The sequence below is a fragment of the Streptomyces sp. NPDC002867 genome (assembly GCF_053591895.1).
This window is the reverse complement of the sequence record NZ_JBSFUR010000012.1, coordinates 1-55,758: the sequence shown is the minus strand read 5'-3', so window position 1 is coordinate 55,758 and position 55,758 is coordinate 1. Positions and strand designations below refer to the sequence as shown.

The window sequence follows — 55,758 nt, the reverse complement described above, 5'->3', positions numbered from 1 at the left end:
GCGCTGCGCCGCGGCCTGTTCCGGCGTCCGGCCCGCACGCTCGGCGAGATCGGCGAGCGGGAGCTGTGCGATCCGCGCCTGGCGGCGCTCCTGGGCAGCCATGCCGTGGCGTACGGGCTGGACCCCCGCACCGCGCCGGCGTCGGCCGCCGTCCTGCCGTACATGGAGCAGACCTTCGGCTCGTGGTACGTGAAGGGCGGCCTGCGCGCGCTCGCGGACGCGGTGTACGAGCGGTGCCTGGCCCGGAAGGTGGAGTTCGTCTTCGGGGCGGCGGTGACCGGCGTGCTGGAGAAGGACGGCCGGGCGGCGGGCCTGGAGCTCGCTTCCGGCGGCCCCGTCGAGGCGGACGTGGTGGTCTGCGGCGCTCTGCTGCCCTCCCTGTTCGAGGAGCACATCGGGCAGCCGAGCCGCCGGGAGGAGTGGCCGCACTGGCAGCCACGGGTGCGGACCGGGCGGGTGAGCGTGCACCTGGCCCTGCGGGGCGGCCGGGAGGCCGCTGCCGTGCACCGCACCGTGGTGCACGCGCCGGACCCGGCGGCCGAGTGGGGCGCGATCGCGGCCGGGCGCACTGCCCCCCGCCCGACGGTGACGGTCCTGCGGCCCGACGACCCGCTGCTGCGGCCGGACGGCGACCACGAGAGCGTCACGCTGGTCTCCACCGTGCCGAACGGCCTGCACGGCGGGCAGACCTGGGCGGAGGCCGCCGAGCAGGCCGCCGACCGGATGGTGGAGGCGGCCGAGGCCGCGGTGCCGGACCTGCGCGAGCGGATCCTGTGGCGCGAGGTGCGCAGCCCCGAGGACACCCGGCACGCCACGGGCACGGACCGGGTCCCGGCCCCGGCGCTCGCGGGCGCGTCCGGCGCCTTCCTGCCCGCGGCGAACGCCGGGAACCTGCCCGGCCTGTACGTCGCCGGGGGCTGGGCGCACCCGGGCGGCGGGCTGGCGCATGCGGGGATGTCGGGGGCGCTCGTGGCCGGGCTGATCGTGGAGGGCGCGGAGTTCCGCGGTTCGCAGTGAGACGGAGCGTGCGACAGGGCCGGTGTGATCGCCGGCCCGTGGCCGCGCGGGCGACTCAGTAGCGGTACTGCTGCTCGTTGTGGCCGGATCCCGCGTCGTAGCCGTACGGCGACGGCTGTTCCTGCGGCATCGGGGGGATCTGCTGGTCGCCGTCGCGCTGCTGGGGGACCCAGACCCCGCCCGGCGGCGTGTCGCCGTAGTGCTGCGCGTACGGGTCGGCGTAGGGCTGCTGCGCGCCGTAGGCGTCGTAGCCGCCGTAGGAGGCCGCGTACTGCTGTCCGCCCGCGTACGGGTCGGAGTAGGCCGGGTACTGCTGGCCGGATCCGTAGTCGTAGTGGCTGCCGTCGGCGGGCTGCTGGGGCTGACCGTGGTCGCCGTACGCGTCGTACGCGTCGTAGCCGGTGGGGGCGGCGCCGTACGGGGCGTAGGGCTGATGCGGTTCCTGTTCCTGCTGCCGTGCCGCGTAGGCCTCTGCGGTGTATATGCCGTACTGACCGGTTTCGTCGGGCAGCGGCTGGGGCTCGTAGACCTCGGGCGCCTCGGGGGCGTGCGGCGGCTCGGAGGACTCGTAGGACTCATAGGACTCGTAGGAGAGGTCCGAGACCTCCAGCGTCGGCTCGCGCTCGGTGTCCGCAGGGGCGGACCTGCGGCGCCTGCTCACCCCCGGGCTGCCGCCCAGCGCCCAGCCCGTGGAGAAGCCGCGCCGGAAGGAGAGGGTGACGTACGTCTGGCCGACGGCGAAGGCGGCCGCACCGAGCGCGATCACCACGACGGAGGGCAGCAGCACGCCCACGACGACGCCGAGGAACCCTGCGAAGGCCAGAACGCGCCAGCGCAGCCGCGCCTTGTACTGCAGCAGCACCTCACCGAGCAGCCACAGCGCGACGATGCCGAACGCGATGTAGAGGACCGTCCAGCCCATGCCCGCCCCTCTCCTGCGGCCGCCGCCCGGGGTTTGTGGCGGGTGTGGCCGGTCACGACTGCTGGTGCAGTCCGAGATTCTCGTGGATCTCGAGCGTCGCCGTGGAGTTGTTGAGCGTGATGAAGTGCAGTCCCGGGACACCCTCGGACAGCAGCCGTGCGCAGAACTCCGTCGCGAACTCGATGCCAGTGGAGCGTACAGCGGCCGGGTCGTCCTTGACCGAGAGGATCCGGTCCCGGAGTGATTCGGGGAAGGCGGCGGTGCTCAGCTGCGGGAGCCGCTCCAGCATCTTCACGCTGGTCACGGGCATGACCTCGGGGATGATCGGGGTCTCGCAGCCCGCCGCGGCGAGGCGGTCACGGAGCCGGAAATAGTTTTCGGGCTCGAAGAACATCTGTGTGATGGCATAGTCGGCGCCCGCGCGGCACTTGTCGACGAAGTGCCGGATGTCCGTGTCCCAGTCGGTGGAACGCGGGTGCATCTCCGGGAAGGCCGCGACGCCGACGCAGAAGTCGCCGGACTCCTTGATGAGCCGGACCAGTTCGGCGGCGTATGTCACGCCCTCAGGGTGCTTGCCCCACTCGCCCATCGGGTCGCCGGGCGGGTCGCCGCGCAGCGCGAGGATGTTGCGGATGCCCGCGTCGGCGAACTGGCCGACCATGTTGCGCAGTTCGGCGATGGAGTGGCCGACGGCGGTGAGGTGGGCGACGGGGGTGAGGGTGGAGTCGGCGGCAATCTTCTGCGTCGCCTTCACGGTGCCGGCGCGGGTGGAGCCGCCGGCGCCGTAGGTGACGGAGACGAAGTCGGGCGCGACCGCCTCGACCCTGCGCAGCGCGTTCCAGAGGTTCTTCTCGCCCTTGTCCGTCTTGGGCGAGAAGAACTCGAAGGAGTACGTCGTCTCGCCTGTCGCGAGCATGTCGCGCACGGTGCGCGCGCGATCCGTCCTGGTGGAAGCAGTGCCGAGGGCCATACGGGCAGGTTAGCCAGGCCCAGCGGGTCACCCAACCAGATCAGGGGATTTTGTCGCCTTTTGTCCGTCTAGTGTCCACACTCTGGACACTCGTGAGACACCCCGGCGGTTCCGTCGGCCTTCGATGCCCGTGCCCGCCGCCCGGTCAGGCGCTGCGCTCCCTGATCCGCTTCGCCAGATCGGCGGCCGCCGCGGCAGGATCGTCGGCCTCCGTGATCGCCCGTACGACCACGACCCTGCGCGCCCCCGCGTCCAGCACCTCGTCCAGGTTCGACGCGTCGATGCCGCCGATCGCGAACCAGGGCCGGTCGCTCCCGAGCGAGGCCGCGTAGCGCACGAGACCGAGGCCCGGGGCGAAGCGGCCGGGCTTGGTGGGGGTGGGCCAGCAGGGGCCGGTGCAGAAGTAGTCGACGCCGGGCTCGGCGGCGGCCGCGTCCACCTCGGCCTCGGCGTGCGTCGAGCGGCCGATGAGCACCCGGTCGCCGAGAATCGCCCGCGCGGCGGGGACGGGCAGGTCGCCCTGGCCCAGGTGCAGCACGTCCGACCCGATGGCGTGGGCCACGTCCGCACGGTCGTTGACCGCGAGGAGCTTGCCGTGGCGCCGGCAGGCGTCGGCGAAGACCTGGAGGTGCTCCAGCTCCTCGCCCGCCTCCATGCCCTTGTCGCGCAGCTGGACGATGTCGACGCCGCCGGCGAGCACGGCGTCCAGGAACGCCGCCAGGTCGCCCTGGCGCTTCCGGGCGTCCGTGCACAGATACAGGCGGGCGTCGCCGAGCAGTTCGCGAGCCGTGGACATGGTGCTTCCCCCCGCTGGATGGGTGATGAACGGCGCGCGGGTGCGGGCCGGGGCCGTGCGGCTCCCGCCCGCACCGCGCGCTCCGATGGTTCGGGACGAGGCCGTCCTGTCAGGACGGGGACGTCGGGACGGACGTCAGACGGCGAGCGCCTGAGCCCGGCGCTTCACCTCCGTGCCGCGATTCTCGCTCAGGGCCTGCGCCGGGGTCCCCGGCAGGGTCGGGTCGGGAGTGAACAGCCACTCCAGCATTTCTTCGTCGGTGAAGCCGTCGTCCCGCAGCAGCGTCAGGGTCCCGGAGAGGCCCTTGACCACCTTGTTGCCGTCGATGAAGGCGGCAGGCACCTGCAGTGTCCTGTTCTCACCACGGCGGACGGCGATCAGCTGGCCCTCCTTGACCAGCTGCCGCACACGCGTCACCTCGACATCGAGCATTTCCGCGATGTCGGGCAGGTGGAGCCAGGCGGGGACGAGAGCATCAATTTTTGCGTCAATCTCGGTCACAGGAACAAGCCTGCCATCTTGGACTGACAGCCGGTAGCCGACTCCTACGCGGTCGCCGCCTTCAGGGGGACGGACGGGTCGGCGGCCCGGCCGGGATCCAGTCGCGCGCCTGACGCCACGAGCCTGCGGCCCTGTGCCAGGTCACGCGGCCTGTCGACGGCGAGCAGCGCGACCAGCACGCCCTCCCGCAGCCACAGCACCGACCAGTCGGCGTCCACGGCCGGGTCGCCGCGCCACAGCAGCGTGTCGCCCGCCGGGTGGTGGCCCGCGTACTGCACGAAACGCCCGAACTGCTCCGACCAGAAGTACGGCACCGGGTCGTACACCTGAGGCTCCGGGGCGGCCCCGAGGATGTTGGCCGCGACCGCGCGCGGACCCTGCAGCGCGTTGTCCCAGTGGTGGACGAGCAGCCGGGTGCCGTAGCGGCCCGAGGGGTAGGAGGCGCAGTCCCCCACGGCGTACACGTCGGGCGCGGAGGTACGCAGGTGCCGGTCGGCGACGACGGCCCCGTCCGGGCCCAGCTCGATGCCGCTGCCGACGAGGGCGGCGGTCGCGGGCCTGGCGCCGATGCCGACGACGACGGCGCCGGCCGCGATCCTGCGCCCCGATCCGGCCAGCACCACCGTGCCCGGCTCGACGGCGGCCACCCGCTCGCCGGTGAGCAGCTCGGCACCCGCCTCGGCGTACCAGCGGGCCATGGGCGCCGCGACCTCGGCGGGCAGCGACCCGGCCAGCGGACGGTCGGCCGCCTCGACGACGGTCACCGCGCAGCCCGCCTCGCGCGCGGCGGTCGCGAACTCCGCGCCGATCCAGCCGGCCCCGACCACCACGATGTCGTGCTGCCGCGCGAGCACGGGCCGCAGCCGGTCCGCGTCGTCGAGCGTGCGCAGCAGATGGACGCCCGGGACGCCCGCGGCCCCGGGCAGGGCGACGGGTTCGGCGCCGGTGGCGAGGACGAGGACGTCGTACGGGACGGGGCCGGCGGCGGTCTCGACCTCGTGCGCCCCGGGGCGTACGCCGGTCACCTCACAGCCGAGCCGCAGGTCGACGTCGAGCGCGTCGAAGTCGATGTCGAACGCGGAGCCCTCCGCCGTACCGAGCAGGATCGCCTTGGAGAGCGGCGGCCGGTCGTACGGCTGGTGCGGTTCGGCGCCGATGAGGGTGACCGGTCCGGTGAAGCCCAGTTCGCGCAGGGCGACCGCGGTCTGCACCCCGGCCATGCCCGCGCCGACCACGACGACCCGTCGCCCGTCCCCGGCCTGCTCGTGCGTGTGCTCGCTCACCGGGCCACCTTAAGCTTCTGACGCATCATCAGGCAGCAGTTGCTCGACGACGCTGGTCCCGCTGCCCTCCTGCGACTCCCACTCCCAGGTCTCCTCCAGGCGCACCCGCCCGTCGGGGAGTTCGACGACGGTGGACAGGCAGTGGCCGCTGGACGTCCCGCCGTCCGTCTTCAACTGGACATAACGGAAGTCCAGCCGGTCCCCCTCGCGCGTGCCCACGAGGTGGCCGCGTACCACGTCGCCGCCCTCGTACTCGGCCCAGATCCGCCCCTGCTGCTCGTGGTAGAGGAACCGGGTGCGGGTGCCGACCTGGCCCGGGGCCTGGTCGGCCACCGGAGCGAGCACCAGTCCGTCGAGCGATATCGCCACTGCGTCCACCTCCTGCGCACCCGCGCCGGGGGACGGCGGCTCCCTTACTGCGCGCCTGGGCGTGGGGTTAGGGTGGCCACCGTAAGGCACTCGCGGGAGCCCGGACGCACCGGGCTGAGAGGGAGGCTGGCCGGCCTCCGACCGTACGAACCTGATCCGGGTCATGCCGGCGAAGGGAGGGGCTGGACGCCCATGTCTCGTACACCAGACGCACCCGACGTCCTCGTCGTCGGGGGCGGGATCATCGGCCTGGTCACGGCCTGGCGCGCGGCGCAGCGCGGGCTGCGCGTGGCCGTCGCCGATCCGGAGCCCGGCGGCGGGGCCGCGCGGGTCGCGGCGGGCATGCTGGCCGCCGTCACCGAACTCCACTACGGCGAGCAGACGCTGCTCGGCCTGAACCTCGAATCGGCCCGGCGCTACCCGGCGTTCGCCGCCGAGCTGGAGGCGGCGAGTGGGCGGTCGGTGGGCTACCGCGCGTGCGGCACTCTCGCCGTCGCCCTCGACGCCGACGACCGCGCGCACCTGCGGGAACTGCACGCCCTGCAACGCCGTTCGGGCCTGGAGTCGGAGTGGCTGACCGGTCGCGAGTGCCGCCGCCTGGAGCCCATGCTCGCGCCGGGGGTCCGCGGCGGTCTGCGCGTCGACGGGGACCACCAGGTGGATCCGCGGCGGCTCGCCACGGCGCTGGTCGTCGCCTGCGAGCGCGCCGGGGTCGACTTCCGCCGCGCCTGGGCGGAGCGGCTGGTCGTCGTGCACGACCGCGCCGCGGGTGCGGTCCTGGACGACGGAACGGAAGTCGCCGCCGGCCAGGTGGTGCTGGCGGGCGGCAGCCTGAGCGGCCGCCTCGGCGGGGTGCCGGACGACGTCCTGCCTCCCGTACGGCCGGTGAAGGGCCAGGTCCTGCGGCTGACGGTGCCGGGCTCGTACGCGCCGTTCCTGTCCCGCACGGTGCGCGCGGTGGTGCGCGGCAGCCACGTCTACCTGGTGCCGCGTGAGAACGGCGAGCTCGTGGTCGGCGCGACCACCGAGGAGCTGGGCTGGGACACGACCGTCACCGCCGGCGGCGTGTACGAACTGCTGCGGGACGCGCACGAGCTGGTGCCCGGCATCACCGAACTGCCGCTGACCGAGACGCGCTCCGGGCTGCGCCCCGGCTCCCCCGACAACGCGCCGATTCTCGGATTCACCGAGATGCCAGGGCTGTTGCTCGCGACCGGCCACTACCGCAACGGCGTGCTCCTCACGCCCGTGACCGGCGATGTGCTCGCCGACGCGCTCACCAGCGGGCGGCTACCGGACCTCGCCGGCCCGTTCAGCCCCCGCCGGTTCGCCCCCGCCGGCGCACGCGTACGACAGGAGCAGCCCGCATGAACGTCTCCGTCAACGGCGAGACCCGCGAGCTCGCCGACCGCACCACCCTGGACATCGTGGTGGCGGCCCTCACGGCGGCCCCCTCGGGCGTGGCCGCCGCCGTCAACGAGACCGTCGTCCCGCGCAGCCAGTGGGCGGGCACCCGGCTCGGCGACGGCGACCGTGTCGAGATCCTCACCGCTGTGCAGGGAGGCTGAGCGCCATGGCCGACGACCGTCTCACCATCGGCGGCACCACCTTCACCTCGCGACTGATCATGGGTACGGGCGGGGCGCCCAGCCTCGACGTCCTGGAACGCTCACTGATCGCGAGCGGCACGGAACTCACCACGGTCGCGATGCGGCGTCTCGACCCCACGGTGCAGGGCTCCGTCCTGTCCGTCCTGACCAGGCTGGGCATCCAGGTCCTGCCGAACACGGCCGGCTGTTTCACCGCCGGCGAGGCGGTTCTGACGGCGCGGCTCGCGCGGGAGGCGCTGGGCACGGACTGGATCAAGCTGGAGGTCGTCGCGGACGAGCGCACGCTGCTGCCGGACGGCGTGGAACTGCTGGAGGCGGCCGAGACGCTCGTCGACGACGGTTTCACGGTCCTGCCGTACACCAACGACGACCCGGTGCTGGCGCGGAAGCTGGAGGACGTGGGCTGCGCGGCGATCATGCCGCTGGGCTCGCCGATCGGGTCCGGGCTCGGCATCCGCAACCCTCACAACTTCCAGCTGATCATCGAGCAGGCGGGCGTCCCGGTGATCCTGGACGCGGGCGCGGGCACGGCGTCGGACGCGGCGCTGGCGATGGAGCTGGGCTGCGCGGCGGTGATGCTGGCGTCGGCGGTGACGCGGGCGCAGGAGCCGGTGCTCATGGCGGAGGCGATGCGGCACGCGGTGGAGGCGGGCCGCCTGGCACACCGGGCGGGCCGCATCCCCCGCCGCCACTTCGCGGAGGCGTCGTCGCCGGCGGAGGGCCGGGCGGCCCTGGACCCGGAACGCCCGGCGTTCTGAGTCCGGCGGGGTGCGGGGCCGCCGCCCTTCTGGGGTCCGCCCCGGCCCTGCGCCTCACACGCCCGGCGGGGGCGTGGTCCGCTGCGCGGGCATGTTCCCCACCCCGCCCCTTCCCGAACCGGGGCTCAAGCGCCGGCGGGGCTGGATTTCGCCGCGCGAAGCCGGCCCGTCCGGGCGCACTCCCCCGGCCGCAGGCCGTACGGCGCCTGAGGGCTGACCATGCACGACGGGATAGCCCACGGCCGCAGGCCGTAGGCAGCTGGATCTCGCCGCGCGAAGCCGACCCGCCCGGGCGCACCCCCCGGCCGTGCGGGGCGGGATAGCCCACGGCCGCAGGCCGTAGGGAGAGGTTGCGGGCACGGTCGCCGACCGTACGGGGCCGGCTTGGCCCAGTCGGGGGCGGCTCGCCCCATGCGGGGCCGGGGTACCGACGGCCGCCAGGCCGAAGGGCAGATCGAGGGCACGGCCGCAGGCGTGGCGGGGGCCTGCGGCCTGCCCAGTTCGGGATGGGGGTACCGCCCACGGCCGCCAGGCCGTAGGGGAGGGCGGGTGGGGAAAGTCCCTGCAGGTTCACGACAACCGTCACAGGTGCGCTGCAAGCGGTTCCGGCGCGGACAGGGCGAACGGTCCCGCCTCGTAGAATCGCCGAGTGGACACGACCCTCTCAGACCCCCTCGTCGGGCAGGTGCTCGACGGCCGCTATCGCGTCGACGCGCGTATCGCCGTCGGCGGCATGGCCACGGTCTACCGGGCCGTCGACACCCGGCTCGACCGGGTCCTCGCGCTCAAGGTGATGCACCCCGAGCTCGCCACCGACGCGACGTTCGTGGAGCGGTTCATCCGCGAGGCCAAGTCCGTGGCCCGGCTGGCGCACCCCAATGTCGTCGGGGTCTTCGACCAGGGGGCCGAGGGCGCGTACGTCTATCTGGCGATGGAGTACGTCGCCGGCTGCACCCTGCGCGACGTCCTGCGCGAGCGCGGCGCGCTCCAGCCGCGGGCCGCGCTCGACATCCTGGAGCCCGTGCTCGCCGCGCTCGGCGCCGCGCACCGGGCCGGTTTCGTGCACAGGGACATGAAGCCCGAGAACGTCCTGATAGGGGACGACGGCCGGGTCAAGGTCGCCGACTTCGGGCTGGTCCGCGCGGTCGGCTCGGTCACCAACACCTCCGGCACCGTGCTGGGCACCGTCTCGTATCTCGCGCCCGAGCAGATCGAGTACGGCACGGCCGACACCCGCGCCGACGTGTACGCGTGCGGTGTCGTGCTGTACGAGATGCTCACGGGCGGCAAGCCGCACTCCGGCGACACCCCTGCCCAGGTGCTCTACCAGCACCTGAACGAGGACGTCCCCGCTCCGTCCGCCCTCGTGCCGGGCCTCGCCGTCGAGCTCGACGACCTCGTGGCGAGCGCGACCGCCCGCAACCCCGACATCCGGCCGCATGACGCTGTCGCGCTCCTGGCGCAGGCCCGTGAGGCGCGTGCCGCGCTCGGTGACGAGCAGCTGGACGCGGTGCCGCCACAGGCCCGCGGCGAGGGCGCCCCCGCGGACACCGCCCCGGACGACGCGCCTACGGACGTGATCCTCCGCGCGCTGCCCCGCGAGGAGCCCGAAGTCCACCACACCGCGCGGCTGACCATGCCGCCGCCCTCCGCGCGGCCGCCCGAGAGGCCCGGTCCCGCAAGAGGCCCGCTCGCCCGCCGCGGCGTGCTCGCCCTGGTCGTCGCCGTCGTCGCGTTCCTCGGCATCGGCGCGGGCGTCTGGTACATCAACTCCGGCCAGTTCACCCGTGTCCCGGCGCTGATCGGCAAGACGGAGAAGGACGCCCGTCGGCAGCTCGACCGGGCCGGTCTCGAAGCGGGCAAGGTCCGCCACGACTTCAGCGAGACGGTTCCCCGCGGCTCGGTGATCAACAGTGATCCCGCCGCGGGCGAGCGCATCCGTGGGAACGGCTCGGTCACGCTGATCGTCTCGCGCGGCCCGAAGATCGTGAAGGTGCCGGAGGTCGCCGGCAGGCCGCTCGCCGAGGCGGAGCGCGAGCTGCGCAGGGCGGGCCTGGCGCCGGGTGTGGTGACCCGGGAGTTCGACGACACCATTCCCCAGGGCTCGGTGATCAGCACCGATCCGGAGCCGGGCAGCAGCCGCAGCCCGGACAGCGCGGTGTCGCTCGTGGTCAGCAAGGGCGCGCCGATCGACGTCCCGGACGTCACCGGGGACTCCGTGGAGGACGCCACCGCCGAGCTCGAAGAGGCCGACCTGAAGGTGAAGGTGGCCGCCGGGCGGATCAACTCGCCGCACGAGGCGGGTGCGGTCGCGCGGCAGTCCGCCGCCGAGGGCACTCGGCTCGCCGCCGGTGACACGATCACGCTCACGGTGTCCAAGGGACCGAGGATGGTCGAGGTTCCGGACGTGGTGGGCGACAGCGTCGACGACGCGACCGCGGATCTGGAGGCGGCGGGCTTCGTGGTGGACGTGGAGAAGAGCTTCCCGTTCCTCGGCGAAACGGTCGAGAGCCAGTCGGTGGCGGGCGGCGACGAGGCCCCTGAGGGCAGCACGGTCACCATCAAGATCAAGGGACTCTAAGTGCTCATGCGCAATCCCGTCGGCGGCCACGTCCCCGTGGCCGGCGGCCTGGCCACGACCGGCCTTGCCTACGCGCGGGAACTGGAGGCGGAGGCCGTGCAGGTCTTCGTGGCCAATCCGCGGGGCTGGGCCACGCCCGTCGGGAATCCCGCGCAGGACGAGAAGTTCCGCGCGGAGTGCGCTGCCGACGGGCTCTCGGCCTGGGTGCACGCCCCGTATCTGATCAATTTCGGTTCGCACACCGAGGCCACCGTCGAACAGTCGGTGATCTCGCTGCGTCACTCGCTGCGCCGGGCGCGGCAGATCGGCGCCCGGGGTGTCGTCGTGCACACGGGTTCGGCGACTGGGGGCACCTCCCGTGCCGGAGGCCACGGGGGAGGCCGCAGCCGCGAGGTGGCCCTGGCGCAGGTGCGGGAGCGGATGCTGCCGTTGCTGGACGAGCTGACGCACGAGGACGACCCGTACCTGCTGCTGGAGTCCACGGCGGGCCAGGGCTCGTCGCTCTGCTACCTGGCCTCGGACTTCGGACCCTACTTCGAGGCGCTCGACGCACACCCCAGGCTGGGGGTCTGCCTGGACACCTGCCACATCTTCGCGGCGGGGCATGATCTGGCCGCTCCGCAGGGCGTGGCGCGGACGCTGGACGAGCTCGTGGCGACGGTCGGGGAGGGCCGGCTGAGGCTGATCCACGCCAATGATTCGAAGGATGTGGTGGGGGCACACAAGGACCGTCACGCGAACATTGGCGCGGGACACATCGGCGAGGAGCCGTTCCGCGAGCTCATGGCCCATCCCGCCACCGACGGTGTGCCGCTGATCATCGAGACACCGGGCGGCAAGGAGGGGCACGCGGCGGACGTGGCGCTGCTGAAGAAACTTCGCTGACGGCTCTCCGGCGAGCCATTGAGGAATACCCCTGGGGGGTATACGGTTGTTGCTGTCGGCAGGAACCGCTACCTGACGTTGGGGGCATCGCCATGAAGCACGAGACGCACGCACACCGCACCGGGCACGACCACGCGGCCCACGGCCGGGCCGCCCAGGACCCGCACGGCGCCCACCACGGGCACGACCAGTCCGCTCACGCCCACCACGGCGGCGGCAAGGTCAGCTGGTCCATGGCGGCCAAGGCCACGCTGCACTGCCTCACGGGGTGCGCCATCGGCGAGGTCCTCGGCATGATCATCGGTACGTCCCTGGGCTGGGGGAACGCCCCCACCATGGCGCTGGCCATCGTCCTGGCCTTCTTCTTCGGCTACTCGCTCACCCTGTGGGCCGTCGTGCGCGCGGGTCTGGGCCTGAAGGCCGCGATCGGCGTGGCGCTGGCCGCCGACACGCTGTCCATCACCGTCATGGAGATCGTCGACAACGGCGTCCTGCTGCTGGTGCCCGGCGCGATGGACGCCCACCTGGCGGACGGACTGTTCTGGGGCGCGCTCGCCTTCGCGTTCCTGATCGCCTTCCTGGTCACGACCCCCGTGAACAAGTGGATGATCGGCCGCGGCAAGGGCCACGCGGTGGTCCACCAGTACCACCACTGACGCCGCCGCCCCGCAGCGTCCGGGACGGCCCCGAGTCCTCAGAACTCGGGGCCGTCTCCCGGTTCCTCCTGGTAGGAGTAGCGCTGTTCCTTCCAGGGGTCGCCGACGTTGTGATAGCCGCGCTCCTCCCAGAAGCCGCGGCGGTCGGCGGTCATGTACTCCACGCCACGGACCCATTTGGGCCCCTTCCAGGCGTACAGGTGCGGCACGACGAGCCGCAGCGGGAAGCCGTGTTCGGCGGTGAGGAGCTCACCGTCCTTGTGCGTGGCGAAGATCGTGCGTTCCGCGACGAAGTCGGACAGCCGCAGATTCGCACTGAAGCCGTACTCGGCCCAGACCATGACATGGGTGACGGCAGGCGCCGGCGGGGCGAGCTCCACGATCGTACGGGCGGACACACCCCCCCATTCGGCCGCCAGCATGCTGAACTTCGTCACGCAGTGCAGATCGCCCACGACGGTACAGAAGGGCAGCGCCGAGAACTCCTCATGGTTCCAGCAGCGCTTGTCGCCGTCCGCGGTGGCGCCGAAGACCCTGAACTCCCAGCGGTCCGGCTTGAACTTGGGGACGGGGCCGTAGTGGGTGACCGGCCAGCCGCGCTGCAGTCGCTGTCCCGGCGGAAGCTCGGACTCCTCTGGTGCGCGGTATTCCCGGCTCTCCGGCTGACCCATGCCTCCAATGGTGACAGACCGGGAGGGGTGGTCATGACCAGGTCTGGGCCGATTCGGGCAACTCCTACTAAGGAGGCACTTACTGGACGACCCCTTGCCGCGATGCAAGGATGCGCGCACCTGCCCAGTCATACGCGCGGAAGGAGCCTCTGCGATGCAGGGCGACCCCGAGGTCATCGAGTTTCTCAACGAGCAGCTGACTGCCGAATTGACCGCGATCAACCAGTACTTCCTGCACGCGAAGATGCAGGAGAACTTCGGTTGGACGAAGCTCGCCAAGTACACCCGGGCCGAGTCCTTCGACGAGATGAAGCACGCCGAGGTCCTCACCGACCGCATCCTCTTCCTGGAGGGCCTGCCGAACTACCAGCGCCTGTTCCACGTGCGGATCGGGCAGTCGGTCACCGAGATGTTCCAGGCCGACCGGCAGATCGAGGTCGAGGCGATCGACCGCCTCAAGCGGGGCATCGAGGTCATGCGCACCAAGGGCGACATCACCTCGGCGAACATCTTCGAGTCGATCCTCGCGGACGAGGAGCACCACATCGACTACCTCGACACCCAGCTGGAGCTGGTCGAGAAGCTCGGTGAGTCGCTCTACATCGCCCAGCTGATCGAGCAGCCGGACAGCTGAGGACGGTGTCCGCGCACACCCGCGCGCGGGCCCGGCCAGACTCAGGCGGCCTCGTCGAGAGCGGGACGGGTCCCGGCCGTCGGATCGGCGGCCAGCACGGCGGCACTGCTGCCGTTCTCCAGCAGTTCGCGGCGGGGGCACGCCCCGCGGCCGAGCAGCCCCTGTATCCGGCGCACGCACGAACCGCAGTCCGTCCCGGCCTTCGACACGGACGCAATCTGGCGGGGGGTGCAGGCACCGGCCTCCGCGTGTTCCTTGACCTGCTTCTCCGTGATGCCGAAGCACGAGCAGACGTACACGCGGTTCACCTCCCGGGGATCGAACGGGATCGATAAGGGGCGCCGTCCCGATTGATCGGTGAGGCTAACCTAACCTTACCCGCCGCCCGCGGGTCGCAAAAGCCCGGGATACGACGGTGGGGCGCGGATCACATCGATCCGCGCCCCACCGTCGTCAGGCCGTCACTACTGGTCGCGGTACATCTCCGCCACCAGGAACGCCAGGTCCAGGGACTGGCTGCGGTTGAGCCGCGGGTCGCACGCCGTCTCGTAGCGCTGGTGCAGGTCGTCGACGAAGATCTCGTCGCCGCCGCCCACGCACTCGGTGACGTCGTCGCCGGTGAGCTCGACGTGGATGCCGCCCGGGTGGGTGCCGAGCGCCTTGTGGACCTCGAAGAAGCCCTTGACCTCGTCGAGCACGTCGTCGAAGCGCCGGGTCTTGTGGCCGGACGCCGCCTCGAAGGTGTTGCCGTGCATCGGGTCGGTCACCCAGGCCACGGTCGCGCCCGACGCGGTCACCTTCTCGACCAGCTCGGGAAGCTTGTCGCGGACCTTGTCGGCGCCCATGCGGACGATGAACGTCAGCCGGCCGGGCTCGCGCTCCGGGTCCAGGCGGTCGATGTACGTCAGCGCCTCGTCGACCGTCGTCGTCGGGCCGAGCTTGATGCCGATCGGGTTGCGGATCTTCGACGCGAACTCGATGTGCGCCCCGTCCAGCTGGCGGGTGCGCTCACCGATCCAGACCATGTGGCCCGAGGTGTCGTACAGCTGCCCGGTCCGGGAGTCGACCCTGGTCAGCGCTGACTCGTAGTCCAGCAGCAGCGCCTCGTGGGAGGCGTAGAACTCGACCGTGCGGAATTCCGCCGGGTCGGTGCCACAGGCCTTCATGAAGTTCAGCGCGTTGTCGATCTCGCGGGCGAGCTGCTCGTAGCGCTGGCCCGACGGCGACGACTTCACGAAGTCCTGGTTCCAGGCGTGCACCTGGCGCAGGTCGGCGTAGCCGCCGGTGGTGAAGGCGCGCACGAGGTTCAGCGTCGACGCGGACGCCTGGTACATGCGCTTGAGCCGCTCCGGGTCCGGGATCCGGGCCGCCTCGGTGAAGTCGAAGCCGTTGACGGAGTCGCCCCGGTAAGTGGGCAGGGTGACGCCGTCGCGGGTCTCGGTCGGCTTGGAGCGGGGCTTGGAGTACTGGCCGGCGATCCGGCCGACCTTGACGACCGGCACGGAGGCGGCGTACGTCAGCACGGCGCCCATCTGGAGCAGGGTCTTGAGCTTGTTGCGGATGTGGTCGGCGGACACGGCGTCGAAGGCCTCGGCGCAGTCGCCACCCTGGAGCAGGAACGCCTCGCCCTTGGCGACAGCTCCCATCCGGGCGCGCAGCTGGTCGCACTCGCCCGCGAAGACGAGCGGCGGATACGACTCGAGGTCCGCGATCACATCGCGCAGAGCCTCGGCATCGGGGTACTCGGGCTGCTGCGCCGCGGGCAGGTTTCGCCAGGTGTTGCCACCGGTAGCGGTGGTCTTAGCGTTCACGGTCACGTCGTCAACAGTACGGGGTCGGGAGCGCTGTCCATGTCGCCGCTCAGCAGATGAGACGCCCCGGGTCCATCGTTGTCATGCCCCGGTGTTAGCCTCAGGCGCTTGCGACCGGGCGGGGAGCCACGGTCGCCATCACTTCGGAGCCTGCAGGGGTGGGCCTTGAACAGGGGTGGGGCGTGAATCCGAGACATCGGAGAAACCGTAAGAAACGATCGATCCTGTACGGAGTGGCCGCCGCCGTCGTGGCGTCGGCCGTCGCCGGCACGGTCGCCGTCGCGTCGCCGGATCTGCTGGGCGGAGACGGCGAGACGGCGGCGGTGGCACCGGGGGCCCAGCTCCAGGCGGAGTTCGCCCAGGCCGCCGAGGAGTTCGACGTTCCCCAGAGCGTGCTGATGGCGGTCTCGTACCGGCAGACGCGCTGGGAGTCGCACCGCGGCGAGCCGAGCGTCACCGGCGCGTACAACGTCATGGGGCTGACCAGTGTCCAGCCGGGGGACGTCGAGCAGCACGACGCCAAGGAGCGCCTGGCGCACCTGAACGCGAGCGGCAACCCGGAGATCGAGAAGACCTTCGACGCCGAGAAGGCGCTGGCGGCCCTGCCGAAGGAGACGGTCGACACCGACGACCCCCGTCTGCACACGCTGGACGAGGCCGCCGAGCTGATCGACAGCTCCGAGGAGTCCGTGAAGGCGGACGCCGGCGAGAGCATCCGCGCGGGCGCCGCGCTGCTCGCCGAGTACCAGAAGGAGGCCACGGGCGACCTGCCCGAAGACGCCGACGAGTGGTACGCGGCTGTGGCGCGCTACAGCCAGTCGCCCGACAAGAAGGGCGCCGACCTGTTCGCGAAGCGCGTCTTCGAGTCGATCCGGAAGGGTGAGCAGAGGCTCACGACGGACGGCCAGCAGGTCACCCTGCCGGCCGACCCGACCGTGAACCCGGTCAAGCCGTCGAGACTGCCACTGGCGACGACCGTGAGCACGACGGCGACTCCGACGCCCGAGTGCCCGGCCGGCCTGAACTGCAACTACATCCCTGCCGAGGTCCCGAGCACCGGCCAGCGCAACTACACGCTGGCGAGCCGCGCGGTGAACGGCTTCGACATCCGCCGGATCGTCGTCCACGACACCGAGGGCAGCTACGCCGGCACCATCAGCACCTTCCAGAGCTCCACGGCCAGGGGCAGTGCGCACTACCTGATCCGCGCCTCCGACGGTCTGGTCACCCAGATGGTCGAGAACAAGAACATCGCCTGGCACGCGGGCAACTGGACCGCGAACATGCACGACATCGGCATCGAGCACGAGGGCTACGCCATCAAGGCGGGCAGCTGGTACACGGAGCCCCAGTACGAGTCCTCCGCGGCCCTGGTGAAGTTCCTGGCGGCCAAGTACGGCGTCCCGATCGACCGTGAGCACATCATCGGCCACGACGAGGTGCCGGGACAGCTGGACGCCAAGGTCGCCGGCATGCACTGGGACGCCGGTCCGTACTGGGACTGGAACCACTACATGTCGCTGATGGGCGCGCCCACCGGTGCCGGCGGCGCGGGCGGACCGCTCAAGGCCGGCCAGCTGGTGCGTGTCGTGCCGCCGTTCACCACGGCGAACCAGCCCACGCTGACCTACGGCGGCGCGTCCAAGCCGGTCGACCCCCGCCCGTCGAACTTCCTCTACCTCTACACGTCGCCGTCCACGTCCTCGGCCACTATCACCGACCCCTACTTCCCCACGTACCTGTGGTCCGAAGGACCGAACTGGGGGAACAAGGTCGTCGCCGGCGGCACCTACGTCGTCGCCGAGGCTCAGAAGGACTGGACCGCGATCTGGTACGGCGGAAAGAAGGCGTGGTTCCGCAACCCCGGCGGCCAGTACACGGCGCCTGTCACCGGTGGAACGCTCGTGAAGCCCATCACCGGAGCCAAGCTGTACGGGCGGTCCTTCCCGGAGGCGTCGGCCTACACCGGCACCGGTCAGGCGGCCCCCACGGACAACCCGGACTACCTGTCGAAGTACACGGTCGCGACCGGTCAGGCCTACGCGAAGGCCGGCGACATGGTCCTCGGTGACGACTACTTCGGTTCCTCGCAGGTCCGGGTCGTCGGCAAGACGGACACCTACATCCCGATCCGCTACAACCACCGCCTGGCCTGGGTGAAGTCGACCCAGGTCACGGAGGCCACGCCCACCGCTCCCGACGCCGGCACCACCCGGTTCAACGTCCTCGGGCGTGACTCCGGCGGCAACCTGTACCAGTACCAGGGCACCGGCAGCGCCTCCGCGCCGTTCTACGCCCGGTACCGCGTGGGCGGTGGCTGGCAGCAGTTCAACACCCTCACCAACCTCGACACCCTGCGTGCCGACGGGACCGGCGACATGGTGGCCCGGGACTCCTCCGGCACGCTCTGGTACTACCGGGGCAGCGGCAACAAGAACGCTCCGTTCCTGACGAAGCTCAAGGTCGGGACGGGCTGGGGGCAGTTCAACCTGCTCGTCGGCACCGGTGACCTGACCGGTGACGGCAAGGCCGACATGATCGCCCGTCAGAGCTCGACCGGCAGCATGTACCTGTACCGGGGCACGGGCGACCCGGCGGTGCCGTTCCTGACGAAGCTCAAGGTCGGCGACGGCTGGGGCAAGTTCAACACCCTGGTCGGCACGGGCGACCTGAACGCCGACGGCAAGAAGGACATCGTCGCGCGCGACGGCGCCGGTGCGCTGTACCTGTACAAGGGCACGGGCAGCGAGACGGTCCCGTTCGCCGCACGGACGAAGATCGGCGACGGCTGGGGACGGTTCAACACCCTCGCGGGCACCGGGGACCTCACCGGTGACGGCAAGGCCGACATGATCGCCCGCGAGTCGGCGGGCGCCCTGTACCTGTACAAGGGCACCGGCGACCCGGCCGCCCCGTTCGCCGCACGGACCAAGATCGGCGACGGCTGGCAGATCTACAACCTGCTGATCTGACCCGTACGGCATCCGACAGGCACCCCGCCCGCGGCGCGGCGGCCGTCCTCATCGTGGGACGTGCCGCGGCGCCGCGGGCGGATGCGTTAGGGTCGGCGTCATGTTCGCGCAGCAGATCCAGAACTGGTGGTGGACCGCACATCGGCGGCCCACCTCCTGATCGCGCGCAGCACCGGATCGAGAAGGCCGCCCGAGGGGCGGCCTTCGGCGTTTGCGGACCGGCGGCCGTTCCTCTCCCACCCGGAAGGAACCCCGCATGACCGACAGCCTCATCAGCCGGCTCCTGGACGACGACTGCCCGCCGTTCGCCCTGCTGCACCGCCGTACTCCCGGCCGTGACCACGGCACCGTCGAGATGCTGGTCGGGGACGTCCACGACGTCGAACGCCTCGCCGCTCTCCCCGGGGGCGAGCGCCCCGCACTCGCGCTGGTCCCCTTCCGTCAGATCGCGGAGCGCGGCTTCGACGTACGCGACGACGGGACGCCGCTCACCGTGCTGGTCGCCGACGAGAGCCACGAGCTCGCGCTGGACGAGGTCCTCGCGGCGCTCCCCGCGCACTCCGTACGGGTCGAGGGCGGGGCCTTCGACGTCGGCGACGAGGAGTACGCGGACATCGTGCGCCGGGTGATCGAGGACGAGATCGGGCAGGGCGAGGGCGCGAACTTCGTGATCCGCCGCACCTTCACCGGACGGATCCCCGGCTTCTCTCGCGCCGACGCCCTGGCCCTGTTCCGGCGTCTGCTGGCCGGTGAGCGGGGCGCGTACTGGACCTTCGTCGTCCACACGGGCACCCGGACCCTGGTGGGCGCGAGCCCCGAGGTGCATGTGCGGATGACCGGCGAGGGGGGCGAGCGCGAAGCGCTCTCGTGTGAGGGTGGTGGTGGGAGACGGGCGGGCGGGACGGTCGTGATGAATCCGATCAGCGGCACGTTCCGGTATCCGCCCGAGGGCCCGAGCGCCGAGGCGCTGCTCGGCTTCCTCGACGACCGCAAGGAGCGCGAGGAGCTGTCCATGGTCGTCGACGAGGAGCTGAAGATGATGTGCACCGTCGGCGACATGGGCGGTGTCGTCGTGGGGCCGCGGCTCAAGGAGATGGCCCATCTCGCCCACACCGAGTACGAGTTGCGTGGGCGTTCGTCCCTCGATGTGCGCGAGGTGCTGAAGGAGACGATGTTCGCGGCCACGGTCACGGGTTCGCCGGTGCAGAACGCGTGCCGGGTCATCGAGCGCCACGAAGTGGGCGGCCGAGGGTACTACGCGGGCGCGCTGGCGCTGATCGGCCGGGACGGGACGGGCGCGCAGACCCTCGACTCGCCGATCCTGATCCGCACCGCCGACATCGACCCGGGAGGAGCTCTGCGGGTCCCGGTCGGGGCCACGCTCGTACGGCACTCGGACCCGCTGGGCGAGGTGGCCGAGACGCACGCCAAGGCGGCGGCCGTGCTGGCCGCCCTGGGGGCGGTGCCGGGGCGCGCCGAGGAACCGGCCGCGCGGCCCCGGCTCGCCGACGACCCGCGTGTACGGGCGGCGCTGGACGCACGGCGGGCGGACCTGGCGCCCTTCTGGCTGCGGATGCAGGACGGGGCATCCCCCGCGCGGAGAGCCCGGGGAGGCTCCGCGCGGCTGTCCGGGCATGCCCTGGTCGTCGACGGCGAGGACACGTTCACGTCGATGCTGGCGCACCTGCTGCGCTCCTCGGGCCTGGAGGTGTCGGTGCGCCGGTACGACGAGCCGGGCCTGCGGGAGCGGGTGCTCGGTCACCGGGGGCCGGTGGTGCTGGGGCCGGGCCCCGGCGATCCCGCCGACGCGGGCGACCCGAAGATGCGGCTGATGCGGCAGCTCGCCTCCGATCTGCTGCGCGGGCACCGGGACGGGCCCGCCCGTCACCCGACCACCGCCCCTCATCGAGGTCCTTCGGACCACACCTTCCTGCTCGGGGTGTGCCTCGGGCACGAGCTGATCGCGGCCGAGCTGGGTCTGGACATCGTCCGCAAGGACGAGCCGTACCAGGGCGCTCAGGAGCGGATCGACTTCTTCGGACGGACGGAGACGGTCGGCTTCTACAACAGCTTCACCGCGCGCTGCGACGAGGCGGGCGCGGCGGCCCTGCTCGCCGACCGCGGGGTCGAGGTCGCCAGGGACACGGCGACGGGGGACGTGCACGCCCTGCGAGCACCGCGGTTCGCGTCGGTGCAGTTCCACCCGGAGTCGGTGCTGACGCTCGACGGCGCCTCCCTCGTCACCGAACTGCTCTCGGCGGTCCCGGCCCACCTGGCCTGAGCGGCCGGCGGCGCCGCGGGGACGCGTCCGCCCTCGCGGCGCCCGGTCCGGCGGGGGCTCAGCCGAAGAAGACGCCGACCTCCTCGTAGAGCGCCGGGTCGACCGTCTTGAGCTTGGCGGTCGCCTCGGCGATCGGCACCCGCACGATGTCGGTGCCGCGCAGCGCGACCATCTTTCCGTAGTCGCCGTCCCGCACCGCGTCGATGGCGTGCAGCCCGAACCGGGTGGCGAGCCAGCGGTCGAAGGCGCTCGGGGTGCCGCCGCGCTGGACGTGGCCGAGGACGGTGGTGCGGGCCTCCTTGCCCGTACGGCGCTCGATCTCCTTCGCCAGCCACTCCCCCACGCCGGAGAGCCGGACGTGGCCGAAGGAGTCGAGCGAGCCGTCCTTGAGGACCGCGTCGCCGTCCTTGGGCATGGCTCCCTCGGCGACGACCACGATGGGGGCGTAGCTGGCCCGGAAACGCGAGGTCACCCAGGCGCAGACCTGGTCGACGTCGAAGCGCTGCTCGGGGATGAGGATGACGTTCGCCCCGCCCGCGAGACCGGAGTGCAGGGCGATCCAGCCTGCGTGCCGGCCCATCACCTCGACCACCAGGACGCGCATGTGGGACTCGGCCGTGGTGTGCAGCCGGTCGATGGCCTCGGTGGCGATGCCGACGGCCGTGTCGAACCCGAAGGTGTAGTCGGTGGCGGACAGGTCGTTGTCGATGGTCTTGGGCACGCCGACGCACTTGACGCCGTACTCCTCGTACAGCCGAGCCGCGACGCCGAGCGTGTCCTCGCCGCCGATCGCGACGAGCGCGTCGACCTCGTGCTTGGCGAGGTTCTCCTTGATGCGGCGGATGCCGGTCTCTTCCTTGAACGGGTTGGTGCGCGAGGAGCCGAGGATGGTGCCGCCGCGGGGCAGGATGCCCCGGACGGAGGGGATGTCGAGCGGGACGTGGTCGCCGTCGAGCGGTCCGCGCCAGCCGTCGCGGTAGCCGACGAACTCGTACGCGTACTCCTGGACGCCCTTGCGGACGAGGCCGCGGATGACCGCGTTGAGGCCGGGGCAGTCGCCGCCTCCGGTCAGTACTCCGACACGCATGGAACTTCCCTTCGCCTGGGATGGGCCCTACGATCGCCACGCTAATGGTGATCCAGGTCACTCAGGGATGGGGCGAACGGTCAATTCCTGTGCTTCTCGGGGAGGTTGAGGGCGGGCATTCACTCGTACGGGTAGCACGGCGGGGGTGACGGTGACTCAGGCGTCGTCGAGACCGGCCTCGATCGCGTACCGCACGAGCTCCACACGGTTGTGCAGCTGGAGCTTGCCGAGGGTGTTCTGCACGTGGTTCTGCACGGTGCGGTGCGAGATGACGAGGCGTTCGGCGATCTGCTTGTACGACAGCCCCTTGGCGACCAGCCTGAGCACCTCGGTCTCCCGGTCGGTCAGCTGCGGGGCCTTCGGGGCGTCGGCGCCCGGTGAGGGGGCGGGGTCGGAGGCGAGGCGGCGGTACTCACCGAGGACGAGACCGGCGAGGCCCGGTGTGAAGACGGGGTCGCCCGCGGCGGTGCGGCCCACGGCGTCCGTCAGCTCCTCGGTGCTCGCCGACTTCAGCAGGTAGCCGGTGGCGCCGGACTTGACCGCCTCGAGGACGTCGGCGTGCTCTCCGCTCGCGGACAGCACCAGCACCCGCAGCCCGGGCAGGGCCGCGACGAGCTCCTTGCACACCTGCACGCCGGGCAGCTCGGGCAGGTTGAGGTCGAGGACGAGGACGTCGGGAGCGGCGGCCTTGGCGCGGCGCACGGCCTGCGCGCCGTCCCCGGCCGTGGCGACCACGTCGAACCCGGCCGTCGCCAGATCGCGCGCGACCGCGTCCCGCCACATCGGATGGTCATCGACGACCATCACCTTGATCGGCTGTTCTCCGGTCATTTCTCCGCCTTCCCCCGTGGGATTCTCAACTCGACTTCCGTGCCCTGCCCCGGGACCGAGACCAGCTCGGCCGTGCCGCCCAGGTCCCGCAGCCGGCCGCGGATGGACAGGGCCACTCCCATCCGTCCCTCCCCCTCGGCCTGCGCGAGCCTGCCCTCCGGGATGCCGGGGCCGTCGTCCCGGACCGTGACGATCACCTCGTCCGGCCAGTCCTCGACCAGGATCCACGCCTGGGCGTCCGCCCCGGCGTGCAGGCGCACATTGTCCAGAGCGGCGCCGGTGGCCGCCGCGACCTCCGCCGCCGCGTGGGCGGGAAGCAGCACCGGGGCGCCCGGCTCCGAGAGCGTCACGCGCGAGCTCACGAAGGAAGCGAGCAGCGTCCGCACGTCGCACGGCTCGTCCGGCTCCTCGGGGAGGCGGCCGGCCAGGGCGGTGCGGGCGCCGCCACCGGCCGGCGCCGCGTCGTCCGCGGGACCGGCGCTCCCGTTCGACGGAGCACCGTCCGCCACGGAACGCGGCGGCGGGAGCAGGCCGCCCGCGACCAGGCTGCGCAGGGCGACCTCCTGCTCGCCCGCCATCCGGCCCAGCTCGGCGGCCTCGCCGCCGAGCGCGGTGCCGCGCCGCTGCACCATCGCCAGCACCTGGAGCACGCTGTCGTGGATGTCGCGTGCCAGCCGCTCGCGCTCGCGGGTCGCGGCCTCGATCTCCAGGGCGCGGGCGAGGGTGCGCTCGGAGGCGCGGGCGACCTCGACGACGTAGCCGATGGCGATGGAGGCGACCCAGACGAGCAGCACGTTGTGGAAGGTGTCCCGGCTGGGCTGGCCGCGCTCGATGATGTTGGCAACGGCGACCAGTGAGGAGGCGAACCCCGCCCAGCGCCAGCCGCCCTTGATGGCGAAGGCGAGGACGGAGCCCGCCGTCCATATCGACGGCAGCGTCGGGCCGTCCTGCGTCTGCGCCTGGGCGTCGGCCAGCGGGGTGAGCAGGATGCCGGTCAGCGCGAGGGTGAGATCCGCGATCAGGAATCCACGCGTGCAGCGGGCCGCGTTCGACACCTTGGGCAGCGTGGCGAGGGTCCAGACGACCATCACGGCGAGGAAGCCGACCGCGACGGCGGGGCGTTCGAACTTGTCCTGCTGGAACACGAACAGCAGCACCGCGTAGACCATCGTCAGGACGCGGTAGCCGGCCAGCGCACGCCACAGCGGCAGCTCGACCGACATCCGTACGACGCGCTCGCGCCTGGCCATCTCCCCCACCCCTGAAGCCGTGTCCGGTCGGCTAGGCCGCCGGACGCTGCGCCTTCTTCGCCTTCTCCGCCTCGGCCCTGGCGGCCTTCTCGGCCTTCTCCGCGTCGGCGATCTGCCGCTTGGCGGCCGCCGCGTAGATGTCGACGTACTCCTGGCCGGACAGCTTCATGATCTCGTACATGACCTCGTCGGTCACCGAGCGCAGGATGAAGCGGTCGCCCTCCATGCCGTAGTACCGGCTGAAGTCCAGCGGCCTGCCGATCCGGATGCCCGGGCGCATCAGCTTGGGGACGATCTTGCCGGGCGGCTGGATCTTCTCCGTGTCGATCATCGCGACCGGGATCACGGGCGCGCCGGTCGCCAGCGCCACGCGCGCGAGCCCGCCGGGCTTGCCGCGGTAGAGCCGGCCGTCCGGGGAGCGGGTGCCCTCCGGGTAGATGCCGAACAGACCGCCGGACTCGATGACGTCGATCCCGGCCTTGATCGCCGCCTCGCCCGCGCCGCGGGCGCCGGAGCGGTCCACGGGGAGCTGGCCCACGCCCTTGAAGAAGGCGGCGGTCAGCCTGCCCTTGACGCCGGGCGAGGTGAAGTACTCCGCCTTGGCGATGAAGGTGACCTTGCGGTCGAGCACGGCAGGGAGGAAGAACGAGTCCGAGAAGGACAGGTGGTTGCTCGCGAGGATCGCGGGGCCCTCGGCCGGAATGTTCTCCAGGCCCTCCACCCAGGGCCTGAAGGCGAGCTTCAGCGATCCCCCGATGGAGAACTTCATGGCACCGTAGATCAACTCGAAATCCTCCCGTGTGTTCTCGAACAGACCTTAACCCCTGGTGACCCCCCGTCCTCCGTTCCGGTGCCGCTCGCGCGGTGACGGCCCTGGTCGGTGTCGGTCCGGTCGCGTACCGTGAAGTACACCTGCGGGCCTCACACGCGCCCCTCGTCCAACTCACGTGCACACCTCACGAACAGGAGACCCCGGTGCCGGTCCTTCCTGGAGCCGAGCCTTTCCGCCACGAAGGCGGCGAGGTCGGCGTCCTTCTCTGTCATGGATTCACCGGTTGCCCGCAGTCGCTGCGCCCCTGGGCCGAGTACCTGGCGGAGCGCGGGCTCACGGTGTCCCTGCCGCTGCTGCCGGGACACGGCACACGCTGGCAGGACATGCAGGTGACCGGCTGGCAGGACTGGTACGCGGAGGTGGACCGCGAGCTGCGCTCCCTGCTGGAGCGGTGCGGCCGCGTCTTCGTCTTCGGCCTCTCCATGGGCGGCGCGCTCACCCTGCGCCTGGCCGCCAAGCACGGGGACGCGGTCCGCGGCATCGCGCTGGTCAACCCGGCGAACAAGGTGCACGGCGCGATGGCGTCGCTGCTGCCCGTGGTGCGCCACCTCGTGCCGTCCACGAAGGGCCTGACCAGCGACATCGCCAAGCCGGGCGTGCAGGAGGTGGGGTACGACCGGGTGCCGCTGCACGCCGCGCACTCGGTGCGGCAGTTCTTCCGGCTCGTGGACGGCGAGCTGCCGCAGGTCACCCAGCCGATGCTGCTGATGCACAGCCCCGACGACCATGTGGTGCCGGCCGCGGACTCGGCGCGGATCCTGAGCCGCGTCTCGTCGACGGACGTCACGGAGATCCTGCTGGAACAGAGCTACCACGTGGCGACGTTGGACCATGATGCGGAGCGGATCTTCGAGGAGAGTTACGCGTTCATCGGCCGGCTCGCTCCGGAGGCCGGGACCACGGGGTCCCCCGCGACGGAGTCCCTGGGAGGGAGCACGACCGGTGGCTGAGCAGCACGATGCGGACCGCGAGCCGCAGCCGATAGACGAGGAGGCCGCGTGGGCGGCCATCGTCGCGGGGTACGGCGAGGAGCCGGCGGACCCGCCGGGCGCCAAGCCCTTCAAGTCCGTCGAGGACCTGGCGGGCCTGGAGAGCGGGGTGAACGAGTCGCCGTCGTCACGGCCTCCGGAGGACCCTGCCGACGACAAGCCCGCGCTGGGCAGCTCGGTCACGTTCGCTCCGGAGGTCGGGGGCGGCGGCCCCCGCGACTACCAGGTCCCCGAGCCGAGAGACGACGACCTCGACGAGAGCGACGAGGGCCACTTCGTCCCGCCGGAGCCGCCGCCGCTTCCGGAGGCGGACGTCACGGCGAAGTTCGCGTGGCTGGCGGTGGTGGGCGGCCCGGTGCTGATGCTCGTCGCGGTCCTGCTGCAGTGGGACATGACATGGTGGCTGACGACGCTGTGCATCGGAGGCTTTCTGGGCGGGTTCGCGACGCTGGTGGCGCGGATGTCGTCGGGCGACGACGACGACCAGGACGACCCGGGGCGGGGCGCGGTGGTGTGACGGGGGCGTTTCGGCCTGGCGGCCGTGTGCGGTAGCCCCTGTCCCGTAACGGGCTCCGCCCGGACCCGGTACCGCGCTGCGCGCGGTGAGGCGTTCGGAGGCCCGTTGCTCGACCCGGCGGCATGGGCCTGGGCGGGGTGCGCGGCGCCTGCGGCGGGCGTCCCCCACCCCGCCCCTTCCCGTAACCGGGGCAAGCCCCGGACCCCGTACCGCGCTTCGCGCGGTGTCCTCAATCGCCGGACGGGCTGCCATGCAGCCCCGCTGGGGGCAGCACCTCCCACGGCCGCCAGGCCGTAGGGGGAGATTGAGGCGCGGAGGCCGGGGGCGGAGCCCCCGGTTCGGGACCTCGGGCAGCACGCGCACGCCAGGGCACCGCGCCCCGGGGCCTACGACGCCGGCACCCGCAGGGCCGCCAGGACCGGGAGGTGGTCCGAAGCCGCTCGGAGGTCCGGGTCCGTCACGCCGGGCAGGCCCCGGGGGACGCCGCAGCCCAGCACCTCCACCCCCCGCGTCGCGAAGATCGCGTCGATCCGCTGGTGCGGATCCGCCGGCGTCGACGTGTGTTCGTCGCCCCAGGGGCGCACCGCCCAGCAGTCCTGCAGCGAGCCGGCGAGGCGGCCGAAGCTCCGGCCGCCGGGGCTTTCGTTGATGTCGCCCGCGGCGACCGCGTGCGGCGTGCCCATCGCGGCCAGCCGGTCCAGCAGCATCCCCGCCTGGGCGTAGCGCTCGTCCGTCTGCAGGCTCAGGTGGCAGCTGACCACCCCCAGCCGGGCCCCCGCGAACCGGACGACCGCCGTGGCGAAGCCGCGCCGGTGCCGGCCCGGGGTCAGCGGCAGCAGGACGTCCTCGGTGCGTTCCACGGTCGCCCGCAGCGAGCACAGCAGCAGCGGCCCGGCGGCCGTCGCGCCGCCGGACAGCATCACCAGATCCGTCCTGGCGGCGAGCCGCGCCGCGTGCTTGCGCCAGCGGAAGAAGCGCGGGGCCTCCTGGACGAGGACGAGGTCCGGCTCGCAGGCGCGGATGACCCGGGCCAGTGCCTCCTCGTCGTCGCGCATCGACCGGATGTTGTAGCTCAGCGCCCGGATCACGGCCGAACCGTCCGGTTCGGTACGGGAGTTGGGAAGGGCGGGCAGCATGCTGATGGCCATGTGGATCAAGATACGACGGTGCCCGCCGCAATCCCACGAGGACGCGACGGGCACATGGCCGTACGGGCTCAGCCCTGGCGGGCCAGGTCGGCCGCGCCCACCAGGCCCGCCTTGCCGCCCAGTTGGGCGGCGAGGACCTGGGCGTGCGGACGCCACTGGCCGCCGATGAGCCAGCGGCGGAAGGACTTGCGGATCGGGTCGAGCACCAGGTCGCCCTCGTCCGAGACACCGCCGCCCACGATGAAGGCCGACGGGTCGAACAGCGAGGCCAGGTCGGCCAGACCCGCGCCCGCCCAGCGCGCCAGCTCACGGAAGGAGTCGACGGCGACCGGGCAGCCCTGCCGGGCGGCCTGGCTGATGTGCTTGCCCTCGATGCCCGCGATCGTGCCGTCGCCGAGACCGAGCAGGACGGTCGCGTTCTCCGGGGTGGCATTGGCGCGCTGCTTCGCGTAGCGCACGAGAGCGCGGCCCGACGCGTACTGCTCCCAGCAGCCCTGGCTGCCGCAGCCGCACAGCAGACCGTCGGGGACGACGCGGATGTGGCCGAACTCCGCGGCGACGCCGAAGCGCCCGCGGCGCAGCTTGTTGCCGATGATGATGCCGCCGCCGAGGCCGGTGCCGAGGGTGATGCAGATGACGTCCTCGTGGCCCTGGCCGGCGCCGAAGCGGTACTCGCCCCAGGCCGCCGCGTTGGCGTCGTTCTCGACGACGACGGGGAGGCCGACGCGCTGTTCGACCTTGTCCTTCAGCGGTTCGTGGCGCCAGTCGATGTTGGGCGCGAACAGGACGGTGGCGCGCTTGTCGTCGACGTATCCGGCCGCACCGATGCCGACGGCCTCGATGTCGTGCCCCTGGCCGGCTCCCGCGACGGCCGCGCAGATCGCGTCCACGATGCCCTCGGGAGTCGACGGGGTGGGCACGGTGTGCGTCTCGAGAATGGCGCCCTCTTCGTCGACCACGCCCGCTGCGATCTTCGTGCCGCCGATGTCGACGCCGATGGTGAGTCCCATGTGTCCCTCAGTATTCGGTCGAGCCCCGCTACGGCCAACCGTACCCGAGGGCGGGCACACGCTGGTCAGTCCAGGTCGATGTGCTCGCTCGGCCCGGGCCCGTCGTCGCGGGGGTCGTCGGTGTCCTTGGCGGTGTGGGAGCGCTGGGTCCAGCGGCGCTCCTGGTTCTCCACGGCGGAGCGGTAGGCGGCCAGGAGCTCGCCCCCGGCGGCCGCGAGATGGTCGAAGACCTGCGGGTTTCGCTCGATGACGGGCTCCACGGCGGCCTTCGCCTGGTTCACGAACTGCTGCACGGCGTTCTGTGCGGCCATGCCGGGCAGCGACGTCTGGAAGGCGGTGACCTTGTCGGCGACGACGTCGAAGAGTTTGCGGAGTTCCTCGGCCGCGGAACCGGGCGGCGCCCCGTACTGCGCGCTGCGGCGGGCCTGCTCGGCCTTGAGGTCCTCCTCGCACGCCGTTGCCCAGGCGTCTGCGTCGGCGTCGGTGTCGGGACGCTCGGTGGCATCGCTCATGGCGTACTCCTGCGGCAGGGCTGAGGGGTTCGTGTACTCGACGTTACCCGAACGGCGGTACCGCGTTCATCGTGCCCGCGGCCACAGGGCGGGGTCCGGCGTGAACCGCACGCTCAGGGTGTCGTCCTTGAGTCCCGCGCCGGCGACCGTGCAGCGGCGCAGCGCGGACGGCAGCGGGAGGATCCGGCGGAACGGTCCGACGGTGATCAGGAGTTCATCCCCACGGCGTACGAGGGTGAGCTGCTCCTTGACGGCGCCGGGCAGGCCGAGGTGCCAGACCAGCGTGCCGTCGTCGGCGGGCTCCGGCTCCTTGGGGATCTCGCCGTCCCGGTCGTGCCAGATGGTGTCGGTGTCCGCGAGCGGGGTGATCCACTCCTGCCGGCGCACGGCCTCCTCGTACACGTTCTCCACCCGCCCCGGGCCCGGCCGGGGTCCCTCCCGGTCCCCGTGCAGGGCCGCCACGAGTCCATAGAGGTCGTAGCCCTCCGGGTCCTCGGTGAACGCGTGCGCGAGGGAGCCGCGGTTCGCCTCCTTCTGCAGTCGTGCGAGGTCGTCGAGGCCCCGGGGGTCCCGGCCCAGGTGCGGCAGCAGGCAGACCGAGCCGGCCGGTATCCAGGTGGCCACCCATTCCTGCCGGCACCGCTCCTGCTGGGCGGCGAGCGAGGCCACGAACGGGTCCTCGGAGCCTTCGGGGACGCAGCGGTTGGCCACCACCGTCTCGACACGGTGGCCGAACAGGCCAAGTCCGGCGCGGGCGGTGCGCAGGGCGTCCGCGGCCGCGGGGCCCGGCTCGGCGACGAGGGTGAGGGCGGTGTTCCCGGACTCGATCACGGACTGGACGCCGGCCAGTTCCGTGTCCCAGCGCTCGGCGGTCTCGTACAGCCACTGTGCGGGCATGGGCACGCCGGCGAGCTGGGCGAGCATGGGGCGCAGCGCGCGGGCGGCCTGCCGTTCGGCGGGGAGCAGGCGGCGCAGGTAGCGGCGCAGCTGCTCGGGCAGGGCGAGCAGCGCGATGGTCTCGCGCAGCGGCGGCATGTCGACGACGAGGACGTCCCAGTCGCCGCGGGAGGCGACGGTCAGGGCCCGCAGCAGTGCGAACTGGTCGCTGCCGGGAAGTTCGGTGAGCTCCTCGTCCTCGAGCCGTGCCGCTCCGAGCAGGTCGAGTCCGGCCGAGGCGCGCTCCTGGAGGTCGAGGAACTCGGCGCGGAAGTCGGCGCCGGCGTCGACGAGACCGGCCCACAGTCCGTCGGCGATCCGCGCCGGACGGGCGGGCGTGCCGGTGACCGGGACGCCGAGGACGGCGTCCGCCTCCGCGGACAGCAGGAGCGTGCGGCGGCCCGTCGCGGCCGCGGCGAGGGCCGTGGCCGCCGCGACGGTGGTGCGGCCCGCGCCGCCGAGCCCGGTGACGAGGACCCGGCGCATCAGGCTCCCGCGCCGCTCTCGACGCGCTTCTTCAGGCCGGCCAGGGCGCGGTCGATGATGACCTTCTCGGCCTTGCGCTTGATCATGCCGAGCATGGGGATCTTGACGTCGACGGTGAGCTGGTAGGTGACCTCGGTGCGGTCGCCGCCGCCGACGGGGGCGAGGCTGTACGAGCCGTCGATGGAGCGCAGCATCTGCGACTTCACCAGGGTCCAGCTGACCTCGTTCGCACCGTGCCAGGTGTACGCCAGGGTGTGGTCGTCCTTGATCGCGCCCGCGTCGAGGACGAGGCGGACCTGCTCGGCGCGGCCCTCGGCGTCGGTGGCGAGCACCTCGGCCTCCTTCACCTCGCCGGTCCACTCGGGGTAGCGGGCGAAGTCGGAGATCACGCCCATGACATCGGCCGGCGCCGCATCGATCGTGATGCTCGAGCTGGTGTGTTCCGCCATCGCTGCGGCTCCTCAACAGTGCGGTGATGACCGGGGTGGTGTGGTGGTGAGCAGGCTATCGCGAGCGGCACGCCCGGCGGCGGCGGGCCCGGCCGACGGCGCGGGGCATGCCGCGCCGTGCGGACGCACCGGCTCGCCGGCCGCTCACCAGGTCAGCGACCAGGGCCGGCCGGTGGACGCGAAGTGCCCGACGTTCACGCACTCCGTCGCGCCGATCCGCATCCGGCGGGCGAACGGCTGGTGGACGTGGCCGAAGAGGGCGTAGCGGGGCCGGGTGCGCCTGATCGCCGCGAGCAGGGCCCGGCTGCCGCGTTCGAAGCGGCGGGCGACGGTGTCGTACGTCAGCTCGGGGACGTCGGGCGGGATGTGGGAGCAGAGGACGTCGACCTCGCCCAGGGCCTCGACCTTGGCGGCGTAGTCCTCGTCGGAGATCTCGTACGGGGTGCGCATCGGGGAGCGCAGTCCCCCGCCGACGAAGCCGAAGACGCGGCCGCCGATCTCGACCCGCTCGCCGTCGAGGACGGTGGTGCCGGGCCGGGCGAACTCCGGCCACAGGGCGGGGATGTCGACATTGCCGTACGTGGCGTACGTCGGCGTGGGGAAGGCCGCGAAGATGTCGGCGTACTGGCGGCGCACCGCGGACTCGATGGCGCTCTCGCGGTCGATGCCGAGCTCGGCCCAGAGCCTGCGGCCCAGGTCGCGGGCCTCGTCGAAGCGGCGGGCGGTGCGCAGTTCGACGATGAGGTCGGCGTTCTCGACGCCGAAGAGGTCGGGGAAGATGCCGCGCGAGTGGTCGGCGTAGTCGAGGAAGAGCACGAGATCGCCGAGGCAGATGAGGGCGTCGGCTCCGTCGCCCGCGATGGCGAGATCTTCGGCATTGCCGTGCACGTCGCTGACCACGTTGACTCGCATGCCTCGCATGGCGATCACCCTAGAGCGCCCTGCGGGACGCGGGTAGAGGGGGGCGGAGCTGCGATTGCTTTCGGGGCAGGGACGGAGTGGAATAGTCTGCCCGGTGTCCAGCCATTGCCGTGTGACGCAGGGAACATTGGCCGGGAACCCCTATCGGGAACTGCGTACTGATGGGTAACGTCCGGGCAGTCCAGTCGTGCTCGCCCCCCACGAGCACCTGCCCGATCTTGGACCGCAACCGGTGCATCACACAGAGCCGTGGCACCGGCGCCCGATGAGGAGCAGCAGTCTTGCGCGAGTTCAGCCTTCCGGCCCTGTACGAGGTCCCGACGGACGGCAATCTGACGGATCTCATCCGCCGCAATGCCGCGCAGCACCCCGATGTCGCGGTCATGGGCCGCAAGGTCGCAGGTACGTGGACGGACGTCACCGCCACCCGGTTCCTGGCCGAGGTGGTGGCCGCTGCGAAGGGCCTGATCGCCGCCGGCATCCGGCCCGGCGACCGCGTGGCGCTGATGTCCCGCACCCGGTACGAGTGGGTGCAGCTGGACTTCGCGATCTGGAGCGCGGGCGCGGTCACCGTGCCCGTGTACGAGACCAGCTCGCCCGAGCAGGTCCAGTGGATCCTCGGCGACTCCGGTGCGGTCGCGGTCGTCGTCGAGAGCGACGCGCACGCCGCCGCCGTCGAGTCGGTACGGGGATCGCTGCCGGAGCTGCGGCACGTCTGGCAGATCGAGAAGGGCGCGGTCGACGAGCTGACCGCGGCCGGGGCGGACGTCTCCGACGACCTGGTCGAGGAGCGCAGCGCGACCGCGAAGGCGGACGACCCGGCGACCATCGTCTACACCTCCGGCACCACCGGCCGCCCCAAGGGCTGTGTGCTCACGCACCGCGCGTTCTTCGCCGAGTGCGGCAACGTGGTGGAGCGCCTGAAGCCGCTGTTCCGTACGGGTGAGTGCTCGGTGCTGCTGTTCCTGCCCGCCGCGCACGTCTTCGGCCGGCTGGTCGAGGTGGCCTCCGTGATGGCCCCGATCAAGCTCGGCTGCGTGCCGGACATCAAGAACCTCACCGACGAGCTGGCCTCCTTCCGGCCGACGCTGATCCTCGGCGTGCCGCGCGTGTTCGAGAAGGTCTACAACTCGGCGCGCGCCAAGGCGCAGGCCGACGGCAAGGGCAAGATCTTCGACAAGGCGTCGCAGACGGCGATCGCGTACAGCCGCGCGCTGGCGACGCCCTCGGGCCCCTCGCTCGGCCTGCGGATCAAGCACAAGGTCTTCGACAAGCTCGTCTTCAGCAAGCTGCGCGCGGTGCTGGGCGGCCGCGGCGAGTACGCGATCTCCGGCGGCGCGCCGCTGGGCGAGCGGCTCGGACACTTCTTCCGCGGCATCGGTTTCACGGTGCTCGAGGGCTACGGCCTGACCGAGTCGTGCGCGGCGACCGCGTTCAACCCGTGGGACCGGCAGAAGATCGGCACGGTCGGTCAGCCGCTGCCCGGTTCCGTGGTCCGGATCGCGGACGACGGCGAGGTGCTGCTGCACGGCGAGCACATCTTCTCCGGCTACTGGAACAACGAGGCGGCCACGGCGGAGGCGCTGGCGGACGGCTGGTTCCACACGGGCGACATCGGCACCCTCGACGAGGACGGCTACCTCGCGATCACGGGCCGCAAGAAGGAGATCCTGGTCACCGCGGGCGGCAAGAACGTCGCCCCGGCGGTGATAGAGGACCGTATCCGGGGTCACGCGCTGGTCGCGGAGTGCATGGTCGTCGGCGACGGCCGCCCGTTCGTGGGCGCGCTGGTCACGATCGACGAGGAGTTCCTGGCCCGCTGGGCCGCCGACCACGGCAAGCCGGCCGGTTCGACGGCGGCGTCGCTGCGGGACGACACGGACCTGCTGGCGGAGCTCCAGAGGGCGGTGGACGACGGCAACGCGGCGGTGTCGAAGGCGGAGTCGGTACGGAAGTTCCGCGTGCTGGCCACGCAGTTCACGGAGGAGGCGGGGCACATCACGCCGTCGCTGAAGCTGAAGCGGAACGTGGTGGCGAAGGACTTCGCGGACGAAATCGAAGCGATCTACGCCTCCTGACGGGGGCGCCTTGCCCCCGGGCCCCCGCCCGGGGGCGCGCCTGTCGGGGCTCGGCCCCAGCCCCCGCGCCTCGAACTCGCCCTTCGGCCTGGTAGCCGTGGGAGGCCAATGCAGTTGCGTTTGAATTGCGGAGATCGTTGCCCCGCGTGTGACGGGTGGGGCGCGGGCCAGCGGGTGCGGGGTCAAGAACCACCTCGGCCCCGGCGGGCCATCCGCTCGCGCACGCCGGAGGGCGTCCGACAGGAACCGTGGGCGTACCTCGCCGTCCACCAGGGACCCGCGCCAGGCGCGGCATCGTGCAACTCCGGCCGCTGGGCCCACAAACCCGACCTCAAGGCCGAAGAGCACCCGCCGGGCCGGAAGGCGCGTCTGGCCCGCAGGACAGCCCTGGCCAGGGCCTGCCGCTCCGATCACGAGAGCCGGGCACCACTGGCAGCATCCGTCCCCAGCCACGTGCGACCGACCGGCGACATCGGCCGGGTTCGTCTCCTGCGCTGGTGAACAGTGCGGTCAGCATGGGCGCGCCCTGAGCGAGTGCCTGGTGCGGCAGGGGGCCTGTGGCGACAAGTGAGGCGAGTCCGTGGCCGATGGTCCAGCTCTGTGTTGCCAGTTCCAGCGGGTCGACCTCGTCACGGAAGCGGCTGTTCGCCTTGGCCCGGTCGATGGCGCGGACGAGGCGGTGCAGGGTTTCGTCCGCGGCGCCGGTGTCTTCGAGGTCGAAGCCCGCGTCGAACATGACGCGGTAGAGATCGGGGTTCTCCAAGGCATGGGCCAGGTAGGCGGCCCCCAGGGCGGCGAGGTCTCGTACGGGGTCCGCAGACATCTTGACGGCCGCGAGTTGGGCGGCCAGGCGTGTGAAGCCTTCCTGCCGCAATGCCTTCCACAGGCCGTCCATGCCGCCGAAGTAGGTGTAGACGGCCATCGTTGACACGCCGGTTCCGGCGACCAGGGTGCGGAGTGTGACCGGTTGCCTCGTCCGCAGCATCTGTGCGGCTCGGTCGAGCAGCAGGGAGCGGACCACCGGATCTTTCGTCCTCGCCATGGCCCCACAATACATAGCATCGCTATGCTTTCATGAGGTGCTGATCTTGCTGCTCCTGACGCCAAGAGGAAGAGGCTGCTCATGTCCGTGACGCTGGTCAATCCCGAGGGGCTGCCGAAGCCCGAGGTCTACCGGCAGCTGTCGGTCGCCACCGGATCGAAGCTGGTGTTCCTGGCGGGGCAGGTCGCCCGCGACGCCGACGGCCGGCCCGTGGGCGAGGGAGACTTCGCTGCTCAGGTCGAACAGTGTTATCTCAATGTCGCCACCGCTCTGGCCGGGATCGGCGGCTCCTTCGACGACGTGGCGAAGCTGACCATCTACGTCGTCGACTGGAGTCCCGAGAAGATGCCGCTGCTGGGTGAGGGCGTGGGCCGGGCCGCAGCGAAACTGGGCATCGATCCGGTCAAGCCGATCACCCTTCTGGGCGTTGCGGCACTGGGGGAACCGGACCTCCTGGTCGAGGTCGAAGCCACCGCGGTCATCGAATAGCCCGCCGCAGGAGCACCTCAAACCCACCGCCCTTTGCCCGGCGCGCCATTGGGGCTCCGCCCCTGACCGCGCGCCTCGGACAGCGGCGGGGCTGGGTTTGCCCGGCGCAACCCGTTGCGGATCCGCGCCCCCGCTTCGCATGTCAATCACCCTGCGCGGCCCGGTCGTTGGGGCTCCGCCCCGAACCCCGTGCCTCGAACTCCCCGACGACCTGGCGGCCGTGAGAAGTGCCCACAGCGGGGCTGGTTGTGCCCGGCGCAGTCGGCGGTGCTGGACAGCGGCAACTCAGCCCGTCCGGGGGTCCCTCCCACGGCCGCCAGGCCGTAGGGGGAGATTGAGGACACCGCGCGGAGAGCCCGTACGGGTCCGGGCGGAGCCCGGTTCGGGATGGGGCGGGGTGGGGGAAAGCGAACCGCCCGCGCCTCAGAGCAGCGCCCTCAGCCTCTCCGCCAGCAGGTCCCAGCGCCACCGCTCCTCCACCCACGCACGGCCCCGCTCCCCCATCCGCCTCCGCAGCTCCGCGTCGTCGAGCAGCGTCGCGATCCGTTCCGCCGCGTCCTCGGGCGAGCCGCCGCGCACCACCCAGCCCGTCTCGCCGTCGAGGACCGCGTCCGGCGCGCCGCCGGAGTCCCCGGCCACCACCGGCAGTCCGGTCGCCGACGCCTCCAGGTAGACGATCCCGAGGCCCTCCACGTCGAGGCCGCCCCTGCGCGTACGGCACGGCATCGCGAACACGTCGCCCGCCCCGTAGTGCGCCGGGAGTTCCGACCACGGCACGGCGCCGGTGAAGCGCACCGAGTCGGCGACCCCCGTCTCGGCCGCCAGCTTGCGCAGGTCCTTCTCGTACGGGCCGCCGCCCACGATCAGCAGCACCGCGTCCGGGACCTTCGCCAGGACCGCGGGCATCGCGAGGATCAGCGTGTCCTGCCCCTTGCGGGGCACCAGACGCGAGACGCAGACGACCACGGGCCGGTCGCTCAGCCCGAGCCGGCCGCGGATCTCGTCGCCGCCCGAGCCGGGGTGGAAAGTCTTCTCGTCGACGCCGGGCGGCAGTTGGACCATGCGCGCGGCGGCGTCCGCCGTCAGCGCCCGGGCGATCCGCGAGCGGGTGTACTCGCCCAGATAGGTGATCGTGTCCGTGCCCTCGCCGATCCGGCGCAGCAGCTGCCGCGACGCGGGCAGCTGCGCCCAGCCCGCCTCGTGTCCGTGCGTGGTGGCCACGATCCGTCGCGCGCCGGCCCTGCGCAGCGCCGGCGCCATCAGGCCGAGCGGGGCCGCGGCGCCGAACCACACCGACTCGCAGCCGTGCTCCCGCAGCAGTTCGACCGCCCGCCGGGTGACCCGCGGCGTGGGCAGGAGCATCGTCGTACGGTCGCGTACGACGGTGAACGGCTGCTCCGCGTCGAAGGCGGCGGTCGCCTCCGCGCCCTCCCGCCCGCGCTTCCAGGTGGAGGCGTAGACGACGAGCTGCCCGGGGTCGAGCCGCAGCGCCATGTTGTGCAGGAATGCCTGGATGCCGCCGGGCCGCGGCGGGAAGTCGTTCGTCACGATCAGCGTCTTGTGCATCGCCGCCGACAGTACCGAACGGTCTCCTCCGCGTCCCGCACGGCCCCGGGCGGCATGATGGGCAGCCACTGCCGATGAAGGGGACGCGATGCCGAAGGCGGCGGCACGGGGCTCGGGCGCCCCTCTCGTGGTGTGGGTCCTGACCCGTACGGCGCTGCTGCTGTGCGTCCTCAAGGTGGTCACGTTGCCCGGGCCCGACGTCACGAGCGACGTCTCGGTGATCTACCAGGGCTGGCACGAGGTACTGCGCACCGGGACGTTTCCGCTGGACGACGTCACCTGGCAGTACCCGCCCGCCGCCGCGCTCGCCGTCCTCGCGCCCGGTCTCGTGCCGGGCCTCGGCTACGCCACCGCCTTCTTCGTCCTCGTCCTGGTGTGCGACCTGCTGGTCCTCGGCCTGCTGCGGTACGCGGAGAGGGGCGGGACCGAGCGGCGCGGCACCTGGGTGTGGGTGGTGGGCGTGCCCCTGCTCGGGCCGACCGCCTACGCCCGCTACGACCTGATGGTCACCGCCGTCGCCGTCGCCGCTCTGCTGGGGGCACCTCCCAGGCCGAAGGCTCTGGGGGAAGGCCGCAGCCGGCCGTGCGCCCTGGGGGCGCTCGCGGGGTTCGGCGCGCTGTTGAAGGTGTGGCCGGTGCTGCTGCTCGTGGGCGTGCCGCGCGGGCGCGCGGCGCGGCGCGCCTGGGGCACGGCGGCGGCGACGGGCGCGGGCCTGACGCTGGCGTTCACCGCCGCCCTGCCGGGCGCACTGGACTTCCTGACGTACCAGCGCGACCGGGGCACCGAGGTCGAGTCACTGGGCGCGCTCGTCTTCCATGTCGCCCGGCACTTCGGCTGGCAGGGACAGGTGCTGCTGAACTACGGCTCGGTCGAGTTCGTCGGCCCCCATGTCCCGCTGGTCAGCCGGCTCTCGCTGGCGCTGAGCGTCCTCGCCCTCGGCTGGCTGGTGGTGTGGCGCATGCGGGCCAGGGAGTGGGACCCGGCGACGCCGTGCGACGCCGCGTTCGCGGCCGTTCTGCTGTTCACCGTCACGAGCCGGGTGATCAGCCCGCAGTACCTGGTCTGGCTGGTGGGGCTCGCCGCGGTGTGCCTGGTGCGGCGCGAGACCCGAATGGTGCAGCCCGCGCTGCTCACGCTCGCCGCGACCGCGGTCACGGTGCTGGAGTTCCCCGTGTGGTTCGCGCACGTCGTGGCGAGTGACGGCCTCGGCATCGCGCTGCTCCTCCTGCGCAACGGACTGCTGGTGGCCGCGACGCTCGTCGCCTGCCGGCGCCTGTGGCGGACCACCGTCCCGGCCCGGCAGGCGAGGGGCGTCGCCGTCAGCCCAGGCGCTCGCGCAGATGGTTCTGCCACCGCGCGGTGAACTCCTCCGCCGTGACGCCCAGCACCTCGCCCAGGGCCCGTTCGACCGCGCCCTCCCGGTGCTCCGCCTCACCGACGGTCCGGTAGAACTCCCTGAGCTCGTCCTCGCCCCAGCGGTCCGCGATCAGGTCGCAGGCCAGCCAACCGCCCTCGTAGGCCCGTGCCAGGGCGTCGGCCTCCCCGCCGAACGCGAAGCCCTCGTCGTCGGGCAGGGCCCCCGGAACGTCGCCGCCGCGCACCGCGTCCCGCAGCTCGGGCGCGGTCTCCTCGGCCGTGCGGCCCGTTCCCCGGTAGGCGACCCAGTCGGCGAAGCCCTCGGAGAGCCACATCGGGGTGGCGGCCGAGGTGTCGGCGCGGGTCGCCACATGGGTGGTCTCGTGGGTGAGGACGATGCGCCGCCCGAAGTCGCCCAGCAGGCCGTACGCCTCCGGGTTGACGATCACGCGGTCGGCGGCCGAGCCGTCCCTGCGGCCCGTCTCGCCCGTGGTGACCGCGGCGATGCCCCGGTATCCGGCGGCCGGGGCGCCCAGCAGCCGGCCCATTGCCTCGACGGACGACGGGACGAGGACGACCACCCGGCCGGTCCACTTCGACGGCCAGGCGTTCCTGACGGCGGGCACGGCCCGGTCGGCGGCCGCCGCGAGTTCCCGCAGCCGCTTGTCGTCCTGGCCGACGCCGAGGACCAGGCTGTGGCTGCCCCGCACGACGCGCACGTCGCCCTGCTGCCACAGCTGCTGGGGGGCGCCCGTGCCCGGCTCGTCCGCGACCACGTACCAGCGGCCGTCGCGCTCGACGAGCTCCAGGACGCGGTCGGCCGCGACGGAGGCGCTGTCGTAGCCGTCGACGCGGTAGTGCAGCTCGGTGTCGGCGACGGCACGGTCCCCCTGATGGCGTACGCCCTTGATGCGGTACTCCCAGGAGTGGAAGGGGATGTCGGCCATGTTGGCGAACTCCCTGCCCTGCCGCTCGCGCAAAGCCGTCGCGCCGGGGTCCAGGGTCGCCAGATAGCCGGTGCGGTCCCCCTCGACGACGGCTTCGCCCCTGTCGTCCAGGGTCTGCTGGATCGCGTCCACGGTGGGGTCCACCGGCCTCTGGGCGAGCGTGCAGGCGGACGCGAGCACGAGCACGGCGAGCCCGAGGCCCGCCGTGCGCCCTGCCGGTGTGCGCTGTGCGCGCCCCTGACCTGCCACCCTGCCGATCGTACGGAACGCACGCCGGAACGGTACGGGGAGTGCGGCCTCAGACCCGGGTGACCGCGTGCACGGGCATCATGCCGACCGGGTCGTAGCGCACCGCCGCGCCCGGGTAGGGAGCGTGGACGACCTGGCCGTTTCCCATGTACATCCCGACGTGGCTGGCGTCGCCGCGGTAGGTGACGATGTCGCCGGGCCGCGCCTCGGACAACGGGACGCGGCGGCCCGCGTTCGCCTGCGCCTGCGAGGTGCGCGGCAGGCCGACCCCGGCCTGCGCGTACGACCACTGCACAAGGCCCGAACAGTCGAAGCCCGAAGGGCCGTTGGCGCCCCACACATAGGGCCGGCCGACCGCGCCGCGGGCGGCGAGCGCGGCGAGGGCCGCATGCGCCGAGGCGGGTGCGAGACCCGTCAGCTCCGGCAGGGCGCCGTCGCGGCCCGCGCGCGAGGCGCGGTCGAAGTCGGCGCGCTCCTCGTCCGGCAGAGCGTTCAGCAGCCTGCGCGCCTCGGAGAGCTTGCGCTCGACGACGCGTTTGTGGCGGGCCACGGCGGAGCGGCTGCGTTCCAGTTCGGCGAGGTCCCTGGCGGCCTCGGCCCGTTGCTGCCCCAGCTCGCGCTGCTCGCCGCGCAGGTCCTCCAGGGCGGCCGACTGGCGTTCGCCGACGCGGTCCAGGACGGCGGCGTGTTCGAGGTAGGTGTCCGGGTCGGCGGACAGGAACAGCTCCACCGCCGGGTCGAGTCCGCCGGAGCGGTACTGGGCGCCTGCCACGGAGCCGAGTGCCTCGCGCATGCGGTTGATGCGCTCCTGGCCGCGGGCGACGCTGTCCTGGGCGCGCGCCACGCGTTCGCGCAGCCGCTCGACGGTCTCGCCCGCCTTGTTGAAGCGCTCGGTGGCCTTCTCGGCCTCCTCGTAGAGCTGGTCGACCTCGGCCCGGGTGGCCTGGGGGGACTCCTGGGGCTCGGCGCCCGCGGGCGCCGCTCCGAAGGCCGCAGCCGCCGTCGCCGCCGCGGCGGACAGGACGGTGATCCGGGCACTCGCGGTGAGACCGGTCTGTGAGGGTCGGCGGTGGGACACCACGTGCCGCGCTCCCTTCCGCACACTTCGCAGAGCTCGAAGGACTGGGAATCTTGCGCGGCAGAGAGTAGCCGTGCGGCCACGAGGCGGCCAACGTCGGCTGCGAGCACACACAGTGACGCCCCGCCGGAGAGCACAGGTCACCGGCGGGGCGGAGCGTCAGCGGGTTATGACGGAATTCCCCCGTTCGGTCGGGTGTGAAAGCCCGTCGAACGATTCGTCATGGTTGCGCGCGGTCTCAGATACGCACGCCGAACATGTACGGCATGTTGTTGATGGACTCGTACCGCACGCTGGCACCCGGCTTGGGCGCGTGCAGCACCTGCCCGTTGCCGGCGTAGAAGCCGACGTGGTGCAGGTCGCCGTAGAAGAAGACCAGGTCGCCCTGCTGGAGCTGGCTCTGCGAGGAAATGCGCGTACCGGCGCTGGCCTGGGCCTGCGAGGTGCGCGGTATGGAGACACCGGCCTGCGCGTATGCCCAGGAGGTGAGGCCGGAGCAGTCGAAGGAGCTCGGGCCGGAGGCGCCGTAGACGTACGGCGAGCCGATCTTGGACTGGGCGGCCGAGAACGCGGCGGCGGCACGCTGCGATGCGGGGACGGCGTTGCCGAGGTCGGCGCGCGCACTGGCGCGGTTGGCGCGGGTCTCGTCGGCGGCGAGCGCGGCGCGCTCGGCGGCGGTGAGGGTGTTGAGCAGCTTCTGCGCGGCGGCGAGCTTGCCCTGGACTTCCTTCTTCTTGGCGCCGAGCTCCTGGCGGGTCTCCGCCAGGTCCTTGAGCTTGCCCTGGGCCTCCTGGCGCTGCTGCGCGAGCGCGCGCTGCTTGGCCTGGATCTCCTGGATCGCCTCGGTCTGCTTGGCACCGAGCTGGTCCAGCGCGGATGCCTTCTCGAGGTAGGTGTCCGGGTCGCCGGAGAGGAAGAGCTGGACCGAGGGGTCGATGCCGCCGGAGCGGTACTGGGCGCTCGCGACCGAACCCAGGCTGTCCCGCAGGGTGTTGAGCTCTTCCTGACCGCGCGCCACCTTGTCCTGCAGCGCGTCGATCTGGTCGTCGAGCTTGTCCTGCTTCTCCTTGGCCCCGTTGTACTGCTCGGTGGCGTGCTCCGCCTCTTCGTAGAGCTTGTCGACCTTCGCCTTGACCTCGCTCTTGCTCGGCTTCGGTTCGGCCTGGGCGGTCTGGGCGGTCAGCGCGACAGCGGCAGCGGCGGTCGCGGTGAACACGGTCACACGGGTGCGGCTCGGCTGCTTGGGACGACGGTGGGACGCCACGGAGGCGAGCTCCTTCTTCCTCAGCCGCCTACCGGGCTGTGGGGGGTTTAATCCCCGGCGTTCGCACATCGGATCCCTGGGGGAAAAGGGGCGAACTATGCGAACTCGGCGGTTCCTTCGCTGTCGTCCCGGGTGGACGATCAACCGCGCGAAGGTTCGAGGCCCGACCCTAGTGACCTTCTTGTGATCAGTTCAAATCCTCATCGGAAAAACTCGGCCGCCGCGCGCATTCTTTACTCACATCACACGCGTAGTAATGGCCACTTGACACACCGTCCCAGCAGTACCGATGCAATTCGGTCATTTGCGACGGTAGTTACGACAGCCGCGAAAGCCGCTTCAGCAACAAGGCGGACGGGACCGGGCGGGCACCCGCCTTGGCCACGCCGTCGGCGACCTCGCGGTCGGTCGACACGACCACCACCGGCCGGCCCGGCGGCTCCGCGCGCACCAGCTGACGGATCAGCTCGTCCGCGGTGACCCCCGGCTTGGAGAACAGCACCCGCACCCCGCGCGGCGGCGCCAGCAGCACCGGCGCGGCCAGTTCGGCGCCGTCGAACACACACGTGACCTCGGCGCCGGTCTGCGCGGCGAGCACCGACAGCCCGCCGAGCAGCCGCAGCCGCTGCTTCTCCAGCGGCATCGTCGGATAGCCGGTCTTGGTGACGTTGTAGCCGTCGACGACGACGTGCGCCTGGGGCAGGGCCAGCAACTGGTCCAGCAGCGCGGGGTCGGTCTCCGAGAGGGCACGGGCCGCGATGTCCTTGGGCGACATTCGCCCCGGCTCGACGGCGTCGACCGTGTCGGCGGGATGCACCCCGGCGGGCGGCAGCGCCAGCTCGCGGCGCAGCCCCTGGGCCGCGTCCAGCACGGTGTCGAGCAGCAGCCGCAGCCGCATGTCCTCGATGGAACGCCCCTCGCGGGCGGCCCGCCGCCCGGCCTCCACCGCCGCCTCGGCCTCGGCCAGGCGGGCCTTGAGCCGGCGGCTCTCGCTCTCCGCCGCCGACACCTGGGCCGCGGCCTGCGCCCTGATCGCGTCGATCTCGGCGACCGTGCGGCGCAGGGCGGCCTCGCCGCGCTTCACATCGGCCTGCGCGCTGCGCAGCTTGCGCCCCAGGGAGTCGTTCTCCTTGCGGGCGCCGTCGAGCTCGGCGCGCAGCCGCTCGGTCTCGGCCCTGATCTGGCCGCGCGCCGCCGCCAGTTCCTCGCGCAGCCGCTCCAGCTCACGCCGGCCGGCCTCGTCGGCGCGTTCGGCGTCCGCGCGCTGGGCCTCCTCGCCGGCCGCGGCGACGAGTTTCACCCATCCGGCGGGGCGCAGCACGTACGCGGCGGCGGCCACGTCGACCGGATCGGCGGCGGCGGGCGGGGCTCCGGACTCCAGGGCCCGGGCGAGCTCGGGCTCCGCCTTGGCCAGCCGCTCGGCGATCCGCTGCCTGAAGAGCGTGTCGCTCTCCAGCGCGGCGGCCATCGCGTTGCCGGCGAACTTGCCCCGGCGAGTGGGGGTGAACCGGGCGTACTGCCTCAGCTGCGACGGCAGCTCGGCGACGGTCAGGCCGCCGAACGCGTCCGAGACGAGCGCGACGACGCGGCGCCGCACCCCTTCGGGCAGCGGGCGGTCGAGCGCCTCGGCGGCGTCACCGGCCGCACCGGCCGGCTCCGCGCCACTCGCGGGCTGCTCCACGATCCGTCACCCCTACCACCCTTGCGGGCCGCTCTCCCTCAGGAAGCGGCGCCCGGCCTGTCCACCAGCTCGATCTGGTCCACCGCGTTGCACCAGCGGCAGCGGACCGACTCGATGGTCTCACTGACCACCTCGCGCTCCTCCACAGTCGGCTCGCCGGCAAGGTCCAGATGGACGTACTCGACGACCTTGGACGAGCGCGTCACATCGAAGCGTGTGAGGTTGCCGCAGAGTGTGCAGCGCCACCTGGTCTCGGCGGTAGGCCAGGGAACCGTCGTCATCGTGCCGTCCTCTTCCGTCGTGCGGGTCCTGTGCCGCAGTGCGCCCTCGAACTGCGGATGTACTGCCTGTAACCCTACGGGCATGGGGGCACCCGATGCTCACGCGGAGCGGAGCTCGAGGGAGGGTGCCCGTGGCACGGCGAGGCACTCTGTACCCTTCGGTCCCGCTACGCCATGCTCTGTCCATGATCAGTAGGTGGGGCAGGGCACGGGACATGGTCCGGGAGGCGGCGAAGGGGCCGGTCGTCACCTACGGCCTGATCGCACTGTGCTGCGCGATCTTCGTCGTCAGCCCGGTCTCCGGCCTCGACCCCTCCCACGGGCTCGGCGACGCCCTGCTCGCGGCGCAGGAGGCGTACTTCGAACGCTGGGGCGTGATCCCGGCGGACCTCCTGACCGGATCGCCCCGCGCGCTCCTGACGCCCTTCACCGCCCTGTTCATCCACGGCAGCTGGCTGCACCTGCTGGGGAACATGCTCTTCCTCTACGTCTTCGGCACGATGGCCGAAGAACGCATGGGTCGTGCGGAGTTCGCCCTCTTCTACCTGGGCGCCGGCTACGTGGCCCTGCTCGCGTACGCGGTGGCCAACGCGGAATCCGCGCAGACGCTGGTGGGCGCGTCCGGGGCGATCTCGGGAGTGCTGGGCGCGTTCCTGTTCCTCTTCCCGAAGGCGCGGGTGACGAGCCTGTACCCGTTCCTCTTCTTCCTGCCGCTGCGCTTCCCGGCGTGGGCGGTGCTGATCTTCTGGTTCGTCCTGCAGTGGCTGGCGGCCCAGAAGGCGGGCAGCGGCCCGGGGGTCGCGTACCTGGCGCACCTCGCGGGGTTCTCGGCGGGCTTCCTCTACGCGTGGGGCCGATTCCGGGGTGGGACTAGAGTGAGGACATCTGCAGCGGCCACCGAGGGAGAAAGCCAACCGTGATCACCGCGATCGTGCTCATCAAGACCAGTGTGGACCGCATCCCCGAGATCGCCGAGTCGATCGCGGCGCTGGACAGCGTCAGCGAGGTCTTCTCCGTGACCGGCACGTACGACCTGATCGCCATGGTGCGCGTGGCGAAGCACGACGACCTGGCGGACGTGATTCCGGGCCGCATCAGCAAGATCCCGGGCGTCGAGGCGACGGACACGCACGTGGCGTTCCGCACGTACTCGCAGCACGACCTGGAGGCTGCGTTCGCGATCGGCCTCGACGCGTAGCGCTTGGGGTACCTCCCATGCCCGAAGGGCTATGAGGGAGGGCAGCGCACCGGGGTGCGCCGCCCCGGGGGCGCGACGCCCCGGACTCAGACCGCAGGGACGCAGCGGCCGTCCTCCGTGCGGTACGTCCACTTCGCGCCCTCGCGCACCAGCTCCCGCACCGCCCCCACGAAGCGCTCCACATGCTCGTCCGGCGTGCCCGCGCCGAAGCTCACGCGGATCGCGTTCAGCGACCGCTCCCCCGGCTCCGCCTCCGGCGCACCGCACTCGCCGGCCTCCTGCGGGTCGCTGCCGAGCAGCGTGCGCACCAGCGGGTGGGCGCAGAACAGGCCGTCCCGGACGCCGATCCCGTACTCCGCCGACAGCGCCGCCGCGAAGTGCGAGCTGTTCCAGCCGTCGACCACGAACGAGATGACGCCGACGCGCGGCGCATCGTCGCCGAAGAGCGACAGGACGCGGACCTGCGGCACCTCCGCCAGCCCCTCGCGGACCTTCGCGATCAGGTGCTGCTCGCGCTCGACCAGCGTGTCGAACCCGGCCTCCGTGAGCGCCTTGCAGGCGGACGCGATCGAGTAGACGCCGATCACGTTCGGCGAACCGGCCTCGTGGCGCGCGGCCGTCGTGTGCCACTCGACGTCCACGCCGCCGTCCGCGCGCCGCGCCACCTTCCGCGACGCGCCGCCGCCCGCCAGGTACGGCTCCGCGTGCTGGAGCCAGTCGGCGCGGCCGGCGAGCACGCCGGAACCGAACGGCGCGTACAGCTTGTGTCCCGAGAAGGCGACCCAGTCGACGTCCAACTCCCGTACGGACACGGGGTGGTGGGGCGCGAGCTGGGCGGCGTCCAGCACGATGCGCGCACCGTGCGCATGAGCAGCGGCGGCGAGTTCCTTCACGGGCCACAGCTCACCGGTCACGTTCGACGCACCGGTCACGCACACCAGCGCCGGACCGTAAGGGTCGCGCTCGGCGAGCGCGTGCTCCAGCGTCCGTACCGCCTCTTCCGGGGTGCGCGGCGCGTTCAGGTACGTCACGCGGGCATCACTCCATGGCAGCAGCGACGCGTGGTGCTCGGTCTCGAAGACGAAGACCTGGCAGTGGGCGGGGAGCACGGCGGCGAGCAGGTTGAGCGAGTCCGTGGTGGAGCGCGTGAAGACGACCTGGTCGCCGTCCCGGCAGTCGAGGAAGGAGTGGACGGTGGCCCGGCTGTTCTCGAACAGGTCGGTGGACAGCTGCGAGAGGTATCCGGCGCCCCGGTGCACGCTGCCGTAGTAGGGGGCGTACGCGGCGACGTCGTCCCACACGCGCTGGAGCGCCGGGGCGCTCGCCGCGTAGTCCAGGGCGGCGTACGTGACCTCGCCACCGGTCACGAGCGGGACGGTGACATCCCGGCCGAGGACGGGCAGCGGCGCGGAGCAGCAGGGGTCGCAGTCGGCGGAGGCGGCAGCGGTGGACGCGGTGGCGGTGGCGGCGACAGGGCGTGCGGACATGACGGTATCTCCCGGCAGGAAAAGGCGAGTTGGCTTCGACAGGCCCCGCGACGGCGCAACAGCGCAGCTGTGCAACGGCGTACGGGGAAAGACCTCGACGCACGGACATCCCGCACGGAGGTGTGGTGAAGAAGGGGCGGAACGCCCTATCGCATTCGCTTGCTCACGAGACAGCTCCTCGAGGACCAGGACCCCAGGGCTGGAAGGGGTCCGCGCTTGCCACAGACCTCGCTGCCTGCGGCCTGGTCTTCACCCGGGGCACCCCGCCACGGACGGAGGGTTGCCGGACAGCGGGCCGGGGCCGTAATCGCTGTCACTCATGACCTTGGAGAGCATCCTGCCATACGTCTCGGATGGCGCAAGGGCACGGTCCGCATAGTGGACCGCGCCCTTGCCGGACTCACCCGTGGTGCGTCGTTCCGCCGGACGTCACGCGTTGCTCGCCGCCACCCAGCGCTCCAGCGCCGCCCGCGCCGCGCCCGAGTCGATCGACTGCGCCGCCCGCGCGATACCGGCCGCCAGCTGTTCGTTCAGCGTGCCGTCGGTCGGCTCCAGCGCCGCCAGCGCTGCCGCCGAGTTGAGCAGGACGGCGTCCCGCACCGGGCCGGTCTCGCCGCCGAGCAGGCGGCGCGCCACGTCGGCGTTGTACGAGGCGTCGGCGCCGCGCAGGGCCTCCACGGGCACCAGGTCGATACCGAGGTCCCGCGGGTCGAACGCCTCCTCGGTCACCTCGCCGTCCCGGACCCTCCATACGCGGGACGTCGCGGTCGTGGTGAGCTCGTCCAGCCCGTCGTCGCCGCGGAACACCAGCGCGGAGGAGCCGCGCTCGGCGAGGACGCCGGCGACGATGGGTGCCATCCGGGCGTCGGCGACACCGGTGGCCTGTGCCCTGACCTTGGCCGGGTTGGTGAGCGGGCCCAGGAAGTTGAAGACGGTGCGGATGCCGAGTTCCTTGCGGGCCATGGCGACATGGCGCAGTGCCGGGTGGAACTTCACCGCGAAGCAGAAGGTGATCCCGGCTTCCTCGGCGACCTCGGCCACGCGCTGCGGGGACAGCTCCAGATTGACGCCGAGCTTCTCCAGGACGTCCGAGGCGCCGCTCGCCGACGAGGCGGCCCGGTTGCCGTGCTTGACCACTTTCGCGCCCGTACCGGCGACGACGATCGCGGACATGGTGGAGATGTTGACCGTCTTCGCGCCGTCGCCGCCGGTGCCGACGATGTCGACGCTGGGGCCGGGGACCTCGATGAGGTTGGCGTGCTCGTACATGGTCCGTACGAGGCCCGAGATCTCCTCGACGGTCTCGCCCTTGGCCCGCAGGGCCACCGCGAAGCCGGCGATCTGCGCGTCGGTGGCCTCGCCGCTGAGGATGCGGTCCATGGCCCACGCGGTGGCGTCGGCGCTCTGGTCGCGGTTGTCGAGGAGGGCGTTCAGCACGCTCGGCCAGGAGGGGGCCGCCACGCTGTCGCCGCCAACCGGGGTCACAACGTTCATGGTCCACTCCTGGGTCCACAAGCCGATAAGGATGGGTCCCACCCTATCCAGCGCCGGGGCACAGCGAAGGGCCCCGTCCATTCGCTGGACGGGGCCCGCGCTGTGGCGACCAACAGGTCAGGTGATCAGTGGTGGCCGTGGCCGCTGGTGATCTCCTTGTACTCGTCGACCGTGGGCTTGGCGACCTGGTTGTCGCCGCCGAAGTAGCCCTTGCTGAGCTTGACGCGCAGCTTCTCCATACGGCCGATCTTGCGGCGCACACCGTTCTCGTCGACCGTCGGGCCGATCTCGGCGGGCTGGTACTGCTCGTGCGCGGTCAGCTTGTACCGGTCGGCCTGCGACAGCGGCTCGTGGATCTCGACGAACTCACCGTGCGGCAGGCGCTTGATGATGCCGGACTCGCGTCCGTGCAGCACCTTCTCCTTGTCACGCCGCTGCAGACCCAGGCAGATCCGCTTCGTGATGATGAAGGCGAGAACCGGTCCGACGAAGTAGGTGATCCGGACGAACCAGGTGATCGAGTTGATCGACAGGTGGAAGTGCGTGGCGAAGATGTCGTTTCCACCGCCGAGCAGCATGATCACGTAGCCGGTGACCCAGGCGACGCCCAGGGCGGTACGGGTCGGCGCGTTGCGCGGGCGGTCCAGGATGTGGTGCTCGCGCTTGTCGCCGGTGATCCAGGACTCGATGAACGGGTAGACGGCGATCGCCCCGAGGACCAGACCGAAGAGGACCAGCGGGATGAACACGCCCAGGACGAGCGTGTAACCCCCCAGGTTGATCTCCCAGCCCGGCATCACACGGATCAGACCCTCGGCGAAGCCCATGTACCAGTCGGGCTGCGCGCCGGTGGACACCTGGTCCGGGCGGTACGGGCCGAGCGCCCACACCGGGTTGATGGTGAACAGGCCGGCGATGATCGCGATGACACCGAAGACCAGGAAGAAGAAGCCTCCGGCCTTGGCCATGTACACCGGCAGCAGGGGCATGCCGACGACGTTCTTGTTCGTGCGGCCGGGGCCCGCGAACTGCGTGTGCTTGTGGTAGAAGACCAGGATCAGGTGCGCCACCACGAGGCCGAGCATGATGCCCGGCAGCAGCAGGATGTGGATCGAGTAGAACCGGGCCACCATGTCGTGGCCGGGGAACTCGCCGCCGAACAGGAACATCGAGATGTACGTGCCGACGATCGGCGTGGACAGGATCGCGCCCTGCGTGAAGCGGACACCGGTGCCGGAGAGCAGGTCGTCGGGCAGCGAGTAACCGGTGAAACCGGTGAACATGCCGAGGACGAACAGCAGGAAGCCGAACAGCCAGTTGATCTCACGCGGCTTGCGGAACGCGCCGGTGAAGAACACGCGCATCATGTGCACGAACATGGCGGCGAGGAAGATCAGCGCGGCCCAGTGGTGGATCTGCCGGATGAGCAGACCACCGCGGACGTCGAAGCTGATGTCCAGGGTCGAGGCGTACGCCTCGGTCATGCGGATGCCCTGCATCGGCACGTACGAGCCGTGGTACTCGATCTCGTTCATGCTCGGGTGGAAGAACAGCGTCAGGTACACACCCGTGAGGATGATGATGATGAAGCTGTAGAGCGCGATCTCGCCCAGCATGAAGGACCAGTGGTCCGGGAAGATCTTCCGCATGTTGGCCTTGGCCAGGGAGTAGATCCCGAGCCGGCCGTCCGCCCAGTCGGCCACCCGCTCGCCGGCGGGCGCCTTCTTCTGCGTATCCGTCTGTGTACTCATCCGCGCTCCCAGAAGGCAGGACCGACAGGCTCTTCGAAGTCGCCGAGCGCCTCGAGGTTGCCCTCGGCGTTCACACCGATCCGCAGCTGCGGAAGGGGGTGACCGGCCGGGCCGAAGATGACGCGGGCGCCGTCGGAGAGGTCGAAGGTGGACTGGTGGCACGGGCAGAGGACGTGGTGCGTCTGCTGCTCGTACAGGCTGACCGGGCAGCCGACGTGGGTGCAGATCTTCGAGTAGGCGACGATGCCGTCGTGCGACCACTCGAGCTCGCGCTTGTCCTTGATGTCCTCCGGCTGGATGCGGACGAGCATCAGGGCGGCCTTGGCGATCTCGGTGTTGAACTCGTGGTCGCTCTCCTCCAGGCCCTCGGGCATGGCGAAGGTCAGCGACCCGACCGCGACGTCCTCGGGACGGAGCGGCTCGTTCGTGTTCATGTTGATGAGGGTCTTGCCCTTGGCCCACAGCGTGTGGCGGAGCTTGTCCTCGGGCAGCGGGCCGAGCTCGCGCAGCAGCACCACACCGGAGAGCGGCACCATGGCCAGCGCGCCGAACATGGTGTTGCGGATCAGCTTGCGGCGGCCGATCGCGGACTCACGCGCACCGTCGGCGAAGTCCGACATGACCTTGGCCTTGACCTCGGGCGCGGCCTCGATCGCGTGCCGGTCGTCGGCGACCTCGACGTCGGACATCAGGGTGCGCGCCCAGTGCACGGCGCCGGCGCCGATGCAGAAGAGCGCGAGACCCAGGGTCACGCCCAGCGCGAAGTTCAGCGCGCTGATGTGACCGAGCGGCCAGATGTAGACGATCTTCTTGACGTCGAAGATCACGAACGAGGCGATGAAGCCGATCGTGGAAAGCATCGACAGCGTGAACAGGAAGGCGACGGTGCGCTCGGAGCGCTTGGCCGCACGCTCGTCGATGTCCTGGACGCGCGGCTTGTGGGCCGGCAGTCCGGGATCGGCGAACGGGTCCTCGTCACGCTGTGCGACGGCCGTGCCGCCACCGTGAGCCGCGTCGTGCGCGGTGCCCTGCCCTGCCGGCAGGTTCTCTTCTGAATTCTCTTGGCTACTCATGACTTCTTGGCCTTAGCGGTGTGGGCCGCAACCCAGACGGCAACGGCGATCAGCGAACCCAGACCGAAGATCCAGCCGAACAGACCCTCGCTCACGGGGCCGAGGCCACCGAGGGCGAAGCCGCCGGGGGTCGGGGTCTCGTCACCGTTCACGGAGTTGACGTACGCGATGATGTCCCGCTTCTGCTGCTGGGGCATCGTGGTGTCGGGGAAGGACGGCATGTTCTGCGGGCCGGTCTGCATGGCTTCGTAGAGATGCTTCGCGCTGACGCCTTCGAGGCTCGGGGCGTACTTGCCGTCGGTCAGGGCGCCGCCCTCACCGGTGAAGTTGTGGCACTGCGCACAGTTGGTGCGGAACAGATCGCCACCCTTGGCGATGTCCGCGCCCTCGGGGCTGTAGTCCTTCTCGGTCGGCGTGATCGGGCCGGCACCCAGGGAGGCGACGTACGCAGCGAGCTGGTCGATCTCCTTCTGGGTGTAGATGACCTTCTTCTTCGGCACCTGCGCGCCGGGCTGCTGGGCGGGCATGCGTCCGGTGCCGACCTGGAAGTCGACAGCGGCGGAACCGACGCCGACCAGGGACGGGCCGTCGGAGGTGCCCTGACCGCCGGTTCCGTGGCAGCTGGCGCAGCCGACGGTGTAGAGCTTCTGGCCCTCCTTGATGGCGAGGGACTGGGCGGTTTCATCGGCCTGCGCCTTGTCCGCGGGTGCGAACGCGGCGTACAGCCCCCCAGTGGCCGCCAGCGCGAGGAGTAGGACGACGACCGCCGCCAGCGGATGGCGTCGTCGTGCGGAGAGCTTTTTCACGGATTACCCCGGTGTCAGGATCTTCTGCGTCGATGCTTCTGGACTATGTCTGCTTCAGGCGGCTTCCGCTCGGTGCGTGCCGCCCGCGCCGATTACTTGATCATGTAGATCGTGGCGAAGAGGCCGATCCAGACGACATCGACGAAGTGCCAGTAGTAGGACACGACGATGGCGGCGGTTGCCTGCTCGTGGGTGAATCTCCTGGCCGCGTACGTCCTGCCGAGAACCAGCAGGAAGGCGATGAGACCGCCCGTCACGTGGAGGCCGTGGAAGCCGGTGGTCAGGTAGAACACGGAGCCGTACGGGTCGGACGAGAGGGAGAGCCCCTCGTGCATGACCAGCTCCGTGTACTCGAAGACCTGACCGCCGATGAAGATCGCACCCATCACGAAGGTGATCACGAACCAGGTGCGGAGCTTCTTCACGTCGCCGCGCTCGGCGGCGAAGACGCCGAGCTGGCACGTGAGGGAGGAGAGCACCAGGATCGTGGTGTTCGTCGCCGAGAACGGGAAGTTCAGCGCATCGGCTTTCTCTGCCCAGAACTCGGCACCCGTCACCGATCGCAGGGTGAAGTACATCGCGAAGAGGGCCGCGAAGAACATCAGCTCGGAACTCAGCCAGATGATGGTTCCGACGCTGGTGAGGTTCGGCCGATTGACCGACGGGTGCGCGTGCCCGGTTTCTACTGTCGTTGCTGTCGCCACGCCGACATTATGTCGGTCGCTTATCCCGCCCTCACTCCGGGGGGTGCCGTTCGGTGTGTCAGTGGCACTTGTCCAGCCCGAACGGCCCATCGAAGCCATGTCCGAACCGGTGTTGACAGCCAGTCGGGAGGAGTAGCATCCGCGCCACAAGCTCTGTTCGTACGAGGCGGAGGAACCATGCAGTCGAGCGCCACGGTCCTGGTCTACAGCGACGATGCCAATACCCGCGAGCAGGTCAGGTTGGCAACGGGTCGCAGGCCGGCCGCCGACGTGCCGCCGGTGCGGTTCGTGGAGTGCGCGACCCTGCCCGCCGTGCTCAAGGCGCTCGACGAGGGCGGCATCGACGTGTGCGTGCTGGACGGCGAGACCGTTCCCGCGGGCGGCATGGGCGTGTGCCGGCAGATCAAGGACGAGATCTTCGACTGCCCGCCCGTGCTGCTGCTCATCGGCCGCCCGCAGGACGCCTGGCTGGCGACCTGGAGCCGCGCGGAGGCGGCGGTGACGCTCCCGGTGGAGCCGGTGGAGTTCGCCGAGGCGCTGGCGTCGCTGCTGCGCCGCCGGCTCTCCCACCACGCCGCCTGAGCGGGCCGTCGACGCCGCCCGAGCGCCGTGGGGGTCCCCCGGCGAAGCCAGGGGGAAACCGGCCCACCTGCTAGACAGCCGGCCTGAGGCGGGCGGCTACGGCGGCGCTGCCGGTCTCCTGGGGCGTGCCGCCGGTCAGTGCGCTGCCCTCGCGCCACTTGTCCCAGGGCAGGTTCCAGTCGCCGAAGCCGTTCCCGAAGGTGTCCATTATGTCGCCGTAGCTGTTGACGACCTCGACGATGTCGCCCTCCCGGACCGTATTGAAGAACCAGGCGGCGTTGGCGGTGGACATCCCGGTGCAGCCGTGGCTGACGTTGGCGAAGCCCTGTGATCCGACGGACCAGGGCGCCGCGTGGACGTATTCACCGCTCCAGGTGACGCGGGTCGCCCAGTAGACGGGCAGGTCGTACGCCTCCGAGCTGCCCTCGGCGATGCCGATGGTGGTGCTGCGCATCCGGACGAACGACTCCTTACCGAGCACGACCTTGATGCCGTTGCGCGTGGCGAAGCCGGGCTTGCCGGTGGTCACCGGAATGGTGTTGATCACTTCTCCGTTGCGCTTGACCACCATGGAGTGCGACGCGGCGTCGGTTATGGCCTCGATGCGGTCGCCGATGGTGAGCCTCAGCGGCTCGGAGCGGCCGCCGTAGATCTTGTTCTCGACCTTCACCCCCGCGAGGTTGCTGGTCGCGTTGACGACCGTTCCTGTGGGCCAGTAATCCTTCGGGCGGTAGTGGAGCGTCTTGTCGTCCACCCAGTACCAGGAGCCCTCCACTGCGGGCTTGGAGCTGACCTTCAGGGCGCGTTCGACGACCCGCCTCGCCTCGTTGCCCTTGACGGCCGTGCTGAGCTTGGCGGTGACCGGCTGGCCCACGCCGTACGTGCCCGACTTCGGGCCGAACTCGGCGGTCAGGAAGCGTTTGGCGGGCTTCGTCTCGAAGGTGAGCACGCGCAGGCCGGGCGCGCCGTCCTCGTCCTCCGTGGCCACCCGCATCGTGTAGCGGGCGCCTGCGGCGAGGGGTGCGGTGGAGCGCCAGCGCAGGCCGTCGGCGGAGAGTTCTCCGGCGAGGTAGCGCCTGGCGTCGTCGGTGACGGTGACGTCGGTGATCCGGCCGGAGCGGCTCTTGGTGGTGACCTCGAGGGGCTTGTCGGGGTCCACCTTGTGGTCCCCGGCGTCGGCGTTGAAGCTGACCTGCCGCGCCGCGTCGTAGGGCTGTGCGGCGAGGGGATGGCCGTCGGGCTCGCCGCACGCTGTCGCGACCACCCCGAGGGTCACGACCACCAGAGTGCAGCTGAGAACGGTGCGGAAGTGCGGCGTGTGGTTCATGAGCACACGCTATGAACGCTTGTCACCAGCGGCGCGCTGGATGACTCCAAACGAGGGGCCCGGATCCGCCTCCTTTGGAGTGAAGGGGATCCGGGCCCGACGTGTCGCGCTTGACGCGGCGTTACTGGTTCTGGCTCTCACCGCGGTAGTACTCGAAGACCCAGCCGAAGATGCCGATCAGGATCAGCGGCAGGGAGAAGTACAGGAGCCACCAGCCGATGGCGACGCCGAGGAAGGCGAGCGCACCGCCGATCGCCAGTGAGAGCGGCTGCCAGCTGTGCGGGGAGAAGAAGCCCACCTCGCCGGCCTCGTCGGCCACATCGGCTTCCTTGTTGTCCTGGGCCATGGCGTCCACCCGCCTGGCCGTGAAGGCCAGGTAGTAGCCGATCATGACGCTCAGGCCGAAGGCCAGGAAGAGCGCGGTGGTTCCGGCAGGCTCCTTCGACCACACGCCGTACAGGACGGCCATGGCCAGGATGAAGACGCTCAGCCAGAGGAACATCTTGCCCTGGATCTTCACTTGCTCTCCTCCTTGCCACCGGCCGTCACGCCGGCCGGGATGCCGCCGTGCTCAAGCTGGTCGAGAGCCGCGATCTCCGGGTGGTGCAGGTCGAACGCGGGAGATTCGCTGCGGATGCGCGGCAGCGTGAGGAAGTTGTGCCGCGGCGGCGGGCAGGACGTGGCCCACTCCAGCGAACGGCCGTAGCCCCAGGGGTCGTCGACCTCGATCTGCTTGCCGTACTTCGCCGTCTTCCAGACGTTGTACATGAAGGGCAGGATCGACAGGCCCAGCAGGAACGAGCTGATCGTGGAGATCGTGTTCAGCGCGGTGAAGCCGTCGGCGGCGAGGTAGTCCGCGTAACGACGCGGCATGCCCTCGGCACCGAGCCAGTGCTGCACCAGGAACGTGCCGTGGAAGCCGATGAACAGCGTCCAGAACGTGATCTTGCCGAGCCGCTCGTCCAGCATCTTGCCCGTGAACTTCGGCCACCAGAAGTGGAATCCGGCGAACATCGCGAAGACCACGGTGCCGAAGACGACGTAGTGGAAGTGCGCGACGACGAAGTACGAGTCGGAGACGTGGAAGTCCATCGGCGGCGAGGCCAGGATGACGCCGGTCAGACCACCGAAGGTGAAGGTGACCAGGAAGCCGATCGTCCAGAGCATCGGTGTCTCGAAGGACAGCGAGCCCTTCCACATCGTGCCGATCCAGTTGAAGAACTTCACACCGGTCGGGACCGCGATGAGGAACGTCATGAAGGAGAAGAACGGCAACAGCACGCCGCCTGTGACGTACATGTGGTGCGCCCACACCGTCACGGACAGACCGGCGATCGCGATGGTCGCGCCCACCAGACCGATGTAACCGAACATCGGCTTGCGGGAGAAGACCGGGATGATCTCCGAGACGATGCCGAAGAACGGCAGGGCGATGATGTACACCTCGGGGTGGCCGAAGAACCAGAAGAGGTGCTGCCACAGCAGGGCGCCGCCGTTGGAGGCGTCGAAGATGTGCGATCCGAACTTGCGGTCCGCCTCCAGGGCGAACAGCGCGGCCGCCAGGACCGGGAAGGCGAGCAGGACCAGCACACCGGTCAGCAGCACGTTCCAGGTGAAGAT

At 71.3% G+C, this 55,758-nt stretch carries 54 protein-coding genes and 2 riboswitches (1 of these 56 only partly in view); of the genes, 19 read left to right on the top strand and 35 right to left on the bottom strand.

What is annotated here, in order from left to right; genetic code table 11:
* Nucleotides 1–1,017 carry the 3' portion of a phytoene desaturase family protein gene (locus tag ACWD0A_RS14520; RefSeq protein ID WP_451297960.1) on the top strand. Its footprint begins 480 nt before the window's first position, so the window shows 1,017 of its 1,497 coding nt (coding positions 481–1,497); its start codon lies beyond the left edge, outside the window; it ends in the stop codon at nucleotides 1,015–1,017.
* Between the two features lie 55 nt (nucleotides 1,018–1,072).
* On the opposite strand, the gene ACWD0A_RS14515 is transcribed toward ACWD0A_RS14520, so the two are convergent.
* From ACWD0A_RS14515 to ACWD0A_RS14490, 6 genes are all read right to left on the bottom strand, one after another.
* Complete coding sequence (locus ACWD0A_RS14515; protein ID WP_451297958.1) at nucleotides 1,073–1,939, bottom strand: hypothetical protein; 867 nt, start codon at nucleotides 1,937–1,939, stop codon at nucleotides 1,073–1,075.
* 52 nt (nucleotides 1,940–1,991) lie between these two features.
* Nucleotides 1,992–2,909, bottom strand: a complete 918-nt coding sequence (gene metF, locus ACWD0A_RS14510) for a methylenetetrahydrofolate reductase [NAD(P)H] (RefSeq protein ID WP_451297956.1) — start codon at nucleotides 2,907–2,909, stop codon at nucleotides 1,992–1,994.
* 145 nt (nucleotides 2,910–3,054) lie between these two features.
* Nucleotides 3,055–3,705, bottom strand: a complete 651-nt coding sequence (thiE, locus tag ACWD0A_RS14505; protein ID WP_451297954.1) for a thiamine phosphate synthase — start codon at nucleotides 3,703–3,705, stop codon at nucleotides 3,055–3,057.
* Nucleotides 3,706–3,840: 135 nt separating this feature from the next.
* Nucleotides 3,841–4,206 carry an Rv2175c family DNA-binding protein gene (locus ACWD0A_RS14500; RefSeq protein WP_177152789.1) on the bottom strand — a complete coding sequence of 122 codons (366 nt, stop codon included), beginning with the start codon at nucleotides 4,204–4,206 and terminating at the stop codon, nucleotides 3,841–3,843.
* Nucleotides 4,207–4,250: 44 nt separating this feature from the next.
* Nucleotides 4,251–5,489, bottom strand: coding sequence for an NAD(P)/FAD-dependent oxidoreductase (locus ACWD0A_RS14495; protein WP_451297952.1), 1,239 nt, complete (start codon nucleotides 5,487–5,489; stop codon nucleotides 4,251–4,253).
* Between the two features lie 9 nt (nucleotides 5,490–5,498).
* Nucleotides 5,499–5,858 (bottom strand): hypothetical protein, encoded by a 360-nt coding sequence (locus ACWD0A_RS14490; protein WP_451297950.1) that lies wholly within the window; start codon nucleotides 5,856–5,858, stop codon nucleotides 5,499–5,501.
* A gap of 82 nt (nucleotides 5,859–5,940) precedes the next feature.
* A riboswitch (TPP riboswitch) is annotated at nucleotides 5,941–6,053 on the top strand.
* On the opposite strand from ACWD0A_RS14490, the gene thiO reads away from it, so the two are divergent.
* The 6 genes from thiO (at nucleotide 6,051) to ACWD0A_RS14460 (ending at nucleotide 12,348) form a co-directional block, all read left to right on the top strand.
* Nucleotides 6,051–7,229: a glycine oxidase ThiO gene (gene thiO / locus ACWD0A_RS14485; protein WP_451297948.1), complete on the top strand. Its 1,179-nt coding sequence runs from the start codon at nucleotides 6,051–6,053 to the stop codon at nucleotides 7,227–7,229. It overlaps the preceding riboswitch by 3 nt.
* Nucleotides 7,226–7,426, top strand: a complete 201-nt coding sequence (gene thiS, locus ACWD0A_RS14480) for a sulfur carrier protein ThiS (RefSeq protein WP_451297946.1) — start codon at nucleotides 7,226–7,228, stop codon at nucleotides 7,424–7,426. The genes thiO and thiS overlap by 4 nt, the downstream gene beginning before the upstream one ends.
* 5 nt (nucleotides 7,427–7,431) lie before the next feature.
* Nucleotides 7,432–8,226 (top strand): thiazole synthase, encoded by a 795-nt coding sequence (locus ACWD0A_RS14475; protein ID WP_451297944.1) that lies wholly within the window; start codon nucleotides 7,432–7,434, stop codon nucleotides 8,224–8,226.
* Between the two features lie 649 nt (nucleotides 8,227–8,875).
* The gene (pknB, locus tag ACWD0A_RS14470) at nucleotides 8,876–10,807 is read left to right on the top strand and encodes a Stk1 family PASTA domain-containing Ser/Thr kinase (protein ID WP_451297942.1); all 1,932 of its coding nucleotides are present in this window, start codon (nucleotides 8,876–8,878) and stop codon (nucleotides 10,805–10,807) included.
* Nucleotides 10,808–10,813: 6 nt separating this feature from the next.
* Nucleotides 10,814–11,692, top strand: a complete 879-nt coding sequence (locus ACWD0A_RS14465; RefSeq protein ID WP_451297940.1) for a deoxyribonuclease IV — start codon at nucleotides 10,814–10,816, stop codon at nucleotides 11,690–11,692.
* Between the two features lie 92 nt (nucleotides 11,693–11,784).
* Nucleotides 11,785–12,348, top strand: coding sequence for a DUF4396 domain-containing protein (locus ACWD0A_RS14460; RefSeq protein ID WP_451297938.1), 564 nt, complete (start codon nucleotides 11,785–11,787; stop codon nucleotides 12,346–12,348).
* 38 nt (nucleotides 12,349–12,386) lie between these two features.
* Here ACWD0A_RS14460 and ACWD0A_RS14455 read toward each other — a convergent pair whose 3' ends face one another.
* A complete protein-coding gene (locus tag ACWD0A_RS14455) occupies nucleotides 12,387–13,019 on the bottom strand; it encodes a sulfite oxidase-like oxidoreductase (RefSeq protein WP_177152798.1) in 633 nt (210 codons plus the stop codon).
* Nucleotides 13,020–13,173: 154 nt separating this feature from the next.
* Here ACWD0A_RS14455 and bfr point away from each other — a divergent pair, with 154 nt between their 5' ends.
* Complete coding sequence (gene bfr / locus ACWD0A_RS14450; RefSeq protein WP_307715924.1) at nucleotides 13,174–13,653, top strand: bacterioferritin; 480 nt, start codon at nucleotides 13,174–13,176, stop codon at nucleotides 13,651–13,653.
* Nucleotides 13,654–13,694: 41 nt separating this feature from the next.
* On the opposite strand, the gene ACWD0A_RS14445 is transcribed toward bfr, so the two are convergent.
* Both ACWD0A_RS14445 and ACWD0A_RS14440 read right to left on the bottom strand, forming a co-directional pair.
* Entirely contained in the window at nucleotides 13,695–13,952 is a 258-nt protein-coding gene (locus tag ACWD0A_RS14445) for a (2Fe-2S)-binding protein (RefSeq protein WP_307717874.1), read from the bottom strand.
* 165 nt (nucleotides 13,953–14,117) lie between these two features.
* Nucleotides 14,118–15,464, bottom strand: a complete 1,347-nt coding sequence (locus ACWD0A_RS14440; protein ID WP_451298129.1) for a class II 3-deoxy-7-phosphoheptulonate synthase — start codon at nucleotides 15,462–15,464, stop codon at nucleotides 14,118–14,120.
* 233 nt (nucleotides 15,465–15,697) lie between these two features.
* On the opposite strand from ACWD0A_RS14440, the gene ACWD0A_RS14435 reads away from it, so the two are divergent.
* The 3 genes from ACWD0A_RS14435 to ACWD0A_RS14425 all read left to right on the top strand — a co-directional run bounded on the left by ACWD0A_RS14435 (nucleotide 15,698) and on the right by ACWD0A_RS14425 (nucleotide 20,717).
* Nucleotides 15,698–18,436: an N-acetylmuramoyl-L-alanine amidase gene (locus ACWD0A_RS14435; protein ID WP_451297935.1), complete on the top strand. Its 2,739-nt coding sequence runs from the start codon at nucleotides 15,698–15,700 to the stop codon at nucleotides 18,434–18,436.
* Between the two features lie 100 nt (nucleotides 18,437–18,536).
* The gene (locus ACWD0A_RS14430) at nucleotides 18,537–18,596 is read left to right on the top strand and encodes a trp operon leader peptide (protein WP_177152834.1); all 60 of its coding nucleotides are present in this window, start codon (nucleotides 18,537–18,539) and stop codon (nucleotides 18,594–18,596) included.
* A gap of 96 nt (nucleotides 18,597–18,692) precedes the next feature.
* The gene (locus tag ACWD0A_RS14425) at nucleotides 18,693–20,717 is read left to right on the top strand and encodes an anthranilate synthase family protein (RefSeq protein WP_451297933.1); all 2,025 of its coding nucleotides are present in this window, start codon (nucleotides 18,693–18,695) and stop codon (nucleotides 20,715–20,717) included.
* 58 nt (nucleotides 20,718–20,775) lie between these two features.
* Here the strand turns inward: ACWD0A_RS14425 and ACWD0A_RS14420 are convergent, their stop codons facing one another.
* The 4 genes from ACWD0A_RS14420 to ACWD0A_RS14405 form a co-directional block, all read right to left on the bottom strand.
* Nucleotides 20,776–21,804: a 6-phosphofructokinase gene (locus ACWD0A_RS14420; protein ID WP_451297931.1), complete on the bottom strand. Its 1,029-nt coding sequence runs from the start codon at nucleotides 21,802–21,804 to the stop codon at nucleotides 20,776–20,778.
* 156 nt (nucleotides 21,805–21,960) lie between these two features.
* Entirely contained in the window at nucleotides 21,961–22,635 is a 675-nt protein-coding gene (locus ACWD0A_RS14415) for a response regulator (RefSeq protein ID WP_451297929.1), read from the bottom strand.
* Entirely contained in the window at nucleotides 22,632–23,885 is a 1,254-nt protein-coding gene (gene macS, locus ACWD0A_RS14410) for a MacS family sensor histidine kinase (RefSeq protein WP_451297927.1), read from the bottom strand. Before macS ends, ACWD0A_RS14415 begins: the two co-directional genes overlap by 4 nt.
* Nucleotides 23,886–23,916: 31 nt before the next feature.
* Entirely contained in the window at nucleotides 23,917–24,669 is a 753-nt protein-coding gene (locus ACWD0A_RS14405) for a lysophospholipid acyltransferase family protein (RefSeq protein WP_256356428.1), read from the bottom strand.
* Nucleotides 24,670–24,860: 191 nt separating this feature from the next.
* Between ACWD0A_RS14405 and ACWD0A_RS14400 the strand changes: the two genes are divergently transcribed.
* A complete protein-coding gene (locus ACWD0A_RS14400) occupies nucleotides 24,861–25,667 on the top strand; it encodes an alpha/beta hydrolase (protein ID WP_451297925.1) in 807 nt (268 codons plus the stop codon).
* Nucleotides 25,660–26,223 (top strand): hypothetical protein, encoded by a 564-nt coding sequence (locus tag ACWD0A_RS14395; protein ID WP_451297923.1) that lies wholly within the window; start codon nucleotides 25,660–25,662, stop codon nucleotides 26,221–26,223. The genes ACWD0A_RS14400 and ACWD0A_RS14395 overlap by 8 nt, the downstream gene beginning before the upstream one ends.
* 386 nt (nucleotides 26,224–26,609) lie before the next feature.
* On the opposite strand, the gene ACWD0A_RS14390 is transcribed toward ACWD0A_RS14395, so the two are convergent.
* From ACWD0A_RS14390 to ACWD0A_RS14365, 6 genes are all read right to left on the bottom strand, one after another.
* The gene (locus ACWD0A_RS14390) at nucleotides 26,610–27,371 is read right to left on the bottom strand and encodes an endonuclease/exonuclease/phosphatase family protein (protein WP_451297921.1); all 762 of its coding nucleotides are present in this window, start codon (nucleotides 27,369–27,371) and stop codon (nucleotides 26,610–26,612) included.
* A gap of 68 nt (nucleotides 27,372–27,439) precedes the next feature.
* The gene (locus ACWD0A_RS14385) at nucleotides 27,440–28,381 is read right to left on the bottom strand and encodes an ROK family glucokinase (RefSeq protein WP_177152809.1); all 942 of its coding nucleotides are present in this window, start codon (nucleotides 28,379–28,381) and stop codon (nucleotides 27,440–27,442) included.
* Nucleotides 28,382–28,446: 65 nt separating this feature from the next.
* Nucleotides 28,447–28,893: a DUF5304 domain-containing protein gene (locus ACWD0A_RS14380; RefSeq protein WP_451297919.1), complete on the bottom strand. Its 447-nt coding sequence runs from the start codon at nucleotides 28,891–28,893 to the stop codon at nucleotides 28,447–28,449.
* A gap of 66 nt (nucleotides 28,894–28,959) precedes the next feature.
* On the bottom strand, nucleotides 28,960–30,315 hold the full coding sequence (locus tag ACWD0A_RS14375) for an ArsA family ATPase (protein ID WP_451297917.1): 1,356 nt from the start codon (nucleotides 30,313–30,315) through the stop codon (nucleotides 28,960–28,962).
* Complete coding sequence (locus tag ACWD0A_RS14370; protein ID WP_307715913.1) at nucleotides 30,315–30,764, bottom strand: SRPBCC family protein; 450 nt, start codon at nucleotides 30,762–30,764, stop codon at nucleotides 30,315–30,317. The genes ACWD0A_RS14375 and ACWD0A_RS14370 overlap by 1 nt, the downstream gene beginning before the upstream one ends.
* A gap of 144 nt (nucleotides 30,765–30,908) precedes the next feature.
* Nucleotides 30,909–31,664, bottom strand: coding sequence for a metallophosphoesterase family protein (locus ACWD0A_RS14365; RefSeq protein WP_451298127.1), 756 nt, complete (start codon nucleotides 31,662–31,664; stop codon nucleotides 30,909–30,911).
* Nucleotides 31,665–31,966: 302 nt separating this feature from the next.
* Between ACWD0A_RS14365 and ACWD0A_RS14360 the strand changes: the two genes are divergently transcribed.
* Nucleotides 31,967–33,763, top strand: a complete 1,797-nt coding sequence (locus ACWD0A_RS14360) for an AMP-dependent synthetase/ligase (protein ID WP_451297915.1) — start codon at nucleotides 31,967–31,969, stop codon at nucleotides 33,761–33,763.
* Between the two features lie 331 nt (nucleotides 33,764–34,094).
* Here the strand turns inward: ACWD0A_RS14360 and ACWD0A_RS14355 are convergent, their stop codons facing one another.
* Nucleotides 34,095–34,805: a TetR/AcrR family transcriptional regulator gene (locus ACWD0A_RS14355; RefSeq protein ID WP_451297913.1), complete on the bottom strand. Its 711-nt coding sequence runs from the start codon at nucleotides 34,803–34,805 to the stop codon at nucleotides 34,095–34,097.
* A gap of 81 nt (nucleotides 34,806–34,886) precedes the next feature.
* Here ACWD0A_RS14355 and ACWD0A_RS14350 point away from each other — a divergent pair, with 81 nt between their 5' ends.
* A complete protein-coding gene (locus tag ACWD0A_RS14350) occupies nucleotides 34,887–35,294 on the top strand; it encodes a RidA family protein (protein ID WP_451297911.1) in 408 nt (135 codons plus the stop codon).
* A gap of 423 nt (nucleotides 35,295–35,717) precedes the next feature.
* On the opposite strand, the gene ACWD0A_RS14345 is transcribed toward ACWD0A_RS14350, so the two are convergent.
* Nucleotides 35,718–36,860, bottom strand: coding sequence for a glycosyltransferase family 4 protein (locus ACWD0A_RS14345; RefSeq protein WP_451297909.1), 1,143 nt, complete (start codon nucleotides 36,858–36,860; stop codon nucleotides 35,718–35,720).
* An 88-nt stretch (nucleotides 36,861–36,948) separates the two neighbouring features.
* Here ACWD0A_RS14345 and ACWD0A_RS14340 point away from each other — a divergent pair, with 88 nt between their 5' ends.
* Entirely contained in the window at nucleotides 36,949–38,223 is a 1,275-nt protein-coding gene (locus tag ACWD0A_RS14340) for a glycosyltransferase 87 family protein (RefSeq protein ID WP_451297907.1), read from the top strand.
* Here ACWD0A_RS14340 and ACWD0A_RS14335 read toward each other — a convergent pair.
* The 5 genes from ACWD0A_RS14335 to ACWD0A_RS14315 form a co-directional block, all read right to left on the bottom strand.
* Nucleotides 38,180–39,412, bottom strand: coding sequence for a hypothetical protein (locus tag ACWD0A_RS14335; protein WP_451297905.1), 1,233 nt, complete (start codon nucleotides 39,410–39,412; stop codon nucleotides 38,180–38,182). The genes ACWD0A_RS14340 and ACWD0A_RS14335 overlap by 44 nt on opposite strands.
* Before the next feature lie 49 nt (nucleotides 39,413–39,461).
* A complete protein-coding gene (locus tag ACWD0A_RS14330) occupies nucleotides 39,462–40,493 on the bottom strand; it encodes an NlpC/P60 family protein (protein WP_451297903.1) in 1,032 nt (343 codons plus the stop codon).
* Nucleotides 40,494–40,728: 235 nt separating this feature from the next.
* A complete protein-coding gene (locus tag ACWD0A_RS14325) occupies nucleotides 40,729–41,754 on the bottom strand; it encodes an NlpC/P60 family protein (protein ID WP_451297901.1) in 1,026 nt (341 codons plus the stop codon).
* 316 nt (nucleotides 41,755–42,070) lie between these two features.
* Entirely contained in the window at nucleotides 42,071–43,435 is a 1,365-nt protein-coding gene (locus ACWD0A_RS14320; RefSeq protein ID WP_451297899.1) for an NYN domain-containing protein, read from the bottom strand.
* Between the two features lie 38 nt (nucleotides 43,436–43,473).
* Nucleotides 43,474–43,716, bottom strand: coding sequence for a hypothetical protein (locus ACWD0A_RS14315; RefSeq protein ID WP_177152820.1), 243 nt, complete (start codon nucleotides 43,714–43,716; stop codon nucleotides 43,474–43,476).
* 185 nt (nucleotides 43,717–43,901) lie between these two features.
* Here ACWD0A_RS14315 and ACWD0A_RS14310 point away from each other — a divergent pair, with 185 nt between their 5' ends.
* Nucleotides 43,902–44,636: a rhomboid family intramembrane serine protease gene (locus ACWD0A_RS14310; RefSeq protein WP_451297897.1), complete on the top strand. Its 735-nt coding sequence runs from the start codon at nucleotides 43,902–43,904 to the stop codon at nucleotides 44,634–44,636.
* A complete protein-coding gene (locus ACWD0A_RS14305) occupies nucleotides 44,633–44,914 on the top strand; it encodes an Lrp/AsnC family transcriptional regulator (protein WP_031069742.1) in 282 nt (93 codons plus the stop codon). Before ACWD0A_RS14310 ends, ACWD0A_RS14305 begins: the two co-directional genes overlap by 4 nt.
* Before the next feature lie 86 nt (nucleotides 44,915–45,000).
* Here ACWD0A_RS14305 and ACWD0A_RS14300 read toward each other — a convergent pair whose 3' ends face one another.
* From ACWD0A_RS14300 to ctaE, 6 genes are all read right to left on the bottom strand, one after another.
* Nucleotides 45,001–46,401 (bottom strand): aminotransferase class V-fold PLP-dependent enzyme, encoded by a 1,401-nt coding sequence (locus ACWD0A_RS14300; RefSeq protein ID WP_451297895.1) that lies wholly within the window; start codon nucleotides 46,399–46,401, stop codon nucleotides 45,001–45,003.
* Between the two features lie 207 nt (nucleotides 46,402–46,608).
* Nucleotides 46,609–46,726, bottom strand: a riboswitch (SAM riboswitch).
* 104 nt (nucleotides 46,727–46,830) lie between these two features.
* Entirely contained in the window at nucleotides 46,831–47,895 is a 1,065-nt protein-coding gene (trpD, locus tag ACWD0A_RS14295; protein WP_451297893.1) for an anthranilate phosphoribosyltransferase, read from the bottom strand.
* 125 nt (nucleotides 47,896–48,020) lie between these two features.
* Complete coding sequence (gene qcrB / locus ACWD0A_RS14290) at nucleotides 48,021–49,646, bottom strand: cytochrome bc1 complex cytochrome b subunit (protein WP_451297891.1); 1,626 nt, start codon at nucleotides 49,644–49,646, stop codon at nucleotides 48,021–48,023.
* Nucleotides 49,643–50,719 carry a cytochrome bc1 complex Rieske iron-sulfur subunit gene (gene qcrA / locus ACWD0A_RS14285; RefSeq protein ID WP_451297889.1) on the bottom strand — a complete coding sequence of 359 codons (1,077 nt, stop codon included), beginning with the start codon at nucleotides 50,717–50,719 and terminating at the stop codon, nucleotides 49,643–49,645. Before qcrA ends, qcrB begins: the two co-directional genes overlap by 4 nt.
* Nucleotides 50,716–51,525 carry a cytochrome bc1 complex diheme cytochrome c subunit gene (gene qcrC, locus ACWD0A_RS14280; RefSeq protein WP_451297887.1) on the bottom strand — a complete coding sequence of 270 codons (810 nt, stop codon included), beginning with the start codon at nucleotides 51,523–51,525 and terminating at the stop codon, nucleotides 50,716–50,718. Before qcrC ends, qcrA begins: the two co-directional genes overlap by 4 nt.
* A 92-nt stretch (nucleotides 51,526–51,617) precedes the next feature.
* Nucleotides 51,618–52,229 carry an aa3-type cytochrome oxidase subunit III gene (gene ctaE / locus ACWD0A_RS14275; RefSeq protein WP_451297885.1) on the bottom strand — a complete coding sequence of 204 codons (612 nt, stop codon included), beginning with the start codon at nucleotides 52,227–52,229 and terminating at the stop codon, nucleotides 51,618–51,620.
* Nucleotides 52,230–52,406: 177 nt separating this feature from the next.
* Between ctaE and ACWD0A_RS14270 the strand changes: the two genes are divergently transcribed.
* The gene (locus ACWD0A_RS14270; protein ID WP_365990098.1) at nucleotides 52,407–52,811 is read left to right on the top strand and encodes a DNA-binding transcriptional response regulator; all 405 of its coding nucleotides are present in this window, start codon (nucleotides 52,407–52,409) and stop codon (nucleotides 52,809–52,811) included.
* Nucleotides 52,812–52,881: 70 nt separating this feature from the next.
* Here the strand turns inward: ACWD0A_RS14270 and ACWD0A_RS14265 are convergent, their stop codons facing one another.
* The 3 genes from ACWD0A_RS14265 to ACWD0A_RS14255 all read right to left on the bottom strand — a co-directional run.
* Nucleotides 52,882–54,138, bottom strand: a complete 1,257-nt coding sequence (locus tag ACWD0A_RS14265; RefSeq protein WP_451297883.1) for an Ig-like domain-containing protein — start codon at nucleotides 54,136–54,138, stop codon at nucleotides 52,882–52,884.
* Between the two features lie 121 nt (nucleotides 54,139–54,259).
* On the bottom strand, nucleotides 54,260–54,658 hold the full coding sequence (locus ACWD0A_RS14260; protein WP_451297881.1) for a cytochrome c oxidase subunit 4: 399 nt from the start codon (nucleotides 54,656–54,658) through the stop codon (nucleotides 54,260–54,262).
* Nucleotides 54,655–55,758 (bottom strand): cytochrome c oxidase subunit I (locus ACWD0A_RS14255; RefSeq protein WP_451297879.1); only part of this gene is annotated, 1,104 nt, incomplete at its 5' end. The genes ACWD0A_RS14255 and ACWD0A_RS14260, both read right to left, overlap by 4 nt.

Excerpts from the sequence above, each read along its gene's own strand:
- ACWD0A_RS14385 (WP_177152809.1), bottom strand. The coding sequence starts at position 28,381 with ATGGGACTCACCATCGGCGTCGACATCGGCGGCACGAAGATCGCAGCG.
- qcrB (WP_451297891.1), bottom strand. The coding sequence starts at position 49,646 with ATGAGTACACAGACGGATACGCAGAAGAAGGCGCCCGCCGGCGAGCGG.
- ACWD0A_RS14455 (WP_177152798.1), bottom strand. The coding sequence starts at position 13,019 with ATGGGTCAGCCGGAGAGCCGGGAATACCGCGCACCAGAGGAGTCCGAG.
- ACWD0A_RS14370 (WP_307715913.1), bottom strand. The coding sequence starts at position 30,764 with ATGGCGGAACACACCAGCTCGAGCATCACGATCGATGCGGCGCCGGCC.
- ACWD0A_RS14380 (WP_451297919.1), bottom strand. The coding sequence starts at position 28,893 with ATGAGCGATGCCACCGAGCGTCCCGACACCGACGCCGACGCAGACGCC.
- thiO (WP_451297948.1), top strand. The coding sequence starts at position 6,051 with ATGTCTCGTACACCAGACGCACCCGACGTCCTCGTCGTCGGGGGCGGG.
- ACWD0A_RS14425 (WP_451297933.1), top strand. The coding sequence starts at position 18,693 with ATGACCGACAGCCTCATCAGCCGGCTCCTGGACGACGACTGCCCGCCG.
- ACWD0A_RS14310 (WP_451297897.1), top strand. The coding sequence starts at position 43,902 with ATGATCAGTAGGTGGGGCAGGGCACGGGACATGGTCCGGGAGGCGGCG.
- ACWD0A_RS14375 (WP_451297917.1), bottom strand. The coding sequence starts at position 30,315 with ATGCGCCGGGTCCTCGTCACCGGGCTCGGCGGCGCGGGCCGCACCACC.
- ACWD0A_RS14515 (WP_451297958.1), bottom strand. The coding sequence starts at position 1,939 with ATGGGCTGGACGGTCCTCTACATCGCGTTCGGCATCGTCGCGCTGTGG.
- thiE (WP_451297954.1), bottom strand. The coding sequence starts at position 3,705 with ATGTCCACGGCTCGCGAACTGCTCGGCGACGCCCGCCTGTATCTGTGC.
- macS (WP_451297927.1), bottom strand. The coding sequence starts at position 23,885 with ATGGCCAGGCGCGAGCGCGTCGTACGGATGTCGGTCGAGCTGCCGCTG.
- qcrA (WP_451297889.1), bottom strand. The coding sequence starts at position 50,719 with ATGAGTAGCCAAGAGAATTCAGAAGAGAACCTGCCGGCAGGGCAGGGC.
- ACWD0A_RS14265 (WP_451297883.1), bottom strand. The coding sequence starts at position 54,138 with ATGAACCACACGCCGCACTTCCGCACCGTTCTCAGCTGCACTCTGGTG.
- trpD (WP_451297893.1), bottom strand. The coding sequence starts at position 47,895 with ATGAACGTTGTGACCCCGGTTGGCGGCGACAGCGTGGCGGCCCCCTCC.
- ACWD0A_RS14465 (WP_451297940.1), top strand. The coding sequence starts at position 10,814 with ATGCGCAATCCCGTCGGCGGCCACGTCCCCGTGGCCGGCGGCCTGGCC.
- ACWD0A_RS14345 (WP_451297909.1), bottom strand. The coding sequence starts at position 36,860 with ATGCACAAGACGCTGATCGTGACGAACGACTTCCCGCCGCGGCCCGGC.
- thiS (WP_451297946.1), top strand. The coding sequence starts at position 7,226 with ATGAACGTCTCCGTCAACGGCGAGACCCGCGAGCTCGCCGACCGCACC.
- bfr (WP_307715924.1), top strand. The coding sequence starts at position 13,174 with ATGCAGGGCGACCCCGAGGTCATCGAGTTTCTCAACGAGCAGCTGACT.
- ACWD0A_RS14415 (WP_451297929.1), bottom strand. The coding sequence starts at position 22,635 with ATGACCGGAGAACAGCCGATCAAGGTGATGGTCGTCGATGACCATCCG.
- metF (WP_451297956.1), bottom strand. The coding sequence starts at position 2,909 with ATGGCCCTCGGCACTGCTTCCACCAGGACGGATCGCGCGCGCACCGTG.
- ACWD0A_RS14340 (WP_451297907.1), top strand. The coding sequence starts at position 36,949 with ATGCCGAAGGCGGCGGCACGGGGCTCGGGCGCCCCTCTCGTGGTGTGG.
- ACWD0A_RS14460 (WP_451297938.1), top strand. The coding sequence starts at position 11,785 with ATGAAGCACGAGACGCACGCACACCGCACCGGGCACGACCACGCGGCC.
- ACWD0A_RS14300 (WP_451297895.1), bottom strand. The coding sequence starts at position 46,401 with ATGTCCGCACGCCCTGTCGCCGCCACCGCCACCGCGTCCACCGCTGCC.
- ACWD0A_RS14315 (WP_177152820.1), bottom strand. The coding sequence starts at position 43,716 with ATGACGACGGTTCCCTGGCCTACCGCCGAGACCAGGTGGCGCTGCACA.
- ACWD0A_RS14390 (WP_451297921.1), bottom strand. The coding sequence starts at position 27,371 with ATGGCCATCAGCATGCTGCCCGCCCTTCCCAACTCCCGTACCGAACCG.
- ACWD0A_RS14355 (WP_451297913.1), bottom strand. The coding sequence starts at position 34,805 with ATGGCGAGGACGAAAGATCCGGTGGTCCGCTCCCTGCTGCTCGACCGA.
- ACWD0A_RS14420 (WP_451297931.1), bottom strand. The coding sequence starts at position 21,804 with ATGCGTGTCGGAGTACTGACCGGAGGCGGCGACTGCCCCGGCCTCAAC.
- ACWD0A_RS14270 (WP_365990098.1), top strand. The coding sequence starts at position 52,407 with ATGCAGTCGAGCGCCACGGTCCTGGTCTACAGCGACGATGCCAATACC.
- ACWD0A_RS14350 (WP_451297911.1), top strand. The coding sequence starts at position 34,887 with ATGTCCGTGACGCTGGTCAATCCCGAGGGGCTGCCGAAGCCCGAGGTC.
- ACWD0A_RS14475 (WP_451297944.1), top strand. The coding sequence starts at position 7,432 with ATGGCCGACGACCGTCTCACCATCGGCGGCACCACCTTCACCTCGCGA.